The sequence below is a fragment of the Dactylosporangium sp. NPDC051485 genome (assembly GCF_040682015.1).
Lineage (GTDB): Bacteria > Actinomycetota > Actinomycetes > Mycobacteriales > Micromonosporaceae > Dactylosporangium.
The window spans coordinates 1-55290 of record NZ_JBFAZW010000054.1; the positions used below are offsets into that span (position 1 = coordinate 1).

At 71.5% G+C, this 55290-nt stretch carries 53 protein-coding genes and 3 pseudogenes (1 of these 56 only partly in view); 24 read left to right on the plus strand and 32 right to left on the minus strand.

The annotated features are described in order from the left end of the window. Positions 1–214: 214 nt before the first annotated feature. On the minus strand, positions 215–517 hold the full coding sequence (locus AB0M46_RS27865) for a hypothetical protein (RefSeq protein ID WP_363340535.1): 303 nt from the start codon (positions 515–517) through the stop codon (positions 215–217). Positions 518–833: 316 nt separating this feature from the next. Continuing rightward, complete coding sequence (locus AB0M46_RS27870; protein ID WP_363340537.1) at positions 834–1364, minus strand: hypothetical protein; 531 nt, start codon at positions 1362–1364, stop codon at positions 834–836. Positions 1365–1659: 295 nt separating this feature from the next. On the opposite strand from AB0M46_RS27870, the gene AB0M46_RS27875 reads away from it, so the two are divergent. Next, positions 1660–2031: a hypothetical protein gene (locus AB0M46_RS27875; protein ID WP_363340539.1), complete on the plus strand. Its 372-nt coding sequence runs from the start codon at positions 1660–1662 to the stop codon at positions 2029–2031. A gap of 276 nt (positions 2032–2307) precedes the next feature. On the opposite strand, the gene AB0M46_RS27880 is transcribed toward AB0M46_RS27875, so the two are convergent. From AB0M46_RS27880 to AB0M46_RS27895, 4 genes are all read right to left on the minus strand, one after another. Then, positions 2308–3528 carry an FAD-dependent oxidoreductase gene (locus AB0M46_RS27880; protein ID WP_363340541.1) on the minus strand — a complete coding sequence of 407 codons (1221 nt, stop codon included), beginning with the start codon at positions 3526–3528 and terminating at the stop codon, positions 2308–2310. Then, on the minus strand, positions 3525–3719 hold the full coding sequence (locus tag AB0M46_RS27885) for a ferredoxin (protein WP_363340544.1): 195 nt from the start codon (positions 3717–3719) through the stop codon (positions 3525–3527). The genes AB0M46_RS27880 and AB0M46_RS27885 overlap by 4 nt, the downstream gene beginning before the upstream one ends. Next, a complete protein-coding gene (locus tag AB0M46_RS27890; protein ID WP_363340546.1) occupies positions 3716–4630 on the minus strand; it encodes a pyridoxamine 5'-phosphate oxidase family protein in 915 nt (304 codons plus the stop codon). Before AB0M46_RS27890 ends, AB0M46_RS27885 begins: the two co-directional genes overlap by 4 nt. Before the next feature lie 80 nt (positions 4631–4710). Further along, positions 4711–5175, minus strand: coding sequence for a VOC family protein (locus AB0M46_RS27895; RefSeq protein WP_363340548.1), 465 nt, complete (start codon positions 5173–5175; stop codon positions 4711–4713). A gap of 115 nt (positions 5176–5290) precedes the next feature. Between AB0M46_RS27895 and AB0M46_RS27900 the strand changes: the two genes are divergently transcribed. Beyond that, positions 5291–5848 (plus strand): CGNR zinc finger domain-containing protein, encoded by a 558-nt coding sequence (locus AB0M46_RS27900; RefSeq protein WP_363340550.1) that lies wholly within the window; start codon positions 5291–5293, stop codon positions 5846–5848. A gap of 218 nt (positions 5849–6066) precedes the next feature. Here AB0M46_RS27900 and AB0M46_RS27905 read toward each other — a convergent pair whose 3' ends face one another. Beyond that, a complete protein-coding gene (locus tag AB0M46_RS27905) occupies positions 6067–7458 on the minus strand; it encodes an MFS transporter (RefSeq protein ID WP_363340552.1) in 1392 nt (463 codons plus the stop codon). A gap of 134 nt (positions 7459–7592) precedes the next feature. Here AB0M46_RS27905 and AB0M46_RS27910 point away from each other — a divergent pair, with 134 nt between their 5' ends. After that, positions 7593–8129 (plus strand): TetR/AcrR family transcriptional regulator, encoded by a 537-nt coding sequence (locus AB0M46_RS27910; RefSeq protein ID WP_363340554.1) that lies wholly within the window; start codon positions 7593–7595, stop codon positions 8127–8129. Between the two features lie 100 nt (positions 8130–8229). Here AB0M46_RS27910 and AB0M46_RS27915 read toward each other — a convergent pair whose 3' ends face one another. Next, positions 8230–9174, minus strand: a complete 945-nt coding sequence (locus AB0M46_RS27915) for an HAD hydrolase family protein (protein WP_363340556.1) — start codon at positions 9172–9174, stop codon at positions 8230–8232. A 438-nt stretch (positions 9175–9612) separates the two neighbouring features. Here AB0M46_RS27915 and AB0M46_RS27920 point away from each other — a divergent pair, with 438 nt between their 5' ends. The 4 genes from AB0M46_RS27920 (at position 9613) to AB0M46_RS27935 (ending at position 11977) form a co-directional block, all read left to right on the plus strand. Continuing rightward, positions 9613–9795, plus strand: a complete 183-nt coding sequence (locus tag AB0M46_RS27920) for a hypothetical protein (RefSeq protein WP_363340558.1) — start codon at positions 9613–9615, stop codon at positions 9793–9795. A gap of 30 nt (positions 9796–9825) precedes the next feature. After that, on the plus strand, positions 9826–10449 hold the full coding sequence (locus AB0M46_RS27925; protein WP_363340560.1) for a helix-turn-helix domain-containing protein: 624 nt from the start codon (positions 9826–9828) through the stop codon (positions 10447–10449). Then, a complete protein-coding gene (locus tag AB0M46_RS27930; RefSeq protein ID WP_363340562.1) occupies positions 10446–11702 on the plus strand; it encodes an MFS transporter in 1257 nt (418 codons plus the stop codon). Before AB0M46_RS27925 ends, AB0M46_RS27930 begins: the two co-directional genes overlap by 4 nt. Before the next feature lie 101 nt (positions 11703–11803). Next, entirely contained in the window at positions 11804–11977 is a 174-nt protein-coding gene (locus tag AB0M46_RS27935; protein ID WP_363340565.1) for a hypothetical protein, read from the plus strand. A 4-nt stretch (positions 11978–11981) separates the two neighbouring features. Here the strand turns inward: AB0M46_RS27935 and AB0M46_RS27940 are convergent, their stop codons facing one another. Together AB0M46_RS27940 and AB0M46_RS27945 are read right to left on the minus strand one after the other, a co-directional pair. Further along, positions 11982–13160: an acyltransferase gene (locus AB0M46_RS27940; protein ID WP_363340567.1), complete on the minus strand. Its 1179-nt coding sequence runs from the start codon at positions 13158–13160 to the stop codon at positions 11982–11984. Beyond that, positions 13157–14236 (minus strand): alpha/beta hydrolase, encoded by a 1080-nt coding sequence (locus AB0M46_RS27945; protein WP_363340569.1) that lies wholly within the window; start codon positions 14234–14236, stop codon positions 13157–13159. The genes AB0M46_RS27940 and AB0M46_RS27945 overlap by 4 nt, the downstream gene beginning before the upstream one ends. A gap of 482 nt (positions 14237–14718) precedes the next feature. Between AB0M46_RS27945 and AB0M46_RS27950 the strand changes: the two genes are divergently transcribed. After that, on the plus strand, positions 14719–15153 hold the full coding sequence (locus AB0M46_RS27950) for a VOC family protein (RefSeq protein ID WP_363340571.1): 435 nt from the start codon (positions 14719–14721) through the stop codon (positions 15151–15153). Between the two features lie 153 nt (positions 15154–15306). On the opposite strand, the gene AB0M46_RS27955 is transcribed toward AB0M46_RS27950, so the two are convergent. From AB0M46_RS27955 to AB0M46_RS27985, 7 genes are all read right to left on the minus strand, one after another. Then, complete coding sequence (locus AB0M46_RS27955) at positions 15307–15750, minus strand: RDD family protein (RefSeq protein ID WP_363340573.1); 444 nt, start codon at positions 15748–15750, stop codon at positions 15307–15309. 54 nt (positions 15751–15804) lie between these two features. Beyond that, on the minus strand, positions 15805–16524 hold the full coding sequence (locus tag AB0M46_RS27960; protein ID WP_363340575.1) for an ATP-binding cassette domain-containing protein: 720 nt from the start codon (positions 16522–16524) through the stop codon (positions 15805–15807). Further along, positions 16511–17311 carry an ATP-binding cassette domain-containing protein gene (locus AB0M46_RS27965; RefSeq protein WP_363340577.1) on the minus strand — a complete coding sequence of 267 codons (801 nt, stop codon included), beginning with the start codon at positions 17309–17311 and terminating at the stop codon, positions 16511–16513. Before AB0M46_RS27965 ends, AB0M46_RS27960 begins: the two co-directional genes overlap by 14 nt. Continuing rightward, positions 17304–18266, minus strand: a complete 963-nt coding sequence (locus AB0M46_RS27970) for a branched-chain amino acid ABC transporter permease (RefSeq protein ID WP_363340579.1) — start codon at positions 18264–18266, stop codon at positions 17304–17306. Before AB0M46_RS27970 ends, AB0M46_RS27965 begins: the two co-directional genes overlap by 8 nt. Beyond that, the gene (locus tag AB0M46_RS27975; protein WP_363340671.1) at positions 18263–19129 is read right to left on the minus strand and encodes a branched-chain amino acid ABC transporter permease; all 867 of its coding nucleotides are present in this window, start codon (positions 19127–19129) and stop codon (positions 18263–18265) included. The genes AB0M46_RS27970 and AB0M46_RS27975 overlap by 4 nt, the downstream gene beginning before the upstream one ends. 48 nt (positions 19130–19177) lie before the next feature. Next, the gene (locus tag AB0M46_RS27980) at positions 19178–20401 is read right to left on the minus strand and encodes an ABC transporter substrate-binding protein (protein WP_363340581.1); all 1224 of its coding nucleotides are present in this window, start codon (positions 20399–20401) and stop codon (positions 19178–19180) included. Positions 20402–20616: 215 nt separating this feature from the next. Continuing rightward, entirely contained in the window at positions 20617–22272 is a 1656-nt protein-coding gene (locus AB0M46_RS27985) for an alpha-keto acid decarboxylase family protein (protein ID WP_363340583.1), read from the minus strand. A gap of 52 nt (positions 22273–22324) precedes the next feature. Here AB0M46_RS27985 and AB0M46_RS27990 point away from each other — a divergent pair, with 52 nt between their 5' ends. Both AB0M46_RS27990 and AB0M46_RS27995 read left to right on the plus strand, forming a co-directional pair. Further along, complete coding sequence (locus tag AB0M46_RS27990) at positions 22325–23122, plus strand: AIM24 family protein (protein ID WP_363340585.1); 798 nt, start codon at positions 22325–22327, stop codon at positions 23120–23122. Positions 23123–23135: 13 nt separating this feature from the next. Beyond that, positions 23136–24026: an AIM24 family protein gene (locus tag AB0M46_RS27995; protein WP_363340587.1), complete on the plus strand. Its 891-nt coding sequence runs from the start codon at positions 23136–23138 to the stop codon at positions 24024–24026. 27 nt (positions 24027–24053) lie between these two features. On the opposite strand, the gene AB0M46_RS28000 is transcribed toward AB0M46_RS27995, so the two are convergent. Continuing rightward, positions 24054–25445, minus strand: coding sequence for a GH1 family beta-glucosidase (locus AB0M46_RS28000; RefSeq protein WP_363340589.1), 1392 nt, complete (start codon positions 25443–25445; stop codon positions 24054–24056). A gap of 61 nt (positions 25446–25506) precedes the next feature. Continuing rightward, on the minus strand, positions 25507–27096 hold the full coding sequence (locus AB0M46_RS28005; RefSeq protein ID WP_363340592.1) for a DNA polymerase IV: 1590 nt from the start codon (positions 27094–27096) through the stop codon (positions 25507–25509). Between the two features lie 47 nt (positions 27097–27143). Here AB0M46_RS28005 and AB0M46_RS28010 point away from each other — a divergent pair, with 47 nt between their 5' ends. Then, on the plus strand, positions 27144–27947 hold the full coding sequence (locus AB0M46_RS28010; protein WP_363340594.1) for a class I SAM-dependent methyltransferase: 804 nt from the start codon (positions 27144–27146) through the stop codon (positions 27945–27947). A 99-nt stretch (positions 27948–28046) separates the two neighbouring features. Here AB0M46_RS28010 and AB0M46_RS28015 read toward each other — a convergent pair whose 3' ends face one another. Beyond that, the gene (locus AB0M46_RS28015; RefSeq protein ID WP_363340596.1) at positions 28047–28826 is read right to left on the minus strand and encodes a dienelactone hydrolase family protein; all 780 of its coding nucleotides are present in this window, start codon (positions 28824–28826) and stop codon (positions 28047–28049) included. Between the two features lie 448 nt (positions 28827–29274). Here AB0M46_RS28015 and AB0M46_RS28020 point away from each other — a divergent pair, with 448 nt between their 5' ends. The 3 genes from AB0M46_RS28020 to AB0M46_RS28030 all read left to right on the plus strand — a co-directional run bounded on the left by AB0M46_RS28020 (position 29275) and on the right by AB0M46_RS28030 (position 32472). Next, on the plus strand, positions 29275–30021 hold the full coding sequence (locus AB0M46_RS28020; RefSeq protein WP_363340598.1) for a GNAT family N-acetyltransferase: 747 nt from the start codon (positions 29275–29277) through the stop codon (positions 30019–30021). Between the two features lie 248 nt (positions 30022–30269). Further along, on the plus strand, positions 30270–30809 hold the full coding sequence (locus AB0M46_RS28025) for an SET domain-containing protein (RefSeq protein ID WP_363340600.1): 540 nt from the start codon (positions 30270–30272) through the stop codon (positions 30807–30809). Between the two features lie 118 nt (positions 30810–30927). Next, positions 30928–32472 carry a penicillin-binding transpeptidase domain-containing protein gene (locus tag AB0M46_RS28030; protein ID WP_363340602.1) on the plus strand — a complete coding sequence of 515 codons (1545 nt, stop codon included), beginning with the start codon at positions 30928–30930 and terminating at the stop codon, positions 32470–32472. A 78-nt stretch (positions 32473–32550) separates the two neighbouring features. Here AB0M46_RS28030 and AB0M46_RS28035 read toward each other — a convergent pair whose 3' ends face one another. From AB0M46_RS28035 to AB0M46_RS28045, 3 genes are all read right to left on the minus strand, one after another. Then, positions 32551–33852, minus strand: coding sequence for a glycosyltransferase (locus AB0M46_RS28035; protein WP_363340604.1), 1302 nt, complete (start codon positions 33850–33852; stop codon positions 32551–32553). Then, positions 33849–36089, minus strand: coding sequence for a GH92 family glycosyl hydrolase (locus AB0M46_RS28040; protein WP_363340673.1), 2241 nt, complete (start codon positions 36087–36089; stop codon positions 33849–33851). The genes AB0M46_RS28035 and AB0M46_RS28040 overlap by 4 nt, the downstream gene beginning before the upstream one ends. Positions 36090–36164: 75 nt before the next feature. Further along, positions 36165–37307, minus strand: a complete 1143-nt coding sequence (locus tag AB0M46_RS28045) for a GGDEF domain-containing protein (protein WP_363340606.1) — start codon at positions 37305–37307, stop codon at positions 36165–36167. A 105-nt stretch (positions 37308–37412) separates the two neighbouring features. Here AB0M46_RS28045 and AB0M46_RS28050 point away from each other — a divergent pair, with 105 nt between their 5' ends. Further along, positions 37413–38744 (plus strand): extracellular solute-binding protein, encoded by a 1332-nt coding sequence (locus tag AB0M46_RS28050; protein ID WP_363340608.1) that lies wholly within the window; start codon positions 37413–37415, stop codon positions 38742–38744. Positions 38745–38804: 60 nt separating this feature from the next. Continuing rightward, on the plus strand, positions 38805–40478 hold the full coding sequence (locus AB0M46_RS28055; protein WP_363340610.1) for an MFS transporter: 1674 nt from the start codon (positions 38805–38807) through the stop codon (positions 40476–40478). Here AB0M46_RS28055 and AB0M46_RS28060 read toward each other — a convergent pair. The 4 genes from AB0M46_RS28060 to AB0M46_RS28075 all read right to left on the minus strand — a co-directional run bounded on the left by AB0M46_RS28060 (position 40460) and on the right by AB0M46_RS28075 (position 42931). Beyond that, positions 40460–41149 (minus strand): alpha/beta hydrolase fold domain-containing protein, encoded by a 690-nt coding sequence (locus tag AB0M46_RS28060; protein ID WP_363340612.1) that lies wholly within the window; start codon positions 41147–41149, stop codon positions 40460–40462. The genes AB0M46_RS28055 and AB0M46_RS28060 overlap by 19 nt on opposite strands. 86 nt (positions 41150–41235) lie before the next feature. Next, positions 41236–42015: a hypothetical protein gene (locus AB0M46_RS28065; RefSeq protein WP_363340614.1), complete on the minus strand. Its 780-nt coding sequence runs from the start codon at positions 42013–42015 to the stop codon at positions 41236–41238. A 31-nt stretch (positions 42016–42046) separates the two neighbouring features. After that, on the minus strand, positions 42047–42346 hold the full coding sequence (locus AB0M46_RS28070; RefSeq protein WP_363340616.1) for a hypothetical protein: 300 nt from the start codon (positions 42344–42346) through the stop codon (positions 42047–42049). 246 nt (positions 42347–42592) lie between these two features. Further along, positions 42593–42931: a hypothetical protein gene (locus tag AB0M46_RS28075; RefSeq protein WP_363340618.1), complete on the minus strand. Its 339-nt coding sequence runs from the start codon at positions 42929–42931 to the stop codon at positions 42593–42595. Between the two features lie 84 nt (positions 42932–43015). Here AB0M46_RS28075 and AB0M46_RS28080 point away from each other — a divergent pair, with 84 nt between their 5' ends. The 3 genes and pseudogenes from AB0M46_RS28080 to AB0M46_RS28090 form a co-directional block, all read left to right on the plus strand. After that, a complete protein-coding gene (locus tag AB0M46_RS28080; protein ID WP_363340620.1) occupies positions 43016–43981 on the plus strand; it encodes a hypothetical protein in 966 nt (321 codons plus the stop codon). A 712-nt stretch (positions 43982–44693) separates the two neighbouring features. Beyond that, positions 44694–44831, plus strand: a pseudogene (locus AB0M46_RS28085) (transposase family protein); the annotation flags it as partial. Positions 44832–44856: 25 nt separating this feature from the next. Beyond that, positions 44857–46212: pseudogene (locus tag AB0M46_RS28090) on the plus strand (ISL3 family transposase); the annotation flags it as partial. Between the two features lie 111 nt (positions 46213–46323). Here AB0M46_RS28090 and AB0M46_RS28095 read toward each other — a convergent pair. Continuing rightward, positions 46324–46791, minus strand: coding sequence for a helix-turn-helix domain-containing protein (locus AB0M46_RS28095; RefSeq protein WP_363340622.1), 468 nt, complete (start codon positions 46789–46791; stop codon positions 46324–46326). A 40-nt stretch (positions 46792–46831) separates the two neighbouring features. Here AB0M46_RS28095 and AB0M46_RS28100 point away from each other — a divergent pair, with 40 nt between their 5' ends. Continuing rightward, complete coding sequence (locus AB0M46_RS28100; protein ID WP_363340624.1) at positions 46832–47320, plus strand: hypothetical protein; 489 nt, start codon at positions 46832–46834, stop codon at positions 47318–47320. 162 nt (positions 47321–47482) lie between these two features. Further along, positions 47483–48187, plus strand: a complete 705-nt coding sequence (locus AB0M46_RS28105) for a hypothetical protein (protein ID WP_363340626.1) — start codon at positions 47483–47485, stop codon at positions 48185–48187. On the opposite strand, the gene AB0M46_RS28110 is transcribed toward AB0M46_RS28105, so the two are convergent. Further along, complete coding sequence (locus AB0M46_RS28110; protein WP_363340628.1) at positions 48145–48723, minus strand: hypothetical protein; 579 nt, start codon at positions 48721–48723, stop codon at positions 48145–48147. The two genes, AB0M46_RS28105 and AB0M46_RS28110, sit on opposite strands and share 43 nt — an antisense overlap. 673 nt (positions 48724–49396) lie before the next feature. On the opposite strand from AB0M46_RS28110, the gene AB0M46_RS28115 reads away from it, so the two are divergent. Further along, positions 49397–49831: a DinB family protein gene (locus AB0M46_RS28115; protein WP_363340630.1), complete on the plus strand. Its 435-nt coding sequence runs from the start codon at positions 49397–49399 to the stop codon at positions 49829–49831. A 106-nt stretch (positions 49832–49937) separates the two neighbouring features. On the opposite strand, the gene AB0M46_RS28120 is transcribed toward AB0M46_RS28115, so the two are convergent. Continuing rightward, entirely contained in the window at positions 49938–50576 is a 639-nt protein-coding gene (locus AB0M46_RS28120) for a hypothetical protein (RefSeq protein WP_363340632.1), read from the minus strand. A gap of 51 nt (positions 50577–50627) precedes the next feature. Then, positions 50628–51614: a carboxymuconolactone decarboxylase family protein gene (locus AB0M46_RS28125; protein WP_363340634.1), complete on the minus strand. Its 987-nt coding sequence runs from the start codon at positions 51612–51614 to the stop codon at positions 50628–50630. A gap of 113 nt (positions 51615–51727) precedes the next feature. On the opposite strand from AB0M46_RS28125, the gene AB0M46_RS28130 reads away from it, so the two are divergent. After that, positions 51728–52129, plus strand: a complete 402-nt coding sequence (locus AB0M46_RS28130) for a DUF2004 domain-containing protein (protein ID WP_363340636.1) — start codon at positions 51728–51730, stop codon at positions 52127–52129. 14 nt (positions 52130–52143) lie between these two features. On the opposite strand, the gene AB0M46_RS28135 is transcribed toward AB0M46_RS28130, so the two are convergent. After that, on the minus strand, positions 52144–54885 hold the full coding sequence (locus tag AB0M46_RS28135) for a BTAD domain-containing putative transcriptional regulator (RefSeq protein WP_363340638.1): 2742 nt from the start codon (positions 54883–54885) through the stop codon (positions 52144–52146). A gap of 267 nt (positions 54886–55152) precedes the next feature. On the opposite strand from AB0M46_RS28135, the pseudogene AB0M46_RS28140 reads away from it, so the two are divergent. After that, a pseudogene (locus AB0M46_RS28140) lies at positions 55153–55290 on the plus strand (helix-turn-helix transcriptional regulator); its annotated part runs 60 nt beyond the window's last position; the annotation flags it as partial.

A 55290-nucleotide genomic window follows, 5' to 3' on the forward strand; every position in this document is an offset into this window, starting at 1 on the left:
TGCCGTGGACAGCCGATGATGAGAGCGATCCCGTCGGCCACCTCGACCCAACCTGGCCGGGTTGAGGTCGTAGATCAAATTCTATAAGTAGCCGATGTGCGGGTACCCCATGCCGTCCCAGCGCCGACTGTGATACAGCTTCGCGGCCCGGCAGCACTCGTGAACACCGGAGACCGGGTATGCCAATGGGTGGCGGCGGTCGGCAGAGATTCGGCTACGGCGCCTCTTCCACGCCGTTGTCGGTTCCGCTGTCGGTGAGTGGAACCGATAGCATGCCGGGGAGCCGCCGGTCATAGCGTTCGATCTCCAGCTCTGCCTTGCGTAGCTCCAGCGCGGTCTGCCGGTTCTGCTCCTCAGCCAGCTTCGCCTTCGCCTGCTCCAGCTTGACCTTTTCCTTGGCCATCGCCAACTTGAACTTGTGCCGGCGGGACTGGAGGTGCTGGACGAACCCGGCGGCACTGCCGCCGAAGAGGAACAGGAATATGACGATGTACCAGAACACGTCGTCGAACATCACAGCGCCTCCGTAGGCCGGGCGACTTTTCCGGGCGAGTTGACGGAACCGCGACGCGGCAAGGCCACCATACGGGCATGCGTCAAGTTCGATGGCCCGAGAGACACCAAGTCATCACCGAGGGCCAGGGCGCTGGCGAGTACGTCGCTCGCCCCTCTGGAAATGTCCTGATCTGCCGCGAGGCGCGCGCAAACGTAGCGTGACGAGCCGGGCCAGCGCTCGGACACCCGCAACTGCCGATGTGCGGATGCCTTGAGCGTGGCTGATCGGGCCGGGTGGCGTCGGTGTCGTCCGCCTCTCGGTGCGCGGCTTGTTCAGCTCATTCGGCCGGAGGTGACCCTGTCGTCCGAGCTTCGGGCCAGACCCACTCACGGACCGATGGCTCCTCGTCGTCGGGTTCCTCCTCGACAAGTCCCATCTCGTAAGGGAAGCAGCGCAACTTGTACCGCCGGCCGTCGTGCTGTTCCGAGGTGGTCATTTGGTCGAGAACCTCAAGCAGACGCTCACGTTGTCCTTCTGGCAGCGCATCGATGTCGGCGGCGCCACCCTCCAGGAGTTTGACCGCTACGTCCGGATCAACCTCGTTGTCATCGCAGGTATCCAGCCACCACACGAGGTCGACGAGCAGGCCGGTGACGGTTTCCAGCGACGCCGGGTCCGGGTCACCTGCCGCGAGGCGGTGGCGCTGCTCGTCCGGAAGCCGCTCGATCACCCAGTCGATGCTCCGCCGGATCGAGGCCACCGCCTTCGGGTCGACCCGGTCGTCCGGATATTGACTCAGCCAACCAAGCAGATCCCTCACGAGACTGTGCAGCAGTCGGGCGAGCGCAGCATCACCATCGGTGCTCATGCCCCGCGACCATACCCGTGCCGCGCGCCCAAACAGCAACACTCGAACGACGCCGAGTGCGCACATCTGCCGCCGTTGGTGCGCGGCGGCCGGCCAGTGCTCGTCACAGACGGTGACCGGCTCGGCGAGGCAGAGGCTTCCTGTCCTGTCGATGGGCGGATACCGCGTTGGATGATCGGACCTGCAAGTCCGGGCTCGTCGATGGTCCGATTGAGACCGGTCCGAGAGAGAACGGGCGGGCTTTCCGATGTCGTGCCATACCTCGAAACGGTTGACGAATCAACGAGGAGGTTGGATGAACCGCATCCAAGAGCGGGTGACCACTGCCGCGATTTCAGCGGTCGCCACGTTTGTCGTCGTCAGTGCGGGCAGTGTGCCGGCGTCCGCGTCGCCGTGGGATCCGCACGTCCACGTGGTCGGGTCGGTCAGCTCGTGTGGGCCGTCGTCAACCAGCGGATGGGGCTGGTTCGATGCCGACAACGGTGAGAGCGACTGGCTGACGTGGGGCGCTGGCAGCACGTTCGGCTTCGACCTGAACCGGGTGCCGGCCGGCAGTTCCACCCAGGTGACGATCAAGTGGGGCGTCGCCGGCTGCACGGCGTCGGCCCGACGCGGTGTCAGCCGCCCGTTGATCGGTAGCAACGCAGCCATCGGAAACCTCGGTTGAGCATGTGGTGTCCCCGACGCTCGCCGATTGGGGGCACCACCATTCCGGCGCGCGCCTGGTCCGCACGGTACGCGCCACCCAGCGCCGAAACCGGTTGCGCAACGCAGCCGCTGTGCATGCCGGCCTCCCCCGTTACCGGATCTTCCCCCGCCTCCACGGCGCCATGGTGCCGGCACCGGCGAGTCCGGTGACCGGCTCCCGCGGCCCGGCCTGCCGGGCGCTCCTTTCCCCGCGGCCCCCACCCAGGATCGCGCGTGAGCTTCTCGTTGGCACGCCTCAGACAGGGAGGGGCGATGGGTCCATGCTGGTGAGACGGCGCTGGATCTCGGCGCGAAAGGGGGCGAGCCGGCTGGTCCGGTTGGCGGTGAGCGCGCCGACGAGTTGGCCGTTCCGGCGGTAGGTGACGACGAGGCGGTGGTTGGCTTCGTCGTGCTCGGCCGTCTCGCTGGTGTCGGCGAGGTGCGGCAGCCCGACTGAGCGCATTCGGACGCCGTACAGGTCGGACCAGAACGACGGCACTGGCCGGTAGCGGGGGGTGGTGTCGGGCTGGAGCAGGGTCTGCGCTGCGGCGTCGGCCTGCTCGGCGGCGTTGCTCCAGTGCCCGAGCGAGATCAGCTCGTTGCCGGCCAGCGGGTGCGGCCACCGGGTCAGGTCGCCGGCGGCAACCACATGCGGGGCGGGCCGTCCGTCGTCCCGGAGGGGCCGGCAGTACTCGTCGCAGACCAGCCCCCCGTCGGTGACCAGACCGGACCCGGCGAGCCATTCGATGTTCGGCTTGGCGCCGAGCGCGAGGACAGCCAGGTCCGCCTCGACGTTGGTGCCGTCGGTCAGTTCGGCTCCGGTCAGCTCGCCCCGGCCATTGCCGGTGAAGCGTCGTACCCCGGCGCCGAGTCGCAGGTCGACGCCGTTCGCCCGGTGCAGGGCGGCCACGAACCGCCCGACGTGCGGGCCGGCGGGCCCGAGCAGCGGCCAATCCCGGGGCTCAACGAGGGTCACCGCGACGCCGATAGCCCGGGCCGCCGCGGCCACCTCGCCGCCGAGGAAGCCGGCGCCGACGACGAGCAGCCGGCGGGCACGGGGCAGCGTCTCGGCCACCGCCGCCGCGTCGTCGAGGCCCCGGATGGTGTGTACGCCGGCCGGGGTCGTCGGGCCCGGCCAGGGCCGGGCGCGGGCGCCGGTGGCGAGCACCACGCCGTCGTAGTGGAGCCTGGCGCCGTCGGCGAGGTGCACCGTGTGGGCGGACACGTCGAGTCCGCCGGCCGGTACGCCCAGCCGCCATGTGACGTCGAGCCCCGGTGCAACGGGCAGCGTGGTCTGCTCGGGTCGCCACCCGCCGGTGAGCAGCTGCTTGGTGAGCGGGGGGCGGTCGTACGGCAGATGTGGCTCGTCGCCGACCAGCACGAGTTCGCCCGCGTAGCCGGAGCGGCGCAGTGCCTCGGCGGCGCGTAGCCCGGCGAGTGAGGCGCCGACCACCACGACCCGGCGCAGGGGGCTCATGGCCCGCCCACCAGATGAATGGCGCGGACGGGGCAGGCGGTGACGGCGGTACGCACCTTGTCGTGCTGCGACTGCGGCGGCTCCGGGTGGTACGTCAGGATCTCGTCCTCGTCGAACGCGAACACCTCGGGAGCGGCGTACACGCACTGTCCGTGGTTCTGGCACAGGTCAAGGTCGACGATTACGGTCATGGCTTGTCCGCCTCCAGGTCGAGGGTGGGGTTGAAGCGCGAGTACTTCGGCGCGCTCCAGGTGAAGGGGCTGGCGTGGTCGATCTGGACTACGCGCTCGACGTGGAAGTCGACCACCCGCTGCGCGCCGGGCAGCGGGACAGCCGAGTCCCATTCGACCTCAGCGGTCCCGGTGAGGTGCAGCGCCGTACCGGAGAGCCAGTCGACGAGCAGCAGGCCGGCGGCCGGGTCCTGCTGGAGATTGCCGAGCGTCATCATCATCGCGTTGCCGATGTAGTCCGGCCAGCGCAACCGGTCGGGCGAGAGCACCTGCACAAAGCCGGGGTTGCCGCCCCGGTGTGAGGCGTCGCACGCGCCCGCCGCGGATCGGGTGGCGACGAAGAAGGTGTCGGCCCGCCGGACGGTCTCCTGCTGGCCCGGGGTGAGCACCTCGCCGACGAGCGGTGGCGCGGGCGGTGGGGCGTCGGTGGCGCGCTGCGGGGTCCGCTGCTGGATGTACTTGGGGCAGTTGGCGTACACCTGCTCGGCCCTGACCCGGAGCCCGCCGGGCCTGGGTTGGCTGGCGCCGTTGAGCCGCATCCGGCGCCGGGTGCCGGGCTCGATCGCGATCGAGCCCACCTGGGCCGGCTGGGCGAGAGCGGAAGTGAGCGGATCACCGGGCACCGGTCGAGCTTCGATGTCGATGGTCCGCTCGTCGGGGGCGCTGATGAAACCGGCCGGCCCGGTGAGCAGGGTCGCCCACATGCGCCCGTCGTCGTCCGCCGCGCCGATGACGATCATGGGCTGCTCGGTCAGGAACTGCACGGCCGGCGGCGGCAGCGTCGCGCCGATCGCAAGGCGGGAATGCTCCGCCTGCTGGGCAAGTCCGGCCCGCCGCTGCGCGGCGAGTTCCCCGGGGTGGTACTGGGCCATCACAGCCTCTCTTCGACACGGGCGGTTGGAACGGCGGTGGCGCCGGCCCGGAGCACCTGGGCCGGCACCACCGGGCGGGCCTAGAAGAAGCCGCAGGTGGGAGCGCCGCTGACCGGGGCGGCGACCACGTCCGCGCCGGTCGGCGCGTACACCTCGAGCCGGATGCCGTCGGGGTCGGTGAAGAACACCCCGCCGGAGGACGCCCCCTCGCCGTGCGGAACGACACCGTCGTACGCGAACTCGGCGCCGAGCGCCCGCAAGGTCGCCTGGACGGCCTGCACCTCGGCGATCGTCTCCACCTGGAACGACAGGTGGTGCAGTCCGGGACGGTCGGTGGCGAAACGGCCGCCGGACTGCTGCCAGAGCGTCACGAGCAGGTGCCCGTCCCGGCCGAGAAACGCAAAGCGTCGCCCCTCCTCCGCGCCCTCGGCCTGCAGGTCGAGCCCGAACACCGACCGGTAGAAGTCGATCGAGCGGGCAAGGTCGGTGACGTTGAGCCCGACGTGCCCGGTCTTCAGGGCGGTCGGTGCGGTGGTCGTGGTCATGTGACACCTCCTGGCCGGCGCGCCGGATCCTTCCGACACTTCTAACCGGTGATAGCCACATTAAGGGTTAGAAACTCAACCGGTCAAGTTGCTCTCATGGGTTAGGGTGGTGGGCGTGAGCGACAAGGACCGGCCGCACGATCCACGCCCGCTCGTCGGGGAGCCGCTCGGTGTGGACCTGCTCAACACGATTTGGGTGGATGCCGAGGGACAACACGACCTGCTCGGTGACCTGGCGGGGATGCGGCTCTGGCTCGCCAGCAACAACCGCTCCCACTGGTCGACCACCGAGCCCGCCCGCCAAGCACTGCTCGTAGCCCGCGAGGCGATACGGGCCCACATCACCGACCCGTCCTCCCCGACGGCTCTCGCCGGCCTGAACGCCGTACTCGCCTGGGGCCACATCACGCGCAGCGTCGGGCCGGACGGGCCGGCAACCGTGGTGCGGGTCGACGACCCGGCACACGAAGCGGCCTGGCATGCGGCGGACAACTACCTCACCCTGCTGGCGGAGCACCCCGACCGGCTGCGGCACTGCGCCAACCCGGACTGCGTCCTGCACTTCTACGACACCAGCCCGAAGGCAAATCGCCGCTGGTGTTCGATGGCCGGCTGCGGTAACCGGGCCAAGGCCGCCCGGCACTACGCGCGCAGCCGGCGCATGGCCGGCTGAGCGGTCGGCGGGCCCATCAGGGCGGGCGTGTAGCCGCAGGCCGGGGCGGACCCGGGCCGCCGGCAGAAGCGCTTGTCGGGCGGCACTCATCGCCGCAGCCGGGGCGATGCCCGGTTCGCGGATAGGCCACGATCGTGCTGGTCGTTTCATGCTCGCCGCGGTTGGTGCGCACGGCGGGCGGGGCGCCGGTGGGATCGCCACCGGCGCCCACTGCCGGGTCAGTGGTCGGTGCGGTGGCTTGGCGTGAGGATAAGGGCTAGCAGAGCGGCGGCAGTGGCCAGGATGGCACCGGCGGTGAAGCCGCGGGTGAAGCCGGCCGTGGTGGCTCCGGTGATGCTCGCGGCAGCGATGCTCGATACCAATGCTGCGCCGAGTGACGCACCGAACTCGTGAAAGGTGCTGACGAGTCCGGAGGCGAGTCCGGATTCCTGTGGAGTGACCTGCCCCAACGCGGTGGCGGAGGCGACGACGAAGACGGCGCCGGTCCCTGCCGCGGCGACGCTGACCCCGGTCACCATGGCGACCGTCCCGTCCGATAGGGCGGGGATCGCCATGCCTGCCGCGGCAACGAGAAGGCTCAGGACGCCGAGAGGACGCGGACCCGTACGGCCGATGACTCGGCCGGCAGCGTTCGCCCCGAGCATGGTCGCGAGCGCCACGGGCAGGAAGAGCAGGCCGGCCTGCAGCGCGCCGTACCCCTGATGGTCCTGCAGGTAGAACGTGCCGAGGAAGAAGACACTGATCATGAGAGCGGTCGCGACGAGAATCAACAGCGTTCCGGTGGCCACCGGTCGGCGAAGCAGAAGCCGTATGTCCATGAGCGGGCTGGCGGCCAGACGCTGACGGGCGACGAACCCGCCGTAGAGGAGCACAGCGGCCGCTACGAGCATCAGGGTCGTCGCGCTGCCCCAGCCCCGGTCTGCCGCCCCGATCACCGCGTAGAGCAGGGATCCGGTGGCTGCTGTCACCAGCGCCGCGCCAGGCACGTCGAGTCGGTCCCGTACGCCCGCCGGCGGCTGTGGTGGGAGTTGCGTTCGGAGCATGAGCAGGAGTACGAGGCCCACCGGCACGTTGACGTAGAACACCCAGGGCCAGCCGGGTCCGGCGGTCAACAGGCCGCCGAGGAGGACTCCGAGTGCGGCGCCACTGCCGCCGAGTGCGGACCAGATCCCGAGGGCCTTGTTGCGCTCGTCGCCGTCGAAGATGGTGACGACCAGTGACAGCGCGGCTGGGGACAGGATCGCTGCGGCGAGCCCCTGCGCGACGCGACCGCCCAGCAGCACGGGCCCGGTGGCCGCGAGGCCTGCGGTCAGGGACGCGGCGGCGAACAGCAGGAGCCCGGTGAGCAGGAGGCGCCGGGCCCCGAACAGGTCGGCGGCGCGGCCCCCGAGGAGGAGCAGGCCGCCGAAGGTGAGGGTGTATCCGCTCACCACCCAGGTGAGGGTTCCCCGCTGCAGCCCGAGGTCCGCGCCCATATGCGGCAAGGCGATCGCGACAACGGTGACGTCCAGGATCAGCATCAGCTGCGCGATACCGACAAGTCCGAGGATCTTCCAGCGCTTCGGGTGGGGTTCGCGGGGCGGACTGGCTGCGGTCACGGACTCGACCACGACGATCAGCTCCTTCAGTAAGTCAAACAGATGTGTTCGAGTTGTGTCCGCTACGATAACTCGTACATAGGTGTTTGACTTGAAGGGGTTGCATGTCTCACTCAGGGGCCCGCAGGGCTGACGCCCGCCAGAACGTGGACAAGATTCTTGGCGCAGCCGTGGCCTGCCTGAGCCGGAACGCCGATGCCAGCGTGAGCGAAATCGCTCAGGCGGCCGGGGTGGGCCGGGTGACCCTGTACGGGCATTTCCCGTCGCGAGAGGCCCTCGTAGAGGCCGCGGTCATGCGAGTTCTGTCCGAAGGGGAGAAGGTCCTCGGGGGTCTGGACCTCACCGGCGACCCCCGGGAAGCGCTCAACGTCCTGATCAGATCAAGCTGGCTGCTGCTCGCCCAGGCAAGCGCAGTCCTGGAAGCGGCCCTGGCGTCGTTGCCGCCCGGACGGGTGCAGGAACTCCACGCCAAACCCGCACAGCGTGTCGACGACCTGATCCGGCGCGGCCAGGCCGAGGGGGTCTTCCGCACCGATCTCCCAGCCGACTGGCTGGTGAGCGTCCTGCACCACGTCCTGCATGGCGCAGCCCTCGATGTGGCCGCTGGCCAACTGGACCGGGCTGACGCACCGCATTTCATCTCCGAGACGATCCTGGCCGCCTACACACGGAGCGGCACATAGCAGCTGCGGCCGATGTGCAGCCGCTCTGCTCGTCGATCCCAGCACCGCCGTAGGGCCGCAGCTCCACGACGCTGTCCGCACCATCCTGGGCGGACGCCCGTCACCTGACGGCGGGCCGGGAGCCGCCCCGTCCGGCGGAACGCCGGTGCCCGACCTGCACCGGAACGGGACCGGCGCCGCCGGAGTTCAGCGGATCGGCTGATGTCGCGGTTGCGGCGATCCAGCGGGCCACGCCGTCGTCGGTGTTGGCGCCGATCACCTGTGTGGCGGCCGCGCGGACCTCGGGCGCAGCGTTCGCGACCGCCAGCGCGGTGTCGGCGACCGCGAACATCGGCAGGTCGTTGAGCTGATCACCGAAGCACGTCACCGTTTCTGCCGCTACCTCGGCCTTCAACGCAGCAACCGCGGCGGCCTTGGTACCGGAGGTCAGCTCCAGCCACCATTGCCCGGCCGAGTAGATGTCCTCGGCGAGGACGAAGTGGCAGCCGCCCGGCGCGTCAGAGAGCAGCTCGAAGAGTTCGTGCAACGGCTGCCGGTCGCCGATCAAGGAGACATAGAACACCGATGCCGCATCGATGTCGTCCCGGGTGGAAAGGGGCAGCAGCCGGGGATCGCCGGGTCGCGCACGCAGAAAGTTTGCCACTCCAGGGGTGATCCGGTCGGCCAGCCAGCAGGCACGGTCCCTGCCCTCCCGAATGACGTACACAATCGGTTGCACGAGCCGTGAACCCTCGGTAAGGCGAAACACCTCCTCCACCAACGCGGCCGGCAGAAACTGCGCCTGACGGGCCTGCCCGGTCACCGGGTCCACGACGACCACGCCGCCGTACGTCATGACCGGAAGCCGCAGCCGCAACGGCGCGGTCACGCGTGCGGCAGAGGTGTAGGACCGGGCTGTCGCATAGGTGAACAGTCCACCACCGGCGATGTACTCGTTGACCACGCTGACCGTGAACGCGCTCAAGGTCGCGTCTGGTCGAAGGAGCGTTCCATCAAGGTCGGAGACCAGCAGCTCTCGATGGTGTCGGCGCCCCAGCCCTGACATGTGTGGACCTTAGCAAGATCGGCAGAAGCGAGAAGGATCCCCACGGCCGGTCGCGACCCTCGCACCCCTGTACGACGCCGAGAATGCTGTGACCAGGGGGCGTGCCCGGTCCTCGCGCTGAAGTTCGTTCGTCCCGAACCGGTAAACCTCGTAACCGGCGAGGGTAAGGTCACGACTGGCAGCCACGGTTCGCGCGTACTCGTTGTCATCCAGCAACCAACGCTGCTGGCCGTCTTCGTCCTCACGTTCACTCGTAGTGTGTCTGGCCGTCGACCTCCAGCACGATTCGCCACCCCGACGTCCTGGCCGCACAACGCCGCGAACGTGCCCGCATCCGCATCCGCAGCGAACGCCAACAACGCTGGGGACGCCCACGATCGAAAGCCGCGTGACACTCAAACCCGGTGAACGTTCTTGGTCAGCGCACCAGCCAACCCGATGATCGGCGTCCGCGGCATCCACGAGGCCATCGTCTCCGCGTTCGGCGCCGCGCCCGCGAACCTTTCCTCCCGACTGGTCGCCCAGGCCAACGCCGCCCTCACCGCAGAACGCGACGAACGCGGCCGCGAACCAGATCAGGCGCAGAACCGACGTTACCTCATGTCACAAGAACTCTTGTGACATGACCGCCGGGCCGTTATCTTCCAATGCATGTCCAGTGAGTCCCGAGATTCCGGACCGTCACACGGCCCTGCACAACAGGACATCCACCTCGACCGGGCGCGGCTGCGCGCGCTCGCCCATCCGGTACGTCTGAACGTCCTCAGTACGCTGCGCCAGCGGGGGCCCTCCACCGCCAGCCGGGTTGCGCGCGAACTCAATATCCTGCCCGGCACGGCCAGTTACCACCTGCGACAGTTGGCGGCCCACGGGTTCATCTTCGAGGTGGTCGGGCAGGGGACGGGACGCGAACTCTGGTGGCAGGCCGCCCACCAACAGTCGATCCACGACCCGGCGGCGGCCGCTCCGGAGGACGAGCAGGCGAGTCGGGCCTACACCCGGGCCGTCGTCCTGGCCCGGGCCGAACTCCTACGCCAGGTGGCCGACGAGGTGCCGCTGCTGCCGCAGCAGTGGGCGAATGCCAGCGTCTTCAGCGACGTGCTGCTGCACCTCACCCCGGCGGACGCCGTTCGCCTGAAGGACGACGTCTTGGCGGTGGTGGCGCGCTACCGCGACCGGGAGACCGACCGCACCACCGCGCCGGTACCGCTGGCCGCGCAGTTCCAGCTGTTCCCGGTTCCCGGCACCGTGGGCCTCGAGCAGGACCCCTCATGACCGTCGAGAGGACCGCGCCCGCGCGACCCGCCTACCGCGACCTGAATGTCCTGAGCTGGCTGACCGCCTACACCGCCTCGGTGACCGGGGACCTGGTGTACTTCCTCAGCCTGACCTGGGCCGCGACACAGTTGGCCGGCCCTTCGCAGGCCGGCCTGGTCATCGCCGCCGGTGCGCTGCCCCGGGCCGTGCTCCTGCTGTTCGGCGGTGTCGTCGCCGACCGGTTCGGCCCGCGGCCGGTCGCCATCGTCAGCGACGCGACCCGGTGCGTGATCATTTTCGTGATGGCCTCGGTCGCACTCGTCGCGCCCCTGCACATCTGGCAGTTGGCGATCGTCGCGGCGGTCTTCGGCACGGTGGACGCGCTGTTCATGCCCGCCGTCGGCGCGTTCCCGCCGCGTATCGCCAAATCGGGCGAGCTGGTGCGGATCCAGGGCATGCGCCTCCTGTCCATCCGGCTCAGCAACGCCGTGGGCCCGGTGCTCGCCGGCGGGGTGCTGGCGGCCTTCGGCACAGGGGGTGGGTTCGTGACCTCCGGCGTGCTGTTCGCCGCGTCACTGCTGCTGCTCTTCACAGTACGGGTCACCGCCCGGCCGGACTCCGCCGAGCACACGGCGAACGGGAGACACGGCCTGCGGGACGGCTTGCGCTATATCCGCGGGCACAAGGCCCTCATGCCACTGATCGCGGTGGTGGGGCTGAGTGAAATGTGCTTCAGCGGCCCGGTGGGAGCCGGGCTGGTGCTGCTGGCCGACGAGCGCGGGTGGTCCACCTCCGGCATGGGATGGATCGCCAGCGCCTTCAGCATCGGCGCCACGGGAGCGTCGCTGCTGCTCACCGTGGGCGCCACTATCCCACGCGCCGGGCAGACCATCGGCCTGTCGCTGCTCGTCACCGCGGCGGCCACGGCCGCGCTGGGAAACGCCGGCACACTGGTCGCCGCGATCGTCTTCAGCGGCCTGGTCGGCGTGGCGAGCGGCGTCACCATGGCGGTCACGGGCGCCCTGGTCCAGACAGTGGTCGACCCCGACTACCTGGGGCGGGTGACCTCGGTGACCACGCTGTTCACGTTGGGACTGTCGCCCGTGCTCTTCCCCGCGGTCGGCTTCATCGTCGACCTGTGGGGCTCCGCCGTGTTCTTCACGGGGTGTGGCGGCATCTGTCTGCTCGCGGCGATCGTGGCGCTGACGGCCCGCGCGGTACGGGACGCCCGGCTGAGCTCCCCGGCGGCGTCGGCTCAGTCGGTGACCTGACGGCACGGCGCCACTTGCCCGGCCGCGCAGCACGCGTGCAACCTTGCGGGAGCGCAACAAAGTGGCGCCCGGCCGACACTCACGGAAGGTGAGATCTGATCGTGGCGAATCCTTCCGAGGACGAGGAAGGCCGCTACCTGGTGCTGGCCGGCTCCCGCCGGGCCACATCGCGCCACGTCATGCCGCAGGTTGTAGCACGATCTCACCGTGCCGACGAGCACGCGATGCGCACCGAGCCGGCGCGGGGGAAGCAGTCAATGCTGGCGGCCGGGTGAGCCCTCACGGGCTCACCGGCTTTGTGGGCCCGGGACTGCGACGAGGACCTCCGGCGGACTCGAAGCGGTGGAACACTCGGTTCAGGCCGACGAGGACGAGCGCGAACAGCGGCAGCCAGGCAAGGCGGTGCAGCGGCCAGGAGCCGTCGGGCTCGTCGAGCAGCCCGGGCAGCGGGCCGACGAGCAGGCCGGCGAACGTGACCAGCAGGAGCGCGGTCTGGTGCCAGCAGAACAGGGTCATTGCGTTCAGGTTGAGCCCGGCGACCGGCGCCCAGGCGGCCGGCCGGCGCAGCAGCCTGGCCAGCCACGGGCGCAGCAGCAGGAACACGCCGAGCTGTGCGAAGGCCAGGGCCATGGCGAACAGGGACGGCGGGTCGAGGTTTGACCAGCGGTCCCCGGGAACACCGACGGCGCTGGCCGGGTATCCGGCTCCGAGCAGCAGCACGGCACCGCCGAACACACCCAGTGCGAGCAGCACCGTCCCGGCCCGCCGGTCCAGGCGGCTCTCGGACAGCGCGATCCCCAGCATGTACGGCACCATCCATGCCGCCAGCACGGCGAGCAGCTCCCACCAGAGCGGCAGGCCGTGGGGTCGGACCGCGTCGGTCAGCGCGACCAGCGCCACCATCGGCAGCACAGCCCATGCCCCGGCCCGGACGACGAGCGGACGCAGCAACGGCGCAAACGCGGTCAGCACGATGTACACCAGCAGGAACCACAGCGGATGCGACACCAGTGAGCGGGTTACGTGTCGCGTACTGTCCGGCGCGCCGACGGCGGCCAGCAGCAGCATGGCTGGCACCCATACGGCGGCCAACGCCAGCACCGGCCGTGCCAGTCGGGAGAGGCGGAGACTCAGCCACGGCAGGGACCGGCGGTTGGCGAGGCCGCGCGCCGACGCGTATCCCCCGGCGAAGAAGAACGGGCCCAGCGTCTGCAGGAACCAGCTCGCCGGTGCCAGCTGCGGCGAGTGCGACAACGGGCTCGCGCCGTGCAACGCCGATGTGTGGTCCTGGTCGCTCACGACGGCGGAGACCATCCAGTGTCCGAGGATCACCCCGATGATGGCCACGGCCCGCAGCGCGTCGATGGTGCGGTCGCGGTGCGCGGGAGTGCCCGCCGCGATCCGTGCCGCCCATCCCCGGGCCGGAGACTCGGCGGTTCGGCTCGGTGCCATGGTCATTTGGCCCCCCTACTGTCGGTGCCGAACATGGCAATGCTGGTCAACTCGGCCTGCGCATCGGTCCCGGGGGCGAGGTAGTGGTCGTGGTCCGCCACGCCGTCGGTGCTGAAGACGGTTGCGCCGAAGTCGGGGTCCGTCGGCTGCGTGGAGTGGCCGAGCCCGAACAGTCGCAGGCCGGGCACCCACCGCATCACATCGTGGCGGGACATTCCGGCCCAGACGCGCGCGCTCGTGCCGAGCTGCGACACGTCGCCAACACCCATGCCCGGGCTGCCGAACACCGCGATGTCGGTCACCTGCCTCGGCAGGCGGTGCGCGGCGAGGCCGATCACGGTCGAGCCGTAGCTGTGCCCCAGCAGCGCGACCGTCGCTTGTGGACGGATAGCGGTCAGGCCGGTCACGAACCGGTCCAGTGCCGCGGCGCCGGTCCGTGCCAGGTCCTCCCGGGCGGCGGAGGCGTCCAAGCCGTCGGGTGCGTCGTAGCCGAGCCAGGCGACGACCGCGAACCGGTCGGCGACCGACCCGTGCCGGCGGGCGGCCTGGTAGAGGTCGGATGCCTGCACGGACGGCGAGCGGAACGGCTTGCCACCGACGCCGCGCCAGAAGTTGTCCGCCCGGTTGCCCCCGCCGGGCACCAGGACGGCGATGCGATCCGCCGTCGAGAGGTCACCGAAGACCTGCGCCACGTTGCCCTGGCCGCGCAGGTCGAACAGCAGGTACTGCCCCGACCGCCCCTGGTATGGCGCGCCGGCCGCGTCCATCGCCCGTTGGTTCGCCGCGTACCGCAGGGCCGGCGGCGCGCCGTCGAGGTTGCCCACCAGGCCGGGGTACGCCTCGGCCAGCTCCCGCTGCTCGACCGGATCGGCGCCGGCCAGGAACCGCTGGACGGTGGTGGGATCGTCCCGCTCCGGGTCGGGCAGGTGCCGGCTGTCCGCGCGCCACGCCTCGATGCCCTGTGGCGATGTCACCCGGACGACGTCCGGCACGGCCATCAGCGTCGCCGTCGCCGGCGCCGCGGCCACCGCGATGACCACCAGGACGGTGGCGAGGTTCAGGCAAGCGGTCGGACTCCTCACCGGTCACCACCGCGAAGAACGGCGTGCTGGTACCTGTGACTCGGCTGCGGCCCGACCAAGCGGAACACCGTCGAAGAGATCTTCACCGCGCGACTATACCCCGAGTATATAATCGCGGTATATACGCTCAGGATAGAATCTCACGGTATACACCGGGGTTATACAAGGCTCGCCTCGTCATCGGGCGCCCCGGCATCCTGGTGGGTGCAACCCAGACTCGGCCCAGCCCAGCCCAGCCCCTCATGGAGGCCGGAACCCCAGTCGTCGCGGCACTCCAGGAAGGCGGCGTCTAGCGATAGCGAATAGGTAGGATGGGACGCACTCACGTGCCGCCGCGGGCGCGCCGGCGTACATCGCTGCAGGTGACGCACCGTGATACATGGCCGCCTTTTCCTGCCCCTGATGCTGGCGTCGCGCCGCCGGAACAGCTCGTGCTGCGCATATCCATGGAGCCGACGAGGACCCTTCTCTATGGTGGTCCGATGGCAGCGATCAAGCAGTTCCAGATCACCTTCGACTGCGCGGAACCTGAGCGCGTCGCTCGTTTCTGGTGCGAGGTGCTGGGGTACGTCGTGCCGCCGCCACCTCGGGGGTTCGCCAGCTGGGACGATTTCAATCGCGCGTTGCCACCGGAGCGGCAGGGTTCGGCGTTCGCCTGCGTTGATCCCTCGGGGGTGGGTCCGCGACTGTTCTTTCAGCGGGTTCCCGAAGGCAAGGTCGTGAAGAATCGGCTGCACCTTGACGTGCGGGTCGGTACCGGGCTCGTCGGTGAGGAGCGCGTGGCTGCCCTTGAGGCCGAGTGCGCTCGCCTGATCCCGCTCGGCGCGGTCCGCGTGCGTCTGCTGCGCGCCGACGGCGTCAACGAGTCGTGCCTCGTGATGCAGGACGTCGAGGGAAACGAGTTCTGTCTCGACTGAGCGGCCAGCGCGAAATCGCCGTGACACCCGGGATGGCGGCGGCAACCTTCACAAAAGTCGCCGCCGAAGTCGTCGGCGTTGAGCCCGCCCAGCCACCTGGAGGAAGTCGTAGTTGGTCAGCGGCCACGTCGGCGCGAACCCACGGCCGGCGGGCTAGGCCCGCACGACCAGGGTCTTGGCGGCCATGTCCCCGAGCCGGCGGCGGCGGTCGTTCGTGAGGATGACGATCATGGCGACCAGGTAGATGAACAGGCCGTCGACGACGAGCAGCACGTTGCGGAGGAAGGCCTTGCCGAGCCCGGGCGTGGCGCCGGTGGCCTCGTCGACCACGCGGATGCCGGTCGCCAGCTTGCCCAGCGTGCGGCCGGTGATCCCTTCCAGCACCCCGTGGTACACGATGATGAAGAGCAGCACCACGAACCTGCCGGTGTTGCTCAGCGCGGTGTAGCTGAAGTCCCCCGCCTGCATGTCCTCGCCGAAGACCGGCAGCAGGGCGGCGCCGAACAGCCCGGCGACGACGAGGTCGATGATGGTGGCGAGCACCCGCCGCCCGACGACGTGCACGTTGCGCATGGCGTCCTCCCCCCACGAGTACATTGATTGATGTCAACATACCCGATGGGGGGAGGGAGCGCCGCGCGGAAGGGCCGTCTACCCCACGGCGGTCTTCAGCACGCCCATCTTGGCCTGGTAGGCCGCGTCCAGCGCCTTGCCGCCGTCCTCGCTCGCGGCCACGACCTCGCCGCGGACCAGCACGTAGCCGCGCTCCACGGCGCCGCGGACCGCGCCCAGGGCCGGCTCGGCCATGAGGACCGCGACGCCCTCGCCGGCCAGCTGGGTGACCGTGCGCAGCAGTTCCTGGACCACGAGCGGGGCCAGGCCGGTCATCATCTCGTCGAGCAGCAGCACCCGCGGGGAGCCCATGAGGGCCCGGGACACGACCAGCATCTGCTGCTCGCCGCCGGAGAGCACGCCGACCAGGCTGCGCAGGCGGGTGCGCAGGATCGGGAAGCGGTCGAGCGCGTTGTCGACGGCGGAGCGGGGCAGCTTCAGCAGCTCGGCCATCACCTGCAGGTTGTCGGCCACGTTCAGCTTGGGGAACAGCTGGCGGCCCTGCGGGACGATGGCCAGGCCGGCGCGGGCGCGGGCCGCGGGCTTCAGGCGGCTGACGTCCTCGCCGTCGAGGTACACGCGGCCGGTCGACGGCACCGAACCGTAAGCGGCCAGCAGCGCGCTGCTCTTGCCCGCACCGTTCGGGCCGACGAGGGCGGTCACCACACCGCCGGGAGCCGTCAGGTCCAGGCCGGTGAGGGCGCCGGCGTGGCCGTAGCGGACGGTCAGCGATTCCAGGCGCAGTTCATGAGACGACATGGGAAACGTCCTCATCCGAAGGTTCGGCGACCCCGAAGTACACCTGCTGCATCTGCGGGCTGGCGAGGCACTCGCGCGGATCGCCGTCGAACACGTTGCGGCCGCGGTCGAGCAGCATGATGCGGTCGACCAGGCCGGCGACGAGATCGACGTTGTGGTCCACGAGAATGACGGCGTGGCCACGCCGCTGCACGGTGCGGATCACCTCGACGATGCCGTGCACGCCGCCCGCGTCGGAGCCGGCGAAGGGCTCGTCGAGCAGCAGCACGAGCGGGTCCTGGCCCAGGGCACGGCCGACCTCGACGAGGCGCTGCTCGCCGAGGGACAGGTCGCCGGCCGGGCGGTCGAGCCGGTCGATGCCGAGCTCGTCGGCGAGCGAGCGGACCGTTTCCGCGTCGCCCGCCGGGTGCGGGCGCAACGCGCCGGCGAAGGCGCCCGCGATCATCTTCCCGACGCTGCCGTGGCGGCGGGCCGCCCGGCCGAGGAGCAGGTTGTCGGCGACGCTCAGCTCCAGAGCCAGTTGGGGGTACTGGAACGTGCGGGCCAGCCCGGCCTTGGCCCGCCGGGCGGCGGAGCCGGTCAGCCGCTGGCCCCGCAGGGTGAGGCTGCCCTCGGTGGCCGGCTGGGCGCCGGAGATGAGGTCGACGAGGGTCGTCTTGCCGGCGCCGTTGGGCCCGACGAGTCCGAGGATCTCGCCGGCCGCGAGCGTGAACGACACGTCCTGCAGGGCGGTCACACCGCCGTAGCGTTTGGTCAGGCCCTCGCCGACCAGGAGGGTCTCAGCCACGTCGGCCTCCCACGAATCGAGCACCGAGACGGACCAGGCGGCTCGCGTAGCCGATCACGCCCTGCGGGGCGAGCAACAGGATGACGAGCACCCCGAGGGCGAGGATGAGCGTGCCGCTGGTCTCGATGACCGGGAAGTTCAGGGTCAGCTCGACGGCGATGACCGCGCCGAGCACCGCGCCCCACGGGGTGGCGGAGCCGCCGATGAGGGGCATGAAGATCGCCAGGAACACCAGGTTGAGCGTGAAGGTGTCCGGGGTGACGCTGCCGGCCGAGTAGGTGAACAGCCCGCCGCCGACGGCCGCGATCGCGGCGCCGATGGCCAGCGCCACGAGGTTCATCACCGGGACCCGCACCCCGGCCGCCTCGACGGCGCGGGGCGCATCGCGCATGGTCCGCACGATCACGCCCCACGGCGACATCCGCAGCCGGTCGAGCAGGAACGCGATGACGCAGACGACCACGACCGAGCCGACCACGATCTGGTAGTGCGACGGCTCCCAGCCGAACAGGTTGAGCCGCCGCAGCGAGCCGAGGCCGCCGGAGCCGCCGGAGAGGTCCTCGGCGTCGACCAGCAGCGCGGTGAACGCCATGCCGAACAGCAGCGTCACCGCGGCCAGGAAGAAGCCGGACAGCCGGCGGGTGGCCAGGCCGAGCAGCACGGCGACGGCCGCCGCGACGACCGGGCCGGCCACCCACGCGAGCGCCATCGGCAGGCCGGTGCGGGCCGAGAGCAGCCCGACCGCGTAGCCGCCGATGCCCGCGTAGGCGCCGTATGCCATGGACAGGGAGCCGGCCATGAGGTACGGCACGTACATCCCCAGCGCGATGAGCGCGTAGGTGGCCGTGGTGGTGATGAGGGTCTGCCGGTAGCCGTCGGCGCCGACCCAGGCGAGGATCAGGGCCGCCCCGACGATGCCGAAGACCAAACCGGAGGAGCCCGGTACCCGCTTCATGCGCGAATCCTTCTGACGAACAGCCCGCTTGGCTTGAAGGCGAAGAACAACAAAGCCACCAGCAGCAGGCCGTAGACGTGCGACTGGCCGCCGAAGTAGTACGGCACGAAAACCTCCACCAGGCCGAGCAGCAGCCCGCCGGCCAGCGGGGCCCACACCGAGCCGGTGCCTCCGACCACCATGGCCAGGAAGCCCGACAGCGCCCAGCTCAGCCCGGACAGCGAGCTGACCCCGGCCTTGGGCGCGAACAGCAGGCCGGTGATCCCGGCGAGCAGCCCGGAGACCAGGAACGCGATGAGCCGGATCCGGTTCACCGGAAGGCCCAGCAGCCCGGCCGCGTGGGTGCTGTCGCCGACCGCCCGCAGCAGCCGGCCGGTGCGGGTGGCGCGAATCCACAGCGCGGCGGCGGTGAAGGCCACCACGGTGAACCCGAGCAGCACCACCGTGCTCGGCTGGGCGATCGTGTCGCCGATCGGCACCGGGTCGAACGTGAACAGGTTCTGGCCCGGCAGGGTGGTGTAGCCGAAGAGATACCCGCCGAGTTGCTGGATGGCGAAGAGCACCGCGGCCACAGCGACCAGCGCCGGCAGTTCACCCCGGCCGGCTCGCCGCTGCACCTGTCGTACCACCGCCAGCTCCGTGACGACGGCCAGGGCGGCCGCCGCGAGCACGCCCACCGCGGCGGCGGCCCACACGTTCATGTCCTCGTAGAGCACGAGGTACGAGGTGCACAGGCCGCCGACCATGGCGTAGGGCCCGATCGCGAAGTTGAAGAACCCCGCGCCGACGAGCACCAGGTAATAGGCCAGCGCTAGCAGGCCGAAGAAGCATCCCATCTCCAGCGCGGACAACCACAGCTGCATCTGGCCCACGACGTCGCCTTCTTTCTGTCTTCGGTGGCGCGCTGGTCGTTACTTGGTACACGGGGGCTGGAAGGTCGCCCAGGGGCCTTTCGGCTTGTTGTCCGAGCCGAACTCGACCAGAGACAGGCCGCACGGCCCATCCGCGCCCAGGTGCTTGTCGGCGCCGAAGCTCAACGTGAAGTTGGCCTGACCGAACGTCGCCGGGTAGCCCTTGATGCTCTGGATGGCCTCGTTGAGCTTCTTCGGGTCGTCGACCCCGCCGGCCTTCTCGATGGCCTGCTTGAGCAGGTGCACCGAGTCCCACGCCTGCGCGTCGTACGCGGTGATGTCGTAGTCCTTGCCGTTCTTCTCCTGCAACATCTTCACCAGCGCCTGGGTGCGCGGGTTCTCGTTGTTGATGGAGCCCATGAAGATCAGCCCGTTGAGCGCGCCGGGCGCGGCGAGCTTCCAGGAGGAAGGCTGGTTGCCGATGGAGGCGAGCGAGAAGCGCTTGGTGCCGGCCATCTGGCTGCCGAGGGTGTTCTGGGCCAGCACCTCGAACGCGCCGCCGACGCTGGTCACCAGCACCGCGTCGGGCTTGGCGTTCTTGAGCCGGGCCACCTGGGCGGACAGGTCGCTGGCGTTGCCCGCGCCCTTCTCCGTGGCCACGATCTGCACGCAGGTCATGGCGGCGAACAGGGCCTTGTCGAGCGCGGCGATGGTCGTGGTGTCGTCGGTGAGCACGCCGATCTTGGTGATCCCGGCGGCCTTGAAGGCGCCGCAGTACACCTGGGCCCAGTCGGTGGTCGTGTTGGCCAGCATGTAGATGAGCTCGTTGTCCGGCGGGGCGACGAGGGTCGCGGTGACGCCGGTCGGCGCGATGGCGGGGATGCCGAGCTGGGTGAGGGTGGACTTGGCCTGGATGATGGCCGCGCTGCCGCTCTGCAGGAACAGGGCCTTGGCGCCCTGGCTCTTGAGCTTCTGCAGGACCGCGGGGGTCTTGGTCGGGTCGGACTCGTCGTTCTCGACCACGAGTTGCAACGGCCGGCCGAGCACGCCACCCTGGTTGTTGACGTCCTGGATCGCCATCCGGATGGTCTTGCCGGCGATGGTGCTGTAGGACGCGCCGGAGCCGGTGCTGTCCTCGTCCATGCCGATGATGATCGGGGCGCCGCTGGCCGACCCGTTGTTCGGTTTGTCGTCGCCCGCCTTGCCGCCGCAGCCGGCGACCGCGAGCGCCGTGAGCGCCAGACAGCCGACGATACGACGGTACCCCGTCGCAAAAACGCCCATGTAAACCCCTGTCGGGTGGAGTGGTCGCCAGGTTCAAAACCTAACAAGCGCTTGGTTTCTACATCTTGGCCAGGGCCGACGAGCGTGTCAAGAACGGCGCCGACATGCGCCCGTAACAGAAACGTCAACGATGCGGCGCTGGTTACCGGCCGGTGGTCCGGCGGACACGGAAACGGCCGCAGTCGAAAGACTGCGGCCGTTCGGGTGCGAGAAGCCTACAACCGGTGATAGTCGGACGCGGCGAACGCGCGCCCGACGGCCACCGCCGAGGACGGGGCGTCCAGCGGCTGCATGACGGCCTCGACGAAGATTGGGCGGTCGCGGCCCGCCGCCGCCGTGGCCAGCGCCGCCGTCAGCTCCTCCTCCGTCCTGACCTGCAGGGTCACCGTCCGGTCGGACGGGTCGAAGGCCTCGACCAGCCGGTCGTAGCGCCACGGGGCGATGGTGTTGTACGCCGCCTCCGGCCCCTGGATGTAGCGCTCCACCGTGTACCCCTCGTTGTTGACCAGCACGATGACCGGGTTGAGGCGCAGCCGCAGGATCGTGGCCAGTTCCTGCGCCGTCAGCTGGAACGAGCCGTCGCCGATGAGCAGGATGTGCCGGCGGTCGGGAGCGGCCAGCATCGTGCCGAGCAGCGCCGGGAGCGTGTACCCGATCGAGCCCCACAGCGGCTGGCCGATGAAGGTGCAGTCGGTCGGCAGCAGGATGTCGGCGCTGCCGAAGTACGACGTGCCCTGCTCGGCGATGATGACGTCACCCGGCTCGAAGAAGGCGCCCAGCCGCGGCCAGAAGCGCTCCTGCGACAGCGGCCCCGAGGCGCTCTCCAGCGCCGCGGGAGCCGGGCGGTACCGCGGGAAGGCCTTGCGCTGCGGCGGTTCGGTCATCGCGCGCAGGGCGTCGCGCATGCTCACCTGGCCGTGCCAGACCCCGGCCACCGTGGCGGTCGACGGGTGCAGCTCGATGACGCGGCCGCGGGCCAGGTGGGCGGTGAAGCCACCGGTCACCGAGTCGGCGAGCTCCGTCCCGGCGGCGATGAGGCAGTCGGCCTCCTCCACGATCCGGCGCACCGCCGGGTCGCTCAGGGCGCCCGCGTAGCCGCCGGCGAAGAGGTCGTGCTGCTCGGGGAAGACGCCCTTGGCGCTGCTCAGGGTGGCCACCGGGCAGGCCAGCGCCTCGGCCAGCTCGATCACCTCGGCGGACAGGCGGTAGCGGTCCACCTCGTGCCCGACCAGCATGGCGACGGAGGCGGCGCGGTGCAGCCGGGTCCTGGCCTGGTCGACGAAGCCGGCCAGGTCCGTGGGGTCGCTGGTCGGCGACGGCAGGACCAGCGGGGCCGACGGCGCGTCGATGTGCTGGGTCGCCACGTCCGAGGGCAGCATGAAGTACACCGGACGCTTCCACAGCCAGCACAGGCCCAGCAGCCGGTCGATCTCGGTGGCCGCGTTGTTGCGGTCGAGCATCGCCTGGCCGACCGTGTACTCGGCGGCGCACCGCGCGGCGTGGGTGAAGTCGCGGTCGCCGCGGGTGTGGTGGACCAGGCGGCGCCGGCGCATGACGAACGTGGCCGGGGTGCCCACGATGGAGACCAGGGGGACCGACTCGGCGCAGGCGCCGCCGACGCCGTTGAGGGCGCTGAGCTCCCCCACGCTGAAGGTGGTGACGAGCGCGGCGATACCGTTGAGGCGCGCGTAGCCGTCGGCGGCGTACGCGGCGTTGAGCTCGTTGCAGTTGCCGACCCACGACAGGCCCTCGGTGGCCTCGATCTGGTCGAGGAACTCCAGCTGGTAGTCGCCCGGCACGCCGAACACGTGGCGGACGCCCACCTCCTGCAGGCGCCGCAGGAGGTAGTCACCGACGGTGCACTCAGTCATTGACGCGACGTACCCGGTGATCCCTCTGGTACACCTCTGCTACCTTCCGCGCGTGGAACGCATCGAGTGCCAGTGGTGCCGGCTGCAGAACGCGCCCGGGTCAGCGTCCTGCATGTCCTGCGGCGCTCCGCTGGACGTCAAGAATCTCGTCAGCGACTCCGGCTGGCGGGAGGCGCCCCGGCTGCGGGACATGACCGAGTTCCGGTTCGCCAACTCGGTGGCCCAGGTCGAGGGCGAGCTGGTGCCGGTGATCGACATGGCGCTCGCCCCCGGCGACGCCGTCTACTTCGAGCACCACGTGCTGCTGTGGAAGGACGAGCAGACGCCGGTCGTGGCCATGCCGACCCAGGGCGGCACGCGGCGGGTGTTCGGCGGCATGCCGTTCGTGCTGACCCTCGCGCACGGGCCGGGCCGGGTGGCGTTCTCCCGCGACTCGCCCGGCGAGCTGGTCGTGCTGCCGATGGCCCCCGGCGTGCACATCGACGTGCGCGGGCACGCGTTCGTCCTGGCCACGCACACCATCGGGTACGACTTCATCCGGATCCAGGGCCTCGCGAACGTGCTGCACGGCGGCAACGGCATGTACCTGGACCGGTTCGTGACGCAGTCCCACCCCGGCCTGCTGGTGCTGCACGGGTACGGCAACGTCTTCGAGCGCTGGCTGCGGCCCGGCGAGAAGATCATGGTGGAGCCGGGCGGCTTCCTCTACAAGGACGCCTCGGTGAACATGCAGGCGGTGCAGATGCCGGTCAAGACGGGGCTGCTGCGCCGCGGGATGTACCTGGCCGAGATGACCGGCCCCGGCCGGGTCGGCATCCAGTCCATGTACGTGCACCACCACGCCGACTGAGGGGGTCGCACCGATGAGCACCCCCGAGGGGTACACCGTCTGCCCGTACTGCCGCCTGCCCCACCCGGCCGGCGGGTCCTCCTGCCCGAGCTGCGGCGCCGCGCTGGACATCCGGCGGGCGGTCACCCGGTCCGGCTGGATCGAGCAGCCGCCGATCAAGGACATGACCCGCATCCAGTTCGGGCAGTCGCGCGTGCAGGTCGAGGGCAAGTACGTGCCCGTCGCCGACTTCCGGCTGGCCGGGCCGGAGTGGATCTATTTCGCGCACCACGCGCTGCTGTGGACGGATCCATCGGTACAGCTGAGCAACACCTCCCTCGCGGGCGGCTGGAACCGGATGCTGTCGGGCCTGCCGCTGGTCATGGTGGAGGCGCGCGGCCCGGGCGGGCTGGCCCTGTCGGGGGACCGGCCGGGCGAGCTCATCGCGCTGCCGCTCGCCCCCGGCCGGGTCATGTGGGTCCGCGAGCACCGGTTCCTGACCGCGACGGGCAACGTGACGTACACCTGGCAGAACACCGGCGTGTGGTACACCACCGGCTCCGGCGACGACCGCGAGACCCACTACCCGCTGGGCCAGTTCGGCGACCTGTTCACCGCCCAGCAGGGCCCGGGCCTGCTGCTGCTGCACGCGCCGGGCAACACGTTCCTGCGCGACCTGCAGCCGGGTGAGCGGATCCTGGTGCAGCCGGGCGCGCTGCTCTACCGCGACGTGTCGGTCCAGGCGCACCTGCACCTGGAGTACCCGCGGGGGACGCCGAAGTTCTCCTGGGGCGGCTCGTTCAGCCAGCGCAACATCTGGCTGCGCCTCATCGGCCCGGGCCGGGTGGCGGTGTCGTCGGTGTTCCACCACACCAGCTCGGAGTACATCACCCGCAACTCGGCGGCCACCGTGCAGCGCTGGTAGCCGCCGCCGGCCGGGCGCCGCAGGCGCTCAGAGTGCGTTGCGGGCGATGACGCCCTTGTACCAGTTCGCGCTGGCCTTGAGCTCCCGTCGCTGCGTCGAGAAGTCGACATGCACGATGCCCCAGCGCTGCGTGTACCCCTCCGCCCACTCGAAGTTGTCCATGAACGACCACAGGTGGTAGCTCTCCAGCCGCACGCCGGCCTGGATGGCCCGGTGGGCGGCGGTCAGGTGGTCGCGCAGGAAGGTGATGCGGTCGGGGTCCTGCATCGCGTTGGTGGTGGCCATGCCGTTCTCGGTGATGGTGAGCGGCAGGTCGCCGTAGTCCTTGCGGAACCGGGTCAGCAGGTCGTAGAGGCCGTTCGGGTCGATCTCCTGCCAGGTCGCCTGGGAGGTCGGGTGGAGCATGACCCGGGCGCCGGTGCCGGTGACGTGGGTGGTCCCGTAGTAGTTCACGCCGAGGATGTCGTTGCGGGCGCCGATGACGGCCAGGTCGCCGTCGCGGATGGCGGAGCGCACGGGCGCGTCGGGGGCCTGCAAGGCCAGCCAGTCCGCGGGGTAGCGGCCGAGCAGGACGGGGTCGAGCCAGCGGCGGTTCTCCTCGCCGTCGGCGACCGTCGCCTGCCGGCGCGCGCCGTCGGTGCCGTCGGCGGGATACGTCGGCGAGAGGCTGAGCGCCGGGCCGATGCGGGAGTTGCCGTGGGTACCGCGCAGAGCCTGCACGGCCAGCCCGTGCCCGAGCAGCAGGTGGTGGCCGACGACGTTGCCCAGGGCCCGGTCGCGCTTGCCCGGCGCGTGGGTGCCGGAGGTGTACCCGTTGTCGACGACGGTCTTCGGCTCGTTGAGGGTCAGCCAGGTCGGCACCTTGTCACCCATCGCCTGGAACATCGCGTGCGCATAGTCGGCGAACCATTTGGCGCAGTCGCGGTTCTCCCAGCCACCCTTGTCCTGCAGCGCCTGCGGGGTGTCCCAGTGGAAGAGCGTGACGACGGGCGCGATGCCGCGGTCGAGCAGCCCGTCGACCAGCCGCTGGTAGAAGTCGATGCCCTTGGGGTTGACCGCGCCGCGGCCGCTGGGCATGACCCGGGACCAGGAGACGGAGAACCGGTAGGAGGTCAGGCCGAGGTCGCGCATGAGGTCGAGGTCGGCGGCGTAACGGTGGTAGTGGTCGGCGGCCACGTCGCCGGTGTCCCCGTTGCGGATGCGGCCCGGCTCGCGGCAGAAGGTGTCCCAGACCGACGGGCCGCGGCCGTCCTCGCGGGCCGCGCCCTCGATCTGGTAGGCGGAGGTGGCCGCGCCCCAGCCGAAGCGGGCGGGAAAGGTGACCGGGATGGCCTCGGCGGCGCCGGCGGCGGCCGGCGGGCGGAGGAGGCCGGCGACCGATCCAGCGGCCGCCAGGGTGAGGAGGTTTCGGCGTCGCATGCCGCGAACGTAGCTCGATTGCCGCGATACCCACAAAAAGCGCCGCAAATGGGGACGACACCTATCCTTCGTCCCCATGCCAGTCGGGCGGGTCGTCGGGGTGCAGCGCCGGGTCGTCGACGGCGAAGGTGCGCACCGGCCCGGGCGGGGTGCGCGGCCCCTCGAACCGGACCGTCACCCGGCCGCGCCCGCTGCCCCACACCCACCCGGCGCCGTGCTCGTCGTGGCGCACGTCCTCGCCGGTGCGCCAGCCCGGCCGGGCCGGCTCCGGGTCGGGCACCGCGGCCTCGGCCGGCGCCTGATCGGGCGCCGTCTCCTGCCGTACCGCCGGAGCCAGCAGCGACAGGAGGTCGTCCTGCGCGAACTCGGTCAGCCCGGAGACGCCCACCCCGATCAGCCGCAGCCCGCCGGAGACGTCGACGTCGCCGAGCAGCCGCCGGGCCGCCTGGGCGATGACGCGGGAGTCGTCCGTGGGCTGGGCGCGCGTGGTGGAACGGGTGATGGTGGTGAAGTCGAAGTGCCGCGCCTTGAGCGTGACGGTCCGCCCGGACAGCCCCGCGGCCCGCAGCCGCCCGCCGACCTGGGCAGCGAGCAGCTCCAGCTCGGCGCCGAGGCGGGCCGGGTCGGCGACGTCGGCAGCGAAGGTCTCCTCCGCCGAGACCGACTTGGCCTCCCGCTCCCCCACCACGGGCCGGTCGTCGTCGGCGCGGGCCAGGCGGTACAGCGCCGCCCCGTGCGCCTGCCCGAACCGCTCGAGCAGGTCGGCCGGGGCGAGCCCGGCGAGGTCGGCGATCGTGTGCACCCCGGCCCGCCGCAGCCGCTCGGCCGTGGCCGGCCCGACCCCGGACAGCGCGGTCACCGGCAGCGGCCCGAGGAACGCCCGCTCCTGCCCCGGCGCCACGACCGTCAGCCCGTCGGGCTTGTGCAGGTCGGATCCGATCTTCGCGATGAGCTTCGACGTGCCGGCCCCGACCGATCCGGTGACCCCGCCGGTCGCCGCCCTGATGCGGGCCTTGAGGTCCCGGGCCAGCGCGGCCACCGCCCGGGTTTCTAGCGTGACATCGGTGACGGCCAGGTCGACGTACGCCTCGTCGATGGAGACCGCCTCGACCAGCGGCGACACCCCGGCCAGCAGTTCCATGACGACCCGGCTGGTGCGCCGGTACGCGGCGAAGCGCGGGACCAGGAACGCGGTGCCGGGCGGGCAGCGCCGCCGCGCCTCGGCGACCGGCATCGCGGAGCGGGCCCCGAACGCCCGCGCCTCGTAGGACGCGGTCGCCACCACCCCGCGCCCGCCGATCCCGCCGACCACGACCGGCCGCCCGCGCAGCGACGGCTTGTCCCGCTGCTCCACGCTGGCGAACATCGCGTCCAGGTCCACGTGCAGGATGCTGGGCGTGTCGCGCATCTTCCGACGGTATCCGGGCGCGACGACGGACCGGGGCAACGGGGCCAGCTTGCCGGCGGACGCCCGCGACTCCAGTTGGCGAGGGCCGTCGGCCAGGTCGTGCGTGCTCGGCCCCCTTGGGGTGGGCACCCCGGCCCGGATGCGCGCGAAGATCTCGCCCACCACCTCGCCGAGGGCAGGCCGTCGGTAGCCGATCGCGGCGGCGGCCGCGTTTGCGCGGGTTGCCTGTCGGCGGTCTGGCATCGAGAATTGGGTGTCTGCCCTCGCAGCTGCGCTCGTACTCTCTGTTGGTGAGCGATAGCAATGACTACGTGAGGTTGCGAGAGACCTTCAACGAGGACGCCGCGCGGTATGACCGTGCCCGCCCTCGATACCCGGTGCAGATGTTTGATGATCTCGCTGCGGCCGGGATAGCGCCTGGGGCAAGGGTGCTGGAGATCGGCTGTGGCACCGGGCAGGCGACCGTGCCGCTGGCCGAGCGGGGCTACCGCATCGTGGCTGTCGAGTTGGGCTCGGACATGGCGGCTGTGGCTCGGCGAAATCTTGCCGCGTTCGACGCGGTGGAGGTCATTACGGCGGCGTTCGAGGAGTGGCCCTTGCCCGGTGAACCGTTCGACGTGGTGTTCTCCGCTACCGCGTTTCACTGGATCGACCCCGCGGTGCGGGTGTCGAAGTCTGCTGACGCTTTGCGTCCCGGTGGCCTGCTGGCCACCGTGGGCACCCACCACATCGCCGGCGGCAGCTGGACCGAGGCATTCTTCGTTGAGATCCAGAAGTGCTACGAGCGCTTCGATCCGTCGACCCCACCGGGCCTGCGTCTTGAGACGGCTCGTGACATCGCCGAAGACGATCGGGAGCTCACCTCGTCGGGGCGATTCGGGCCTGCGAAGTTCTACCGATACGAGTGGGAGCTGCCGTACTCGACAGCTGACTACCTGGATCTGCTGTTGACCTACTCCGGACACCGTGCCTTGCCGGACGTGCAGCGAAACGCACTGCTGAACTCCATCGCGCGGCTGATCGACGTGGACTACGGGGGTCACATCGTCAAGCGCTACCTGACTGAGCTGAGGATCGCCCAACGAGTCCGGTGAATCGCTTGACGTTGACGTCCACGCCGCCCCGCCGCTCAAGCAGGGCGGCGGGGCGGCGGCGGTGGGTGACGGGCCGGGCCCGTTCCCATACTCCAGCAGCTACGAGGGCAGGCCGCCGCCGGCGGCGGCCCCGATGCTTTCGCTGAACAAGTCGAGAACCGCCAGCCACGCCCGCGCGGCGTGGGCGGCGTGGTAGCCCACGCCTGGCACGGTGGGGTCGAGATGGTCAGTGCCGCCGGTAGGTGACCCGTCAGGCTGAGCCGGAACGGCCCAGAAGGCGTGTTTGGCTCCGCCATAGATGTGTGCCCGCCAATCGACGCCAGCGTCCTGGAGCGCGCTGCTGAACGTGAGAACTTGAGCGGGAGTACAGATCGGATCTTCGGAACCCGTGCAGAGCAGGAAGATCCCATCGGTATTCGTCCAGTCCTCGGCGCGCGGGGTTGGCAGGCCGGGGTGGACTACGGCGAGCGCCTTGAAAGGCACTCCCGTCCTGGCGAGTTCCAGCACGATTCGACCGCCGCCCCCGTAACCGAGCGTGGCAAGTTGATTGTGGTCGGCGCCGGGTTCTGCGAGGAGCACGTCGAGCGCGGCCTGGCCGATGGTCAGCATGCGGGCGGGGTCGCTCAACAGCGGCAGGACCCGATCCAGCATCGCTTGCGGCTCGCCGAAGAAAGTCCGGCCGCCGTGGTAGTCCATGGCGAAGGTCAGGTAGCCGTGTTCGGCGAGGTCGTCGGCTCGGCCGCGTTGATAGTCATCGAGACCAATTCCGTCGTGGCCAAGCAGCACGGCCGGCCATGGCCCGCCGCCCTCAGGCCGTGACATGTAACCAACCATCGTCAGCCCGTCGATGTCATACGTGACTTCCCGCGTTGCGATCACGAGATCGACACTACCCAGGCTGTGTGCTTTTGTTGGACTGCGTTCACTCTGAGCCAAACCTGAATGCGGAGTTGTGACGTGCCGCAAGGTCGCACCAGCAGCGCGGGCCGGCCGGGTTCTTCGGTGTGGATGCCGCGCGGTACGACCGCACCCGCGACCACACCCGACCGCAGCCTCACATGCCGAAGCCAAGGACACGCCCTACCTGAATGCCCTGAGGGCACCCGCTCCTACAAACGGCCCGGCTCGATGGCACCGCGCGACTCGGTCCCAGCCCGCACCGAAGTCGTCCGCCTGGTAGATTCGTCGCGATCTGCGCATCGAGTGCGAGATCCCCGAGTGTTCGAGAGAGTGAAGCCAGTGATCCCCGCGGTTCCCAGCGGCCTTTGCCGCTGACGTCTGCCGTCACTTCGCCTCTCTTCCGAACCCTCGAAAGGGTCGTTTCACCATGGAACTGCGCATTCAGCGCGCCGTTGTCGCCAACCTGTCCACCCGCCCGAACGCCGTCGAGTCCGGCCCATTCGTTCTTGGGCTGGACCACGGCACCGATAGTCCGCACATCAACTACGCGACGCCAGTTCCCGGCGCCGAGATCACCGCGGCCGACGTCGTCGACCTCGTCACGGCCTTCGCGGGCCGGCCGCCGCGGCTGGAGTACGTCACCAGCTGCGCCCCGGGGCTCGAGAAGCTGCTGCTCGACGCCGGGTTCGCCGTGGAGGTACGCAACGAGTACCTCACCTGCACTCCGGCAACACTCGTCCCGCATCCCGTTCCGGCGGGCTTCGAGCTGTTCATCCCGGAGTCCGACGGTGAGATCGCGGGCGTGATCGCCGTACAGAACGAGGCATTCGGTTCGCCCGGCAATGCTGACCCCGCGGCCATCGACCGGCAGCGCCGCGTCCGCCGGCACGGCGGGGTGTTCGTGGGCGCCCGCACCACCGACGGACGGTACGCCGGTGGTGGTGGCACGGTCGTGCCCAGCGATGGGATCTGCGAGGTCGGCGGCATCGCGGTCGGTGCGGCCCACCGCCGCCGGGGCCTAGCCGGGGCGATCACCGCCGCGATCGCCGGGCGGCTGTTCGGAGCTGGAATCGAGGTGGCCTGGCTGGAGGCCAGCGGCGGAGACTCATGGCGGGTCTACGAGCGGGTCGGCTTCCGGCCGGCCGGGCAGCGCCTCTACGTCGCCAGATACTGAGCGGTGGTCGTCCCTGCCGATGTCCGGGCGTCGGCAGGGACGACCTGCACTGCCAGCGGGAGGGTGTCGACGCCGGGCGGGCGACTCGACCCGCGGTCAGCTGTGGTTGGCAGCCGGCCGCACAGGTTTTGGCCTGGATCGCTGCCGGCCGGTTCGGCACCCGCACCCCGCCTGGGACACGCTCGCGGCGGGAAGCCGATCGCGGCGGCGGCCCCGTTCCCGGGTTGCCGGTCGGGCAGACTGGATGGGTGCCGGACACACCTGAGCCCGACTGCTGGCTGCACCCCGATGCCGAGGTGCGTCAGTCCTCGATCGAGGGGGCCGGCCTGTTCGCCCGGGCGCCGATCGCGACCGGCACCGCGGTCTCGCGCCTCGGCGGCCGCCTGGTCACCTGGCCGGCCCTGCAGGACATGCTCGACACCGCCGCCAAGCGGCCAGGCCACCCCTACGTCGACACCATCACGGTGACCGGGACGCTGCACCTCGTGCTGCCGCCCGGCCGGCCGAACGGCAAGGGTAACCACAGCTGCGACCCGAACCTGTGGTGGATCGACGCCTACACCCTCGCCGCGCGCCGGCCCATCGCCGCGGACGAGGAGCTGACCAACGACTACGCGACGAGCACCGCCGGCCCTGGCTTCAGCATGCGCTGCGAATGCCGCTCGCCCCTGTGCCGCGGCGTGGTGACCGGCGGGGACTGGCAACGGCCCGAGCTGCGTCGCCGCTACGGCGCGCACTGGGTGCCCGCTTTGCTCGAGCTGATCCGCAACCCCGGCGGATCGGCCTGATGCGTCGGCTCGAGGACTCCACGCGGATTGCGGGGATTCGCGTGCCTGAAGGGTCGGCAACCGGCGCGCCGAATCGATAGGATCGAACGCCTCGATCAGCGAGCGGCGGGGGCGGGCAATGGCGGGGGAATCACGCAGCGAATCGATCATCGAGTCGGCGCACGGATCAGGGCCGGGCGGCCGGCGGGCCGCGCTGGCCGCGGCGGTCGTCCTGGTGCTCGCCGCCGTGGCGGGTGTGGTCCTCTGGCGCTCCCGGGACGGGGCCGTGCCCGCCGCGTCCCCGGCGTCGCCGCAGCCGCGGGCCTCGGAGCTGTACGCGGCCGACGACACGACGCTGATCGCGCGGTTCGACACCGACGATCCGCGCGAGAGCTGCCTGCGCGTGCCGGTCAACGACTGGGGCTACTTCTGCGACTACGTGGTCGCGTGGTGGCGGGCGCAGGACGCCTTCGGGGCCGACGAGGCGCAGCGCCTCGATCGCCTGCGCCACGGCGGGTACCGCATCGGCGGCTCGCTCGACCCGCGGCTGCAGGCCGGCGCGAAGCAGCGGGTCGACCAGGTCCTGCCGGTCCGCGACCCGAAGGTGTTCTCGCTGGCCACGATCGAACCGGGCACCGGCCTGGTCAGGACGATGGCCGTGAACCGCAACTTCCGCCGCCCGCCGGCCGCATCCCCGAGCCCGGCCGATCCGGACCGGCCGCCGTCGGGGCCCGCCGGGCCGGACTCGGTGGACGCGCTCGTCGCCGGCGACGTGAACACGCCCGGAGACGCGGCCGGCGCGCCCTTCATGATGTTCACGCTTGCCGCGGCGCTGGAGGGCGGCCTGACGCTGGACCACGCGGTCGACACGAAGCGGGTGTACGAGTCGAGTTTCGTCATCGACCCGAACAGCCCGGCAGCCTGCCATGGCGGGCACTGGTGCCCCGCCAACACCGGCGACCCGGCGTACCTGTCGGGGCGGCGCACCATGTGGGACGCGTTCGGCCACGCGGTGGTGACGTACTTCGTGGCGCTCGAGGAGCGGGTCGGCGCGGACAAGGCGGTCGCCATGGCGCAGCGCCTGGGCATCACCTTCCGCAGCACGGTGGACCAGCAGTACGGCCTGTCGCCGAACAGCACCCACTGGGGTGCGTTCACGCTCGGCGTCTCGGCGACCGCCACCCTGGACCTGGCCAACGCGTACGCCACCTTGGCCGCCGACGGCACCCACTGCGACCCGCTGCCCGTCGCCCGGGTCCTCGACGCCGGCGGCCGGCCGGCGCCCGGCGTCGGGCCGCGCTGCGCGCCGGTGCTGCGCCCCGAGGTGGCCCGTGCGGCGATCGACGCGGGCCGCTGCCCGCTCGGCGACGACTCCGCCTTCGGCGGTGAGCGCTGCGGCGCCGGCACGGCCCCGGCCGCGACCGTGCGGGACGCCGTCGGACGCCCGGTGTCCGGCCAGGTCGGCAACGGCCGCACCTGCTCCGTGGTGGTCGCCGGGCCGCAGCTGGTCACCGCCGGCATGATCGCGGCCGCGCCGGGGGCGAGCGCCGGCACGGCCCAGATCGGCTCCGGCGTGTCCGAGGGCGCCATGGGGGCGGTGGCGGGGGTCGAGCACGACGGCCTGGCCCCGCTGCCGCCCCGCGACTTCACCGCCCCGCCGCGGGAACTCGCCTTCGCCACCTGAGCACGGCCGAGCACGACGGCCTGGCCTCGCTGCCGCCCCGCCGCGGGAGCCGGCCCTGGCCGCCTGACGGCCGGTCGGTCAGGCGGTTGACCGCACCGATGTCCCGGATCGCTGGCGGACGACGCCGTCCAGGACCGGGAAGAGGTCGTCGAAGACCGCGGTGCGCTCGAAGGACATGGCGTGGGCGCGGGCCCGCCGCTCCAGGTCCGAGCGCTGCGCCGCCGGCATGTCCAGCACCACCCGGTCGATCGCCGCGGCCAGGCCGTCCACGTCGCCCGGCTCGACGATGACCGCGGTGTCGCCGACGGCCTCGCCGGTGCCGCCGGTCAGGGTGGTGATCACCGGGCCGCCGCCGGCCAGCATCTTCTCGGCCAGGGCGATGCCGAAGGTCTCCACGAAGTCCGGCTCCGGGCGGGTCGGCAGGGCGTAGGCCGCGCACCCCCGCATGAGGAGGGGCTTCTCGGCGTCGTCGACGTCGGTCAGGAAGACGATGCGGTCGTCGTCGGCGGCCAGGGCGCGGGCCTGCTCCAGCGCCGGGCCGGTGCCGGCGATGACGAGCCGGACGTCGGGGCGGCAGCGCATCCGCTCGTAGGCGGTGATCAGGTCGTAGACGCCCTTGGCCCGGGAGACCCGCGACAGGTACAGGATGTACTCGTCGCGGCGCAGCCCGCGGCGGGCCAGGGCCCGGTCGACCGCGGCCGGGTCCAGATCCAGGTAGGCGGACACGTCGATCGGCGGGTAGCTGATCGTGACCCGGCGCCGGCACTGGTCGGCGAGGCGGGTGCCGCACAGGGCGTCGACCTGCTCGGCGGCGGTCACGATCTCGTCGCGGGTGTAGGCCGAGACCGCCACCACCTGCTCGTTGGCCAGGAACGTGGTGAACAGCGCGATCGCCGCGCCGTGGTTGCCCTCGCGCAGGCAGGCCCGGATGACGTTGGTGACGTCGGAGCCGACCGCCTTGGCCGCGGTGCGCACGTCCGGGGTGAACCCGGCCGCCCGGGCGATGCTGACCGCGTCCGCGACGACCTGGGTGTGCGGCACGAGGTACATCGACAGGCACGTCGTCGGCACGGGCTCCATGAGCAGCTCGACGAGCCGGCCGGTGAGCCCGGCGAGGTAGCGCCCGTCCGGCACCCGGTAGTCGCCGACCGGCTCGGGGCGTTCGACGGTGATGCCCGGGGAGTACGGCAGCAGCCGATCGAGCGGTTTGAGTGGCAGCCCCGCGGCCTGCAGCGCCGGGATCGGCCAGGTCAGCAGGCGCACGTCGTCGTAGCCGCGGGTCAGCGCGACCTCGGCGAGGTTGCGCGCCTCGCCGGAGTGGCCGCAGATGACCGGGTCGGCGCGGACGACGATCACGAGGCGGCGGCGGGGGTACGTCATCTGGACTCCAGCATGGAGGCGGACGGCGGACGGACCCGGCGCCCCCAGGCGGACGGTTCGGGGCCAAGTTGCAGATGCAGCCGGCCGCCCCGGTGGACGTCGGCGGCGCTGATGTGGGTCGCGTCGAGCGGCTCTCCATTGAGCGTAACCGATTGAACGTACTGCGCCGGAGGGTCGAACTCGACCCCGTCGGCGCCGATCGGGGTGCCCCGGTGGCCGGAGGTCTCGACGACGAACTCGCCGCCGCTGACCTTCAGCGCGCCGCGGGCGAACGCGGGCGCGTTGATGAGGAACAGGTTCTGCCCGGCGACCGGGAACAGGCCCAGCGACGCCCAGACGTACCAGGAGCTCAGGCCGCCGGAGTCGTCGTTGCCCGGCAGCCCGCCCGGGCCGGTGCCGAACTGCCACGTCAGCGCGGAGTGCACGATCTCGGCCGTGCGGTCCGGCCGGCCGGCGTAATGGTAGGCCCAGGGCGCCTCCATGTCCGGCTCGTTGTTGAGGCCCTCGAAGCGCTGCAGGGCGTAGCCGGCCGCCATCTCCGGCGGCTGGGGGCGGCGGCCCGGCTGCACGACCGGGCCGGCGCCGTAGCCGAAGAAGCGGTCCAGGTTGGCCACGAACGCGTCGTCGCCGCCGCCGAGCGCGATCCGCCCGGCCATGTCGTGCAGCAGCCGGAACGAGTAGTTCCACTTGCCGCCCTCGTAGAACTCCGAGTCGCGCAGCAGGCCGGTGCCCGGGTCGAAGGCGTTCGTCCACTGGCGGCTGCGCCGCTCGAGGTCGTCGGCGAGGTGGACGTCGTTGAGGGCCCGGGCCACCTGGGCGGTGCAGTAGTGGGCGTAGGCGAGGTCGAGGGTGTGGCTGATCGGGTGCACCACGCCGTGCTCCCAGAAGTCCTCGCCGTACATCCGGCGAAGATCGTCGACCATGTGCACGAGCGCCCAGTTCCAGTCGAGGTCCAGGCCGGGCAGGGCCAGGGCGTGCACGTCGGCCAGCACGGTGTGGGCCAGGGCGCTGGCTTGGCGGAAGAACCGGTCGGCGCCGCGGGCCATCCGGTAGCCGATCGGGAAGTTGCCCTCCTCCTCGCAGACCCGGATCAGCGACTCCAGCAGGTCCCGGGCCCGGTCGGGGGCGAGCGCGGTCAGCAGCGGCAGCTGCGTCTTATAGATGTCCCACATCGTGCACACGTCGAACGCGAACGGCCCGCCGTTGGGCCAGAACGGGCTCTCGTCGTCGGCGAAGCACGGCTTGATCAGCGAGTGGTACAGCGCGGTCGCGAACACGGTGCGGCGGGCCGGCGTGCCCCCGTCGACCTGGACCCGGCCGAGGTGCTCGCGCCACCGGCCGCGGGTCGCGGAGCGCACCGTGTCGAACGCGGGACCGTTCGTCCCGCACTCGTCCTCGAGGTTGCGCCGGGCCTGCTCGCAGCCGCGCAAGGAGAACCCGAGCCGGATCTCGACGGTCTGGCCGGCGCCGGTCGGGCCGATGAAGAGCATGCCGAACGGGCGCAGCGTGGTGTGCCGGATGCTGTCGAAGTCCAGCCGCGTGCCGCCGTCGATGAGCCTGCGGTCGTACCACAGCATCTGCCGCCATTTGGGGCTGTTGAGCTCCATCGCGACGGACAGCGGTACGCCCTCCATCACCACCGTGCCCTGGGCGCGGCCGCCGCCGAGGCTCTCCGCGTGCGCGCGCAGCGGCACGGTGCGGCCCAGCTCGATGCCCAGCCCGCCGCAGGACAGGTCGATGACGACCCGGGCGTTGCTGTGCTCGGGGAAGGTGTACCGGTGCACGGCCACCTTCTCCCCGACCGTGATCTCGCAGCGCACGCCGGTGTCGAGGGTGGCCGCGTAGTAGCCGGGCTGGGCGACCTCGTCGCGCAGCGGCCAGGACTCGCCCAGCACGTCGAGCTGCTGCACCATCGGCGTGACCCGGACGTAGTTGTAGTACTTGCGGATCGCGCCGGTGCCGGACTGCTGGAAGTGGGTGAAGCCCGACGCCTGGAGCCGGTCGAACATCTCCTCCGGCACGCCCTCCGTGTTCTTGGCGTACCGGCCGTAGCCCGTCGGGTACGCGCCGGAGTACGCACAGGCGGAGACCATGCCGAACGGCGAGGTCGCGCCGGGGTGCGTGTTGCCGACCTGCGGCTTCGGCCACCACCAGGTCGCGGCCAGGCCACGCGCCGGCGGCAGGGCGGTCGCGGCGGTGCCGATGAAGGGATCAACGTCGTCAAGGATGCCGGGAATCTACCGTGATCCAGCGTGGTGGTGGTTTCCGGCGGATGAAATTCGCCTCGCGCCCCGTCGCCCGCGCCGCGCCGGTCAGGCCGCCGCGAGCGTGGAGCGCCGGAAGACCTCGTAGCCGCCCTTGCCGCCCTGCTTGATGCGGTACATCGCCTGGTCGGCCCGGCGCAGCAGCTCCCCGCCGCCGGTCCGCCCGTCGGCCGGCGCCACGCCCACGCTGGCCCCGATGCGCACCTGGCTCCCGGCCACCTCGAACGGCGTGGCGAGCGCGGCCACGACGGCCCTGGCCACCCTCACCCCATCGGCCGCGTCTCCCGTCGCGACCACCACGGCGAACTCGTCGCCGCCGAGGCGGACCACGGTGTCGTCCGGCCCGGCCGCGGCCAGCAGCCGCTCGGCGACCGCGATCAGCAGCTCGTCCCCGGCGGCGTGGCCGAGGTTGTCGTTGACCGGCTTGAAGTCGTCCAGGTCGACCAGCAGCAGCGCGGCCGGGGCGGCGCCGGCGTCGAACAGCTCGTTGAGGGCGCGCCGGTTCGGCAGCCCGGTCAGCGGGTCGTGCGAGGCCTGGTGGCGCACCAGCGCCTCGTGCTCGGCCAGGGTGTCCAGCGCGATCCGCTGCTGGCGCAGCAGTTCCTCGTCGGCCCGCTGGCTGGCGCGGTGCTCGCGCTCGAAGCGGTACACCAGGACCCCGATCGCGGCGACGGCGGCCACCATCGCGACGACCACGGCCAGGTTGGCGAACCCGTTGGCCCGGTCGGCGGCGTCGACCGCCTGCTGGGCGAGGTGCTGCAGGGACAGGTTGAGCCGGGCGAAGCGGGGGTTGGTCTCGCGCTGCTCGAGCGCCTTGGCCTCGGCCGTCTTGCCCACGCCGAGCAGCCCGAGCTCCTCGTCCAGCACCGCGTGGTACTGGTCCACCTGCTGGCCGAGATCCCCCGTCCCCTCGAGGCTCTGCAGGATGGCGCGCTCCCGGGCCCGCAGGGTGCCCAGGTCCCGGGCCACGGCCACCGGCGAGTTACGGTCGGCGAGGGTCTTCCACTGCAGCGAGCTCTCCTCGTGCAGCATCATGTTGAGCTCGCTGAGCCGGGCCCGGGTCACCTCGTGCTGCCGGCTCTCGCCGTGCAGCCAGATGTTGGCCATCGCGACGCCGCCCAGCAGGAACACGGCGATCGCCACGACCCGCGGCCACCGCCACCGAAGCCAGTCCCGCCCTTCCGTGTGCATGTCAGTCGCTATCGGCACCGCGCGGGCGAACTTCGGGAATTTTCGGCACCCGGTCGCCCTCAGCCGCCCGGGTGCCCCGCCGATGACCTCGGCGTGATCAGGCTCATGGCAGTCGCGGCGGTGGCCGCGCTCAGTGTGACGGGTTGCGCGGCCGCCACCGGCACCGCACCCGCCGTCCTCGGCTACGCCGCCGACCGGCCGCCGGTGACCATCGACTTCTGGTACATGCCGGCCGGCGGGCCGGTCCAGGACGAGGCGGTGGTCGCGGAGGCGAAGGCGTTCCACGCCGAACACCCGAACATCACCGTCAGACCGGTGCGGGTGGTCTGGGAGGACGCGCTGACCCGGATCAGCACCGCCTCGACGAGCGGCGAGGGACCGGACGTCACCCAGCTCGGCACCACGTGGGTCGGGGGCTTCAGCGCGCTGGGGGCGCTGCGGCCGTACACGAAGGCCGAGATCGCCGCGGTCGGCGGCCAGTCCGCCTTCGCGGCCGCCAGCTGGAGCTCCAGCCACCCGGCCGGGTCCCCCCAGATCACCGCCATGCCCTGGCTGGTCGACATCCGCACGCTGTTCTACCGCACCGATGTCCTGGCCAAGGCCGGTCTGGACCCGGACACGGCGTTTGCCACCTGGGAGTCGTTCGAGGCCACCCTCGCGAAGATCAAGGCGGACGGCGGCGGCATCGCCCCACTGGCCATCGGCAACCAGAACACCTTCGGCATCATCCACAACGTGGCCCCCTTCATCTGGGGCGCCGGCGGCGACCTGCTGGACGAGACCGGAACCCGCTCCCGCCTGGCCGAGCCGGCCGCCGTGGACGCGGTCGCCTACTACCAGCGCCTCGTCTCGCTGTACGACGACCCGGCCGCGATGGCCCTGACCTCCACCGACGTGCCGGACGCGTTCGCCAGGGGCATGGGCGCCGTCACGATCGACAACTCCCAGTCGATCGCCGACTTCCTCGCCAACCCGGACCGCCCCGGCCTGCGGGCCGGCTGGGGGACCGCCCCGATGCCCGCGGGCCGGGCCGGCCGGTTCGGCTTCCTCGGCGGCTCCAACCTGGCCATCCTCAACGGGGCCAAGCACCCGGACGCCGCATTCGAGTGGGTCCGCTTCCTGACGAGCCAGAAGAGCCAGCAGCGGTACGCCGTGAACTCCGGCCTGTTCCCGGCCCGCGCCGACGCCGTGGCCGGCACCAGGCTCGCCACCGAGCCGAAGTACGCCGCCTTCCGCGAGATGGTCGGCCACGGCAAGATGTACCCCTCGGTCCCGGCCTGGGTCACGGTGGAGACCGTCATCGCCAAGGACTTCGCCGAGCTGTGGCACGCCTCGGGCGCGGTGCCGCGGGCCCAGGTCGAGTCGGTCCTGACCCGCACCACCACCGACATCGACGCCACCCTGCGGGACAGCACCGCCACCGGCATCCACAACTAACCGGTCGGGCGGCGGTGCCCGCAACGCTAAAACGGCACCCGCCGGGTAGACCGGACGCTCATGTCGCCCAGCCACGGTCTGCCCGGCCGGTGGTCGGTGCTGTCGAACACCACCCTCGGCATGCTCCTGGCCACCGTGAACGGCTCCATCCTCATCATCTCGCTGCCCGCGGTCTTCAACGGCATCCACGTCGACCCGCTCGCCCCGGGCAACGTGAGCTTCCTGCTGTGGCTGCTCATGGGGTACCTGCTGATGACCGCGGTGCTGGTGGTCAGCCTCGGCCGGCTGGGCGACATCCACGGCCGGGTGCGGGTCTTCCGGATCGGCTTCGTGGTGTTCGCGGCGACGTCGGTCGCCCTCGCCCTCACCCCCGCCGAGGGCCGGGCCGGCGCGCTGTGGCTCATCGGCTGGCGCCTGGCCCAGGGCGTCGGCGGGGCGATGCTCATGGCCAACTCGACGGCCATCATCACCGACGTGTTCCCGCCCCGCCAGCGCGGCACCGCCCTGGGCGTCAACCAGGTCGCCGGCCTGGCCGGGAGCTTCATCGGCTTGGTCCTCGGCGGCCTGCTGTCGGCCTGGCACTGGCGGGCCATCTTCTGGGTCAGCGTGGTGGTCGCCGTCGCCGGGGCCTTCTGGGCGTACCGCAACCTGACCGCCATCCGGCCGGAGCACACCGGCGTGCGCGTGGACTGGCTCGGCAACCTGACCCTGGCGGTGGGGCTGACGGCGGTGCTGGCGGCGTTGACGTACGGCATCCAGCCCTACGCCGGCCACGCGGAGGGCTGGACGAACCCGTGGGTCCTGACGGGCCTCGCCGGCGGGGTCGCGCTGCTGGCGGTGTTCTGTCTCGTCGAGTCCCGCGTCGAGCAGCCCATGTTCGACCTGCGCCTGTTCCGCGTCCAGGCGTTCTGGGCCGGCAACGTCGCCGCCCTGCTCAACGCGATCGCCCGCGGTGGCCTGCAGTTCATGCTCATCATCTGGCTGCAGGGCATCTGGCTGCCCCTGCGCGGCTACGAGTTCGCCGAGACCCCGCTGTGGGCCGGCATCTACCTGCTGCCGCTCACCCTGGGCTTCATCTGCGCCGGCCCGGTCTCCGGCCACCTGTCCGACCGCTACGGCGCCAAGCCCCTGGCCACCGGCGGCCTGGCGCTGACCGCCGTGTCGTTCGTGGGCCTGCTGCTGCTCCCCGTCGACTTCGCCTATCCGTCGTTCGCCCTCCTGCTGCTGCTCAACGGCGTCGGCTCGGGCCTGTTCTCGGCCCCGAACACCACCGCCGTCATGAACGCCGTCCCGGCCGACCAGCGCGGCGTCGCCTCCGGCATCCGGGCCACCTTCCAGAACGCCGGCATGGTCCTGTCCATCGGACTGTTCTTCTCCCTGCTCATCGCCGGCCTGTCGCAGTCCCTCCCGGCCGCCCTGCGCGAGGCCCTGTCCGCCCAGTCCGTGCCCGCCCCGGCGATCGACCGGGTCGCCGCGGTACCCCCCGTCGGCCTGCTCTTCGCCGCGTTCCTCGGCTACAACCCGCTGACGTCCCTGCTCGCCTCGGCCGGCGTCCTCGGCGGGCTGCCGGCCGCCACGGTCCGGACCGTCACCGCCCGCACCTACCTGCCGGGCGTCCTGGCCGGCCCGTTCCACCAGGGCCTGATCGTGGTCTTCCTGCTGGCCGCCGCCCTGTCACTGGCCGCCGCCGTGGTGTCACTGTTGCGCGGCGGCATCTACATCCACGACGAGTGATCCGTGGCGTCCAGCCACGCCACGATCCGCGCGATGCCCGCCGCGAACCCGGGATGCGCCGGCCGGTTGAGGAACCCGTGCGGCGTGCCCGCGACAACGTGGTGCTCATGCGGTACCGCGGCCCCCGCCAACTCCCGGGCGAACCGCTCGCCGGAGGCGCGCAGGCGGTCCCGGTCGGCGTCGAGCAGCAGCGCGGGCGGCAGGCCGGCCAGGTCGTGCCCGCCGGGCAGGGCGTGCGGCTCGGCCAGGGCCGCCCCGGCGTAGGCACGGTTCATCCGCGCAACGTCCCGCCGCCACGTCTGCCGCCACCACCACCGCCCGGCGAGGCGCCCCCGAAGCGCCCGGGACGCGGCCGGCAGCGCGGCGTGGAACGTGCCGTACGCGAGGACGAGCCGCTCGGGTCCGGGCCGGCGCTCGTCGCGCAACCGCAGCGCGGCGGCCGCGGCGAGGCAGGCCCCGGCGCTGGCCCCGCCGAGCACCACCCGCCCGCCCGTCGCCCGTTCCCGGACGGCGGCAAACGCGTCGACCACGTCGTCCACCGGCTCGGGGTACGGCACCAGCCGGTAACCGACGGTCACGACGGGCCGCCCGGACGCGGCGATGGCGCCCGCTACCGCGTACGACGGCGTCGGCGAACAGCAGCTCGTCAGCGCCGATCGGTGCGTTGGCAAGGGTGAACACGGCCAGGGCGTGGCGGTCGAGCGTACCCGTGCCGCGGTTGAGTCGCCTCGACGGGCCGCGCGATGGTGCGCGGCGCTCAGCGCGGGGCGGTTGCCGCCGGTGGCTGCGCTATGTTGCTCTGGCCTGCCGGTACGACGAGGGCGGTGAGGGAGATCGCGTCCATCGGGTAGGGCGCGAGCCGGGCGGCCAGCGTTGAGGGAAGGCGCAGCACGGTCGCGGCGACGGTGAGCTGATGGTCGGGGGTCAGCCCGTTGCCGATCGAGCACACCTCGGCGCCGCTGAACAGGTGTGTGATTTCGTCGAGCAGCGCCGGCGTCCAGCGACTCTGCACGACGGTGAGCCGGTCACCGTACTGCGGTCGCAGCGCCGCACGCACCACATCGGTGTCGGTCGCGACGGCGATCCAGCCCTCATCCCCGCGTGGATCACGGGTCCGGAAGAGGGTCAGGAGCAGGCCGTCGTGCATCAGGGACCGTTCGATGTCCGGCCGTAGCCTGGGCGTCCAATCCGGACTGCCGACCACAGTGCCACGCTCACGGCCGTCCCTGATCGTGACTTGCACCGCACCCGGGTTGCCCCATGGCGTGAACCAGGTGCCACCGGACACCACCAGCGTCCCCGCCTGCCACTGCCCGGCGACGGTTCCGTAGTGCTGCGCCCAGTCGCGCGGATCGACGGCCGACCGGCTCGCGTCCAGCCGGACCGCGCACGAAGCCGTCGTGACGGAGCCATCCGAGACCGTGACGACACCACCGTCACCCACCAGCCACGGTTTGCCGTCCCAAACGATGAGCAGGCCACGGGCGAGGGCGGGGTCACCCTCGTCGACGACGAGGAACTCCCACCCCGCACCCATTACCACGACTCCTTCAGGCAGCGAGCCGGCCCTAACAGGCGGCGACCACCGGTTGATCACTCCACGATACCTGGACCGGCGCCACCGAGATCTCCCGCCGGGCGACGATCCCGTCCACATCGAGCTCGAGCAGCCAGTACCCGGACCCGCCGCACGAGTTCGGCGGGTAGTACTGGCAGCGCAGATCCTGCGGCGGAATGTTGTAGGTCGTAGCGATGTAGGCCCGGCGCGACAGGCAGTTGTTTTGGCTGGTGATGTGGTTGCCGTCCCACGGCACCCACGTAGCGGCCCACGCGGGCAGATCGCCAAGCACTAGGGCCACCACGGTCACCGCGGCGACTACGAGCGCACGCACTGTTCGTTTCATCCGCCCCCCGACCTGACCAGTAGATCCACATCTTTCTATGCCGGTACGGATGCCAACGGGCCACCCGGCAGTGCGCGGACCCGGTGGAGCTTTTTGTCATGTTTTGCCGGGAATCGCAGTTTGCGCGTACGGCACAGCGACGCGTCCTTCCGGGCCATCCCATCCTGACGGACCAGCGAACCATCACCGCCGACCTTGCAGTGTCAGCGCTCACGTAATTCGGCTCTGGCACTCATCCGGTGATCGCCCGTCGCCCCCGTCCGGCGCGAGCGCCCGCCACCGCGCGGCCAGGCTGCGCAGCTCGGCCTGCCCGCCGGCGGACACGACCAGGGCGTGCCCGGCCTCGCGCCCGCCCAGCTCCCGGCCTCGCGCGCGGTGGAGAACCCCGGATGGATGGCCCGTACCCGCGCTCATCTCCGGCGCGATCGGCTCGACGTCCCGCGCCGTGATGGCCGCCTCCACCCGTGGCCGCGCGGTCGCCCACCAGGCCCAGAACTCCACGATCCCCTGCTGCCCACCGCCCTTGCGGCGGCGCCGCGAAAAGATCATGACCCACCGGGACGCGGGGTGGCGCCCTGGGCTCGAGGCTTGCCGGACCCCCGGGGTTGCGCAAGATCGCTATTGTGGCCGCCCATGGGAGCAGCGGGTCATGCGATATGCGTCAGCGGTGACGGGCACGTCGATGCGTTCCGGGAGGCGACCTGGAACCTTGTCCAGAATTTCGTGCGCAACTACACGGTCGGGCCGCAGTACGACGAGCTGCGCTCCTACCTGGAGCACGCCGACCCGGTCGGCAGCCCGCAGGATGCCGGGGAGACGACAGCGTACTGGTGGTTTCCCGACCTGACCGGCGTCTGCCACCGGTCGGCAAGCGCGTGGCTGCACTGGTTCGGGCTCGCCGTCGCCGTCGAATGGCCCTATGTACGGGTGAAAGCCCGCGACCTGGGTGTGACCATCACGCAGGAGCGGCCCGAGCGGGGCGAGGCCGCGCCGGCCGGCGACCGGTTCGTCGTGCTGCGTGGCGTGCTCTGGCAGGTCGACGACGACGGCCTCTACGGCGACGACGAGCGGCTCTCGATCGAGGAGCTCTCCGTGGACGAGCGGGCCGCCTACGAGGCCGCCCGGGAACTGTGCGCGTGCGGCGTGTGCGAGTTCCTGCGCCCCGACGAGGACGCGTTCGCCGCGACCCTAGCGCAGTTGCGCGGCGGTGACGCCGAGGACATCAGACGCTCGGCCGCGCTCCTGGGCTGGATGGGCCGCACCACCCCGGAGGTCCTGGAGAGCCTGATCCAGGCCGCGGCCAGGCTCAACGGTCCCGACGCTCACTACTATCTCAGCGACCCGGTCCAGTTCTGCGCGCTGATGCTGCCCGGCGCGTGGAAGCAACTGCTGGCGATGGCGCGAACGGCCGACAACTCTTGGTCCATCACGTCGATCCTGGACGGGCTTGCGGCCATCTACTACCGCCCAGGCGAGCGCACCGCGGCCGAGAAGGCGGAACTCCTGGCGGTGGTGCGGATCGTCGCCGACCCTGGCGGCCGTTGGAACGACGAATCCGCGCAGATGTGGCTGGAGGAGCTCGAGCGGGAGGAGGGCTGACCTCGGCCGGCGGCAGGCCGGGTCCTCGGGAGCGCATGCTTGTGCCCCCGTCGCGGCGACGTCCGAGCTCCTGCTCCGCCCTCTGACCGCAACGCCCGCCCGGCCGGCCGATCGTGCCGGTCGCCGCGAGCAGCGCCTCGACCAGCGTCGTCTTGCCGGAGCCGGAGTCCGCTCGACGTCCGTGCGCCGGGCGCCGTACTCCGAGATCGCGCAGTACCTCAAGTCCATCCGATCTTGTCGAACGCTGAGGAACTGCTTTGATGCCCGAGACCACGACCGATACACAGACCCGCTCCGGCGGCTGCCTATGCGGGAGGATCCGGTTCACCGTCACCGGTTCGCCCGACTATCCGCATGTGTGCAGCTGTGTGCACTGCCAGAAGCGCGCCGGTGGACCGATGCAGTTATGGGTTGGGTTCCCCCTCGAAGGGCTGCGCTGGACCGGCGATGGCGGCGAGCCGACCTGGTACGACACCTTCCCCGGGCAGACCAGGCGTGGCTTCTGCGCCACCCGCGGCCGCCACCGTGGACGCTCACGACTTACGTGAGCGGCAGACCGCTACAGCTGGGGAATACGGGCTCTGGCACTGGTCCGGTGATCGACTGATCTAGATGGTTTGATCGTTCCCTTGTGGAGCTTGTTGGCACGTTGTTCCCGCATCTGCATGGCGTGGTGGTGGACCGGGTTGTGCTGGCAGAGTCGAGCGTTCAGGTGGAGGCGCGTTGCGTCGCGTCGGCGGCATCGTGCCCGAGCTGCCGCAGGGCGTCCGTGAGGGTGCATAGCCGGTATCGGCGTCGGTTGGCCGACCTGGCGATTGCTGGGCGGCGGGTGCTGATCCGGCTGATGGTGCGCCGGTTCTTCCTGCACCGATGCCAGCTGCGAGCGGAGGATCTTTGCCGAGCAGAGCGGCGTGGCCTCCCGATACGCACGTCGGACCCAGTTGGCCAGCGGCGTCTTGGAGACCGTCGCGTTGGCGCTGGGCGGCCGGCCGGGCGCGCGGATGACCGACGCGCTCGACGTCCCCGTCAACCGGATGACGTTGCTGCGGATCATCCGCCGCATCCCGGACCGTCCCCTTCAGGCGCCGGAAGTGCTCGGCGTCGACGACTTCGCGATCAAGAAAGGTCAGAACTACGCGCCGATCCTGCTCGATATGGCGACGCACCGGCCGATCGACGTGCTGCCCGACCGCAGCGCAGACACGTTCGCCGACTGGCTGCGCCGCCATCCTGGCGTGCGTGTCATCTGCCGTGACCGCGGCGGGAACTACACGATCGGCGCCCGGGCCGGCGCCCCGAACGCGATCCAGGTCGCCGATCGCTACCACTTGTGGGCCAACCTCGGCGAGGCCGTCGAGAAGACGGTACTGGCCCACCGGGCTTGCTTGCACCCGCCCGAACCCGCCACCGAAGAGCAAACCGAACCGGCGCCAGTCCAGACCGCACCGCCGCCCGACGGAGTCCGCGATGTCCACGGCCGAGACCGGCGCCTGGTCACCCGGACTCAGGAACGCTACGCGGCGGTGCAGACGCTGCTGGCCCAGGGCAAGTCCCTCAGCGCGATGTGCCGGGAGCTCAACCTGGAACGGGGAACGGTCAGACGGTTCGCCCGCGCCGGCAGCCTCGACGAGCTGCTGTTCAAGGCCACTCACCGGGTGACCAAACTCGACCCGTTCAAGACCTACCTGACCGAACGCTGGAGCCATGGCCAGACCGACGCCGCGGCGCTGTTCCGGGAACTGCTCGAGCAGGGCTACCGCGGCGGCAAGCTGACCGTCCGCCGCTTCCTGCACCAATTCCGCGGCCACCAACACGTCCCGCAACCAAGGCCGCGTCCGATCAAGCCCCGCCACGCCATCCGATGGATCATGACCAGACCTGACCGGCTCAAGGACGCCGACCGTGCCTGTCTCCGCCAGATCCGGGACCACTGCCCCGAACTCGACCGCACCGCCGAATACGTCCGCACCTTCGCCGTCATGATGACCCAACGGCAAGGCAGCAACCTCGAGCGCTGGCTCACCACCATCGAGAACGACGACTCTCCCGCGCTGCGATCTTTCGCTATCGGCATGCGCCGCGACCAAGACGCCATCACCAACGGCCTCACCCTGCCCCACAGCTCAGGAGCAGTCGAAGGCGCCGTCACCAGAGCCAAAGCCATCAAACGCGCCATGTACGGCCGCGCCAACCTCGACCTGCTCCGCAAACGCATCCTTGCCAAGACGTGACATCCCAATCCGTCGATCCGGATGAGTGCCAGAGCCGTTTTCTTGACAGGCCCGGTCGACGGCGCGGTCGTTTGGTTTCGTCGATCCGACGGTGCATCGTGTCGGCTTCGATCAGGCAGGGTTACGCGGCCACGCGTCCACGAATCGTTCCAGGAGTGCCGCGAAGGTCTGTGCCTCCTGGGTGGTGAATTCGGTGAGTGCTTCGGCGACGTTCCGGCGCCGGGTCTCGTGGATGCCGTCGACGAGTTTTTTGCCCTGTTGCGTGAGCCGGATCAGGGCGTAGCGGGAGTCGCCCGGCATGGTGTCGCGCTCCACCAGGCCGTCCCCCACCAACTCGGTGGTCAGACGGCTGGCTCGCGGCCGGTCAACCCCAATCGCATCGGCGACCTCCGAGATGGGCAGGCCGTTGGGGGCGCCGTCGAGGGCGTCGAGGTAGCGAAACCGTGCCGCGTTCACGGCGGACGCCGCGGCGGGATCCCCTTGTACCGCACGGCGTTGCAGGTGGCGCGCCTGCTGGTCCCGCCGGATGCGCACGAGCGCCCGCTCGATCACCTCGTCTGGTGCGGGATCACCTGCCATGCGTGCCATGGTACAACAGTTGTTACTTGACAATCGCTGCGTGTATCGTTACAACAGTTGCATGGTTATAACTAAAACTGACGCGGCGCGGCCTCCAATCGGATTCGTGCTGCGCATCCGGCACCGCCTCTGGCTCCGGGTCCTCATCGGCCTTTCGGCGGTGGCGCTCTACGCCAGCATTGCGTTCGTCCTGGTGGGCGTGACCCCGGACGCAGCATGGCCGGCGATCGGCGACGCCGGGTACTCCTCCGGGCAGGCGACCGTCGTGCCAGCGATGAACGTCTTCGCGCTCGGCGTGATCCTCCTCGCCGTGTTCGAGCCCGCCGCGCCATTCACTGTGCGGATGGTTCTCGGCTTCCCCCTGGCGATCCTCGCCGCCGTGGCGGGACCTCTGCTCGCGGTTCTGGGCGGCGCCGATGCTGCCGCGGGCCTGCTCGCACGCGGTGTCATGGCCCTCGCCGTGGCGGGCATCATTGTCGGCGTTGCACGCACCTGGGTCACCCGCCGACTCGCACCGCCGCCCCGATAGGCCACCGCTCGCTGGCCGCGCACGTCAAACTCGCCCTCGACTGCTCCCCGCGGGTAGAAACCGGTCGAGGACGGGCGAAACACGGCACGTCACGCGCGGAGCCGGATCCCATACTGGGTGTCGGCCCGCGACCGCCGCGGCCCGGGGAACGAAGGGGATCGCATGCGCGGTGAGCGGCTGAACAACGGGTTGTCCGTGGCGGCCGCTGGGGACGGTCCGCCCCTGGTGTTCCTGCCCGGTCTCGGCCGGGGCGCCGACCTGTCCGAGGAGGTGCCGAGATCGCTGGCCCGGTCGGCCCGCGCCGTGGCGCTCGGGTCGGGCCGCACGGTCCACCTGATCTGCCGCCCCGTCGGCATGCCCTCCGGCACGACCATCGCAGAACTGGCCGGATGGCACGCGATCGCGCTGCGGGAGCGGTTCGGACAGCCGGTCGACGTCATGGGTGTCTCCGGCGGCGGGATCACCGCGCTCCAGCTCGCGATCGACCATCGCGAGGTTCTGCACCGCCTGGTCGTCTGCGTCGCCGCGAGCCGGGTCAGCGACCGGGGGCGGCGTGACCTGCTGTACAGCGTCGAACGGGAACGCCGGGCAAAGTCCTCAGCGTGGGTCAGCAGCGGCGATGGCGCCCGCTACCGCGTGCGACTCGGGCATGTCGAGGTCCCCGTGCGCGAACCCTCCGCCGTGCAGCCAGACCAGCGGCGGCCGCCCGGCAGCCCGGTCCCCGTACCACCGGACCGGAATCCCTCCGTGCCGCCCCGTCACCCGCTCCCCGGCCACACCCGCACAGTAAAGGTGCCCGGCCGGGCAGTCAGCGTCGCACCGGGCTACCGAAACGCGCTCTCGGCCGCGACCCGCGTGACCGCATGAATGTGCTCCACCTCGGCCGCGGGCTTGGCCAGCGGGTACACGTAGTAGGCGGTGACTTTCACGGTGTCGCGGCGGGCCGCGAAATAGTAGTAGTAGTCGGGGACGCCGTCGTTGTCCTCCCGCGTGCTCGCACACCACTGGTCGACCGGTGCCGTCGCCCCCTCGGCATAAGCGCCGTTCATGAAGTTCTGGCACGTCCCCCCGAGATCGTCCTGCGCCCAGTGCCGGTTGACGAAGTCCTCCTCGGACGCGTACTTCCTGATCTCCAGCCGGAGGACAGCGAAGTCCCGGTCGGCCGGGAACGTGCCCATCACATTGCTGAACTCACAGTAGCCATAGTTGCCGTTGCTTCCCTCGACATCGTCGAGGGCGGACCCTCGCACCTGACCGTCGGGCACGGCGGCCGTCAGGACGGCACGGTCGAACAGCGAGCAGACATCCGTCGTGCCGAGGATCGGATACTTCGGGCCATCGGCGGCACACCCTGTCACGCCACCGAGCAGCACGGCCCCGACGGCCAGCAACCGCAGGTGCACGGCCCTCATGAGGACACCGGCGCGTACGGTCCGCCCGGCCCGGATCCGTGCGCCGACTCGATGATCGATTCGTTGTGCGATTCCCCCGCCACTGCCCGCCCCCGCCGCTCGGCCGCTCGCTGTTGAGGCGTTCGATCCTATCGATTCGGCTCGTCGGCTGCCGACGACCCTTCAGGCACGCGGATCCCCGCAACGGGTAGCCGGCGACACCCTCGCAGAGCGCGGCGACGGCCTCTCAAACTCCGAGTGGCCCGAGCCGATCTTGGTGTCGAGGAAGCCTCTTGGGCTTCGGGATGCCTTCTTCTCATAGCGCACTGGAACGGATCGCGGTACAGGTCACGTGACGCGCGCATGGCTTGGGCGTTATCCTTGCGATCGATCCGGCTCGTCCTCGGCTCTGGACACGGCGTTCCCCGAGGACCCTCTCGCTACGGACCGAGAAGCGTTTGCATCGTGGTGCTGCAGCGCCTACCTCTCCGGCGAGCCTCCGGCACCGAGGTCATCGGTACTCTCCTCGGCGATCGAGACGAGCCCTGTCCGATCGAGCCTCATGCTGCTCGAGTACGCGCCCATAATCCGATCCGTCAATGTCCTTTCAACTCGGAAAGCTGGACTATTCATGTTCATATGGCCCCGAATGACCATTGGACCCGAACGTCTCATGTTGGAGAGCATGCTTGACCGCAACCGGCAAGCGCTCATCGACACCGCGCGAGGGCTATCCGAGACTGACGCGCGGCGGCGCCTGGTCGTCTCACTGACCACACCGATCGGGCTGATCAAACACGCCGCCACCGCCGAGCGCATCTGGTTCCAACGCACCCTGCTCGGCCTGGACGAGTCCGCATGCGACGGCTACGCCACCGGCGACGACGGCAGTTTCGTTGTCGCCGACGGCGAAACGCTTGCCGACGTGATCGCCGAATTCGAGCGCGCCAGCAAGCGCTCCCGCGTGATCGCCGCCGAGCTCGAGCTCGACGACACCAGGGCGCACCCCCGGGCCGGCGATGTCAGCCTACGGTTTGTCTACCTGCTCCTGATCGAGGATTTCGCCCGTCACGCCGGCCATGGTGACATTCTCCGAGAACAAATCACCGCCGCACGATAGGCGTTGGCAGGGCTGCGCAAGATCTGGTTGCAACCAAGCGTCGGTCCGGGTGGTCGTTCGTCGGATGGGCGCCTTCGAGCGATGGCACGCAGCGCGCGGCTCCCGCTCACCACGAGGCGATGTCCTCGCCGTACTCGCCGCCGAAGAAGTTGCGGGCGTGCTCGCGCATCCGTGGCCCATAGGTCCGGTCCGAGCCCAGTGACGAGTACCCCGGCCCGCGCTCGACCCCGAGCACCCCCGCGGTGTCGGCGAGGTACACGTCGAAGCCCGGGTACATCAGCTCGATGCACGGCAGGTCGTCGACGTCGAGCGCGAACACCGGGTACTCCCCCGAGGCGTCCGGCGCGCCGGTGGCCAGCACCCGCCGCGAGTCGCTGCCGCCGGGCAGCAGGAAGCACTCGGCGAACCGCCCGGCCAGCGCCGGGCTGGCGTAGAAGCCGCCCAACGCCTCGCCGTACTCCTCGAGTGCGATCTCGCCGAGCGTCCGCGGCGTGAGCCGCCCGGCGTCGTCGAACCATTTGTGCCGGCGCAGTAGGCCGCTGTCGTAGGCGAGCCAGCGCCGCAGGCTCGCCGGCGCCGGACGGCCGCTCGGGAACGTCTCGACCCCGGCGAGCGGCGCCGGTGCCCCCTCGACCCACGGGCCGGCCCACTTGTTGTAATCCAGCACGAGCCGCCCGGGATCGGCCCGCACCGACTCGATGACCCGATCGACGAGCTCGACACCGTGGTTCGGGGACAAGACCATACCGATCTTGTACCGCACGAGCTCCCCCGGCGCCCCGGTGCCCTGAGGGCCTCACGCCGTCGCCATCACGCGCACGGCTCGCTCGATGCGCCGGACGGCGGCGAACGCCCCGTAGGCCAGCAGTCGCACCAGGTCCCCGGGTTCGAGCCCGGCGGCGGCCACCGCCCCCTCGGTCAGCCGGTACGGCGCCAGCGCGGCCAGCAGCGCCAGCCGCGCCGCCGGCACCTGCGCGCCCGGCACCGCGACGAGCGCCCCGTCCAGCCAGGCCGGCCCGAGGTTGGGATGCCCGCCGTCCCAGCCCTCGACGGCGGCCATCACGGCGGCCCGGGCGGCGGTGCCGAGCAGCCCCGCCCCGTCGCCGGCGGCCAGCTCCAGCGCCGCCCACGCCACCCCGACCGGCGTCCCGGCGGCCCAGGCCGGCCCGGGCCCGGCGACCGCGGGCAGCAGGTCGAGCGACTCCCCCGGCGCGCAGGCCCGCCGGGCGGTCCGGGCGAGGGCCATCCCGGCCGCCCGGCGCGCCGGCGCCCGCAGCGCCCCGCCCGGCAGCGGCGAGCCGGGCCGCAGCGCGTCGACCATCCGGTTGATGACGTGGTTGGCCAGGGCCGTGCCGACGTACTCGGGGGCCAGCGCGGCCGGGAACGGCCACGGCAGCGGGTCGGCCGTCCTGGTCGACGCCGCCCAGGCGACCAGCGCGGCGTCGGCGGGATCGTTCGGCGCCTCCCCGCGCAGCACGGCCCCGGCCAGGTCGTGCGCGCCGGCCGCGTGCAGCATCGCCCCGTGCGCGTCGATGCAGAACGGGCACCGGTTGGCCACCGCGACGGCGGCCGCGACCACCTCCTTGCGGGCCCGCGGCGCGGTGCCGCACAGCAGCGACTCGCGCAGCAGCGCCCACAGCGCCGCGTGCAGCCGCGGCACGACCGACAGGTGCGGCGCGAACAGCGCCCCGAGCTCCCGGGACGAGCGCTCGTAGACGGCGGCGACACTGCCGGTGGCGGCGCGCCGCGGGACGGGGACGACGAAGCGGTACGGCGTGGACATGCCCCGATGCTGCCCGGCCGCCCCGCCCGCCGTCGTCATGCCACGACCGGCTCTTGTGCATACCGCCCCGGACGTAGACAGGGCGAGCCGCCGGCAGTACTACGCTCGGGCGGGTGACGAGCAACGTCTGGGAGTCCTCGATCGAGTGTGCGGGCCGCGCGGTGGCCGTGGACCTGTGGTTCGACGGCGCGCCGCCGGACGCCGCGGCGAAGGACCGCGTCGCCCGGTTCACCACCGAAGCGGACGAGTTCGACCGAGCCGCCCGGCGGGCGATCCGCGAGGACCCGGTGCTGCGCGAGTACCTGGAGCACCACGTCGACGACCTGGGCGAGGAGCCGAGCGACGAGGACGCGTTCCTGCGGCGCCTGCATCTGGTCCGCATCGGGCTCTACCCCGGCGAACCCGACCGCTGCGCGTGCTTCGACTACACGACGGGCCGGGACGTCACCGACTGTGTCGTCGCGGTCCGCTTCGACGCGCGGGGCGCGATCGCCGGCCTCGCGATGGAGAGCTGAGCGCCGAGGCCCGGTTAGTCCAGCGCGGCCAGCAGGGCGTGCACCTCGCCGGCCTGCGGCGCGCGCAGCCGGTCGTAGCCGGCCCAGGCCTGGGTCCAGTACCAGCGGGCGGCGCTGCGGTCGCCGGCCGCGGCGGCCAGCTCGCCCAGCCGCTGCCGGGCCCGGGCCTGCTCGAAGCGGCTGCCCGAGCGGGCCGCGGCGGCGATGGCCTTGGTGAAGGCGGCGGCGGCGCGGGCCGGGTCGCCGGCGCCCTGGTGCAGCTCGCCGAGCGCGTTGTACGTCATCGCCGCGTCCATGCGCAGGTCGAGCCGGTCGAACGTGTCCAGCGCCCGGGTCAGCGACTCGGCGGCCGCGACGGTCCGGCGCAGCGCCGCCTCGGCCAGGCCGATGCCGCGCCGGGTGATGGCCGCGTTGCGCTCGGCCCCTTCGCCCTCGTAGAAGTCCAGGGCCGGGCGCATCCAGCCCAGGAACTGCTCGTAGTCGCCCTCGTCGTAGCGCAGCCAGGCCAGGCTGATCCGGGCCGTGTGCAGCCCGTGCGGGTCGCCCTCGGCGGCGAAGAGCTGCTGCGCGAGCGTGAAGTGCCGCTCGGCCCCGGCCCGGTCGCCCTGCTCCTGCTGGGCCAGGCCGAGGTTCGTGGCGGTCATCGCCTCCGCCCGCCGGTCGCCGCGGCGGCGGGCCGCGGCCAGGGCCGCCTCGTGCGTGCCGACCCACGGCCGCCAGCGCTTGGTGAGGAAGTAGAAGCCGCGCAGGGTGTAGGCCAGCTGCCAGCACACGTCGTCGAGGCCGGCGGCCCCGGCGGCGACGCAGACGCGGGCCAGGTTGCGCTGTTCGGCGGTGAGCCAGGCGAGCGCGTCGTCGTAGCCGTCCAGGGGCGGCAGTGACCATTCCCGGCCGAGCAGCTCCAGCGGCACCCGGTACCGGTGCGGGGTGATCCGGCGGTCGGCTCGGTCGGCGGCGTGCAGGAAGTAGTCGGCGAGGCGGCGCAGCGGCTCCGGGTCCAGGTCCGTGTCCTGCTGCCGGGCGAAGACGGCGACGAGGTCGTGGAAGCGGTACCGCCCCGGCCCGGACTCCGCGATGAGGTGCCGGTCGGCGAGCTGGCGCAGGTGCCGGCGGGCGTCGCCGACGGGCAGGTCGGCCAGGGCCGCGGCGGCGTGCGCGTCGAAGGTCGCGTCGAGGTGCACGGCGAGCAGGCCGAACAGGCGGCGCACCGGCTCGGGCAGGTCCTGCAGCGACACCCGGAACGAGGCGGCCACCGACCGGTCGTCGTCCTCCAGTTCGCTCAACCGGTCACACTCCTCGGTCAGGCCGGCGGCCAGTTCCGCCAGCGAGCGGTCAGCGGTGGCCCGGTAGCGGGCGGCGGCGATGCGGATCGCCAGCGGCAGCCGCCCGCACAGCTCGACCACCCGCAGCAGCACCGGGTCGGCCGCGTCCAGGTGGTCGGCGGCGCCGGCGACGGCGAGGAAGAGCGCGGCGGCGTCGTCCTCGCCGAGCACGTCGAGCGGCAGCACGAGCGCGTCGTCGAGCGCGGGCAGCCGCCGCCGGCTGGTGACGATGGCCGCGCAGCCGCCGGGCCGGGGCAGCGCCGCACGGACCTGGCCGGCGTCGCGGGCGTTGTCGAGCACCAGCAGGATGCGCCGCCCGTCGAGGAGGTCCTGGTAGAACGCGGCCAGCTCGCCCGGGTCGGACGGGATCCGCTCGGCGTCCACGCGCAGGCGCCGGACCAGCCGGTCGAGCGTCTGGGTGGGGCTGAGCGCGGCGTGCTCCTCGGCGTACCCGTGCAGGTCGAGGAAGATGACGCCGTCGGGGAACGCGGCCTGCAGCTCGTGCGCGGCCCGCACGGCCAGGGCCGTCTTACCGGCCCCGCCCATGCCGTAGATGGCGCACAGCGACCGCCCGCCCGGCCCGCCGACGGCGTCGGCGATCAGGCGCAGCTCGTGCTCGCGGTCGGTGAAGTGCGGGTCGGGGCGCGGCAGCCCGGAGATCGGCGGCTCGGCCGGGCCGGCGGCGGGCGGGGCGGCGCCCAGCGCGCGCCGGTGGGCCGCGGCGAGCTCGGCCCCCGGCTCCAGCCCCTGCTCGTCGTGGAGGCGCTCGCGGGCCAGCCGGTAGACCGCGCCCGCCTCGTCGCGCCGGCCGAGCGCGGTGAGCGCGTCGACGAGCAGCGCGGCGGCCCCCTCGCGGACCGGACCGCCGGCCACCTCCTCCTGCAGCAGCTCGACCACGACCGGGTAGCGCCGCTGCTGCGCCTCGATCCCGGCGAGCATCTCCACCGCGGCCCGCCGCCGGTCGGCCATCTGCCGGCGCAGCGGCTCGAGCCGGTCGCCGACGTCGGCCAGCGGCGGGCCCTCCCACAGGGCCAGCGCCTCGCGCAGAAGCGCCGCCGCCGCGGCCGGGTTGCCCTGCTCGCGCGCGGTCCGGGCGGCGCCGGCCAGCCGCCGGAAGCGGTGCCAGTCGACCGCCTCGGGGTCGACCCGCAGCCGGTAGCCGGGCCGGCGGGTCTCCAGCTCCCCGCCGGTGCCCCCGGCGGCGAGGGTGCGCCGCAGCGTGGACAGGTAGTGGTAGGCGCTGTCCCGGGTGGCGCCGCCCGGTCCGCCCCACACCGCCGAGATGATCTCGTCGAGGCCGGCCCCGGCCTCCCCGCGCATGAGCAGCAGCGCCAGCAGGGCGCGCGCGGTCGCGCCGGCGACGTCGACGGGCCCGTCGGCGCCGAGGACCCGCACCGGCCCCAGCAGCCGGAAGCGGACCGCGGAGTCGGGCATGGTCCAGATGTACCGCATCCGCCCCCGCCGAGGCGAGATGTCGATATTCACATCGCTTTCAGATCCCACTCAGACGCCTTACCGCCGGCCCCGGAGACAGTCGAGCGGACGGCGGCGTCTATAGGGGGGATACCGATGGAACAGCACGTCCTCGTCGAGCTCAATGCGGCCGGCCTCACGGTCACGGTCTCCGGCGAACCGGGCGCGGTGGCGGTCTTCGTCGACGCGGTGCGCCGCGGCCGGCCGGCCCCGGCCCCGGCGCGCCCGACCGGATGGGCCCGGCTGACCGGTCAGGAGGCGGCGGTGGCCACCCTGGTCGGCCGGGCACTGACCAATCAGCAGATCGCCCATCGCCTGCACATCTCCACCCACACGGTCAACTACCACCTGCGCCAGATCTTCCGG

Coding starts and splice junctions, on each gene's coding strand:
- AB0M46_RS27870 (WP_363340537.1), bottom strand. CDS start 1,364: ATGAGCACCGATGGTGATGCTGCGCTCGCCCGACTGCTGCACAGTCTC.
- AB0M46_RS27875 (WP_363340539.1), top strand. CDS start 1,660: ATGAACCGCATCCAAGAGCGGGTGACCACTGCCGCGATTTCAGCGGTC.
- AB0M46_RS27880 (WP_363340541.1), bottom strand. CDS start 3,528: ATGAGCCCCCTGCGCCGGGTCGTGGTGGTCGGCGCCTCACTCGCCGGG.
- AB0M46_RS27885 (WP_363340544.1), bottom strand. CDS start 3,719: ATGACCGTAATCGTCGACCTTGACCTGTGCCAGAACCACGGACAGTGC.
- AB0M46_RS27890 (WP_363340546.1), bottom strand. CDS start 4,630: ATGGCCCAGTACCACCCCGGGGAACTCGCCGCGCAGCGGCGGGCCGGA.
- AB0M46_RS27895 (WP_363340548.1), bottom strand. CDS start 5,175: ATGACCACGACCACCGCACCGACCGCCCTGAAGACCGGGCACGTCGGG.
- AB0M46_RS27915 (WP_363340556.1), bottom strand. CDS start 9,174: ATGTCAGGGCTGGGGCGCCGACACCATCGAGAGCTGCTGGTCTCCGAC.
- AB0M46_RS27920 (WP_363340558.1), top strand. CDS start 9,613: ATGATCGGCGTCCGCGGCATCCACGAGGCCATCGTCTCCGCGTTCGGC.
- AB0M46_RS27925 (WP_363340560.1), top strand. CDS start 9,826: ATGTCCAGTGAGTCCCGAGATTCCGGACCGTCACACGGCCCTGCACAA.
- AB0M46_RS27930 (WP_363340562.1), top strand. CDS start 10,446: ATGACCGTCGAGAGGACCGCGCCCGCGCGACCCGCCTACCGCGACCTG.
- AB0M46_RS27940 (WP_363340567.1), bottom strand. CDS start 13,160: ATGACCATGGCACCGAGCCGAACCGCCGAGTCTCCGGCCCGGGGATGG.
- AB0M46_RS27950 (WP_363340571.1), top strand. CDS start 14,719: ATGGCAGCGATCAAGCAGTTCCAGATCACCTTCGACTGCGCGGAACCT.
- AB0M46_RS27955 (WP_363340573.1), bottom strand. CDS start 15,750: ATGTACTCGTGGGGGGAGGACGCCATGCGCAACGTGCACGTCGTCGGG.
- AB0M46_RS27960 (WP_363340575.1), bottom strand. CDS start 16,524: ATGTCGTCTCATGAACTGCGCCTGGAATCGCTGACCGTCCGCTACGGC.
- AB0M46_RS27970 (WP_363340579.1), bottom strand. CDS start 18,266: ATGAAGCGGGTACCGGGCTCCTCCGGTTTGGTCTTCGGCATCGTCGGG.
- AB0M46_RS27975 (WP_363340671.1), bottom strand. CDS start 19,129: ATGCAGCTGTGGTTGTCCGCGCTGGAGATGGGATGCTTCTTCGGCCTG.
- AB0M46_RS27980 (WP_363340581.1), bottom strand. CDS start 20,401: ATGGGCGTTTTTGCGACGGGGTACCGTCGTATCGTCGGCTGTCTGGCG.
- AB0M46_RS27985 (WP_363340583.1), bottom strand. CDS start 22,272: ATGACTGAGTGCACCGTCGGTGACTACCTCCTGCGGCGCCTGCAGGAG.
- AB0M46_RS27995 (WP_363340587.1), top strand. CDS start 23,136: ATGAGCACCCCCGAGGGGTACACCGTCTGCCCGTACTGCCGCCTGCCC.
- AB0M46_RS28000 (WP_363340589.1), bottom strand. CDS start 25,445: ATGCGACGCCGAAACCTCCTCACCCTGGCGGCCGCTGGATCGGTCGCC.
- AB0M46_RS28005 (WP_363340592.1), bottom strand. CDS start 27,096: ATGCCAGACCGCCGACAGGCAACCCGCGCAAACGCGGCCGCCGCCGCG.
- AB0M46_RS28020 (WP_363340598.1), top strand. CDS start 29,275: ATGGAACTGCGCATTCAGCGCGCCGTTGTCGCCAACCTGTCCACCCGC.
- AB0M46_RS28030 (WP_363340602.1), top strand. CDS start 30,928: ATGGCGGGGGAATCACGCAGCGAATCGATCATCGAGTCGGCGCACGGA.
- AB0M46_RS28035 (WP_363340604.1), bottom strand. CDS start 33,852: ATGACGTACCCCCGCCGCCGCCTCGTGATCGTCGTCCGCGCCGACCCG.
- AB0M46_RS28045 (WP_363340606.1), bottom strand. CDS start 37,307: ATGCACACGGAAGGGCGGGACTGGCTTCGGTGGCGGTGGCCGCGGGTC.
- AB0M46_RS28050 (WP_363340608.1), top strand. CDS start 37,413: ATGGCAGTCGCGGCGGTGGCCGCGCTCAGTGTGACGGGTTGCGCGGCC.
- AB0M46_RS28055 (WP_363340610.1), top strand. CDS start 38,805: ATGTCGCCCAGCCACGGTCTGCCCGGCCGGTGGTCGGTGCTGTCGAAC.
- AB0M46_RS28065 (WP_363340614.1), bottom strand. CDS start 42,015: ATGGGTGCGGGGTGGGAGTTCCTCGTCGTCGACGAGGGTGACCCCGCC.
- AB0M46_RS28075 (WP_363340618.1), bottom strand. CDS start 42,931: ATGATCTTTTCGCGGCGCCGCCGCAAGGGCGGTGGGCAGCAGGGGATC.
- AB0M46_RS28080 (WP_363340620.1), top strand. CDS start 43,016: ATGGGAGCAGCGGGTCATGCGATATGCGTCAGCGGTGACGGGCACGTC.
- AB0M46_RS28095 (WP_363340622.1), bottom strand. CDS start 46,791: ATGGCAGGTGATCCCGCACCAGACGAGGTGATCGAGCGGGCGCTCGTG.
- AB0M46_RS28105 (WP_363340626.1), top strand. CDS start 47,483: ATGCGCGGTGAGCGGCTGAACAACGGGTTGTCCGTGGCGGCCGCTGGG.
- AB0M46_RS28115 (WP_363340630.1), top strand. CDS start 49,397: ATGCTTGACCGCAACCGGCAAGCGCTCATCGACACCGCGCGAGGGCTA.
- AB0M46_RS28120 (WP_363340632.1), bottom strand. CDS start 50,576: ATGGTCTTGTCCCCGAACCACGGTGTCGAGCTCGTCGATCGGGTCATC.
- AB0M46_RS28125 (WP_363340634.1), bottom strand. CDS start 51,614: ATGTCCACGCCGTACCGCTTCGTCGTCCCCGTCCCGCGGCGCGCCGCC.
- AB0M46_RS28135 (WP_363340638.1), bottom strand. CDS start 54,885: ATGCCCGACTCCGCGGTCCGCTTCCGGCTGCTGGGGCCGGTGCGGGTC.